This window comes from Enterococcus raffinosus (assembly GCF_001886185.1).
GTDB lineage: Bacteria > Bacillota > Bacilli > Lactobacillales > Enterococcaceae > Enterococcus_A > Enterococcus_A raffinosus.
In genome coordinates, this window is the sequence record NZ_JXLA01000031.1 from 1 (window position 1) to 54466 (window position 54466).

General features: G+C 40.4%; 56 protein-coding genes, 2 pseudogenes and 1 riboswitch. Of the genes and pseudogenes, 46 read left to right on the top strand and 12 right to left on the bottom strand.

The window, feature by feature from the left end; genetic code table 11:
* The first annotated feature begins 366 nt into the window (after positions 1-366).
* From RV13_RS15165 to RV13_RS15215, 11 genes are all read left to right on the top strand, one after another.
* Positions 367-3015 carry a pectate lyase-like adhesive domain-containing protein gene (locus tag RV13_RS15165; protein ID WP_028020112.1) on the top strand — a complete coding sequence of 883 codons (2649 nt, stop codon included), beginning with the start codon at positions 367-369 and terminating at the stop codon, positions 3013-3015.
* Between the two features lie 8 nt (positions 3016-3023).
* Positions 3024-3413 carry an EF2685/EF0750 family sortase-dependent surface protein gene (locus tag RV13_RS15170; RefSeq protein ID WP_028020113.1) on the top strand — a complete coding sequence of 130 codons (390 nt, stop codon included), beginning with the start codon at positions 3024-3026 and terminating at the stop codon, positions 3411-3413.
* Positions 3388-4113: a WxL domain-containing protein gene (locus tag RV13_RS15175; protein ID WP_028020114.1), complete on the top strand. Its 726-nt coding sequence runs from the start codon at positions 3388-3390 to the stop codon at positions 4111-4113. Before RV13_RS15170 ends, RV13_RS15175 begins: the two co-directional genes overlap by 26 nt.
* 31 nt (positions 4114-4144) lie before the next feature.
* Complete coding sequence (locus tag RV13_RS15180) at positions 4145-4924, top strand: WxL domain-containing protein (protein WP_060789436.1); 780 nt, start codon at positions 4145-4147, stop codon at positions 4922-4924.
* A gap of 23 nt (positions 4925-4947) precedes the next feature.
* Positions 4948-5685 (top strand): WxL domain-containing protein, encoded by a 738-nt coding sequence (locus RV13_RS15185; RefSeq protein WP_028020116.1) that lies wholly within the window; start codon positions 4948-4950, stop codon positions 5683-5685.
* A gap of 67 nt (positions 5686-5752) precedes the next feature.
* Positions 5753-6838, top strand: a complete 1086-nt coding sequence (locus RV13_RS15190; RefSeq protein ID WP_060789435.1) for a WxLIP family cell surface protein — start codon at positions 5753-5755, stop codon at positions 6836-6838.
* Positions 6816-7577: a class A sortase gene (locus RV13_RS15195; RefSeq protein ID WP_010744197.1), complete on the top strand. Its 762-nt coding sequence runs from the start codon at positions 6816-6818 to the stop codon at positions 7575-7577. The genes RV13_RS15190 and RV13_RS15195 overlap by 23 nt, the downstream gene beginning before the upstream one ends.
* Before the next feature lie 26 nt (positions 7578-7603).
* Positions 7604-8191, top strand: a complete 588-nt coding sequence (locus RV13_RS15200) for a hypothetical protein (RefSeq protein WP_028020118.1) — start codon at positions 7604-7606, stop codon at positions 8189-8191.
* Positions 8172-9611: a helix-turn-helix domain-containing protein gene (locus RV13_RS15205; protein WP_245001358.1), complete on the top strand. Its 1440-nt coding sequence runs from the start codon at positions 8172-8174 to the stop codon at positions 9609-9611. Before RV13_RS15200 ends, RV13_RS15205 begins: the two co-directional genes overlap by 20 nt.
* 113 nt (positions 9612-9724) lie before the next feature.
* Positions 9725-10195 (top strand): MarR family winged helix-turn-helix transcriptional regulator, encoded by a 471-nt coding sequence (locus RV13_RS15210; RefSeq protein WP_028020120.1) that lies wholly within the window; start codon positions 9725-9727, stop codon positions 10193-10195.
* Between the two features lie 4 nt (positions 10196-10199).
* Entirely contained in the window at positions 10200-10910 is a 711-nt protein-coding gene (locus RV13_RS15215; RefSeq protein ID WP_028020121.1) for a B3/B4 domain-containing protein, read from the top strand.
* Between the two features lie 278 nt (positions 10911-11188).
* On the opposite strand, the gene RV13_RS15220 is transcribed toward RV13_RS15215, so the two are convergent.
* The 5 genes from RV13_RS15220 to RV13_RS15240 all read right to left on the bottom strand — a co-directional run bounded on the left by RV13_RS15220 (position 11189) and on the right by RV13_RS15240 (position 14644).
* Positions 11189-12022: a Cof-type HAD-IIB family hydrolase gene (locus RV13_RS15220; RefSeq protein ID WP_028020122.1), complete on the bottom strand. Its 834-nt coding sequence runs from the start codon at positions 12020-12022 to the stop codon at positions 11189-11191.
* 133 nt (positions 12023-12155) lie between these two features.
* Entirely contained in the window at positions 12156-12563 is a 408-nt protein-coding gene (locus tag RV13_RS15225; protein WP_028020123.1) for a hypothetical protein, read from the bottom strand.
* Positions 12564-12842: 279 nt separating this feature from the next.
* Positions 12843-13298: a pyridoxamine 5'-phosphate oxidase family protein gene (locus RV13_RS15230; RefSeq protein ID WP_028020124.1), complete on the bottom strand. Its 456-nt coding sequence runs from the start codon at positions 13296-13298 to the stop codon at positions 12843-12845.
* Positions 13298-13897 (bottom strand): ECF transporter S component, encoded by a 600-nt coding sequence (locus RV13_RS15235; RefSeq protein WP_010744209.1) that lies wholly within the window; start codon positions 13895-13897, stop codon positions 13298-13300. The genes RV13_RS15230 and RV13_RS15235 overlap by 1 nt, the downstream gene beginning before the upstream one ends.
* A gap of 128 nt (positions 13898-14025) precedes the next feature.
* Positions 14026-14140: riboswitch (FMN riboswitch) on the bottom strand.
* 84 nt (positions 14141-14224) lie between these two features.
* The gene (locus RV13_RS15240) at positions 14225-14644 is read right to left on the bottom strand and encodes a GNAT family N-acetyltransferase (RefSeq protein WP_060789434.1); all 420 of its coding nucleotides are present in this window, start codon (positions 14642-14644) and stop codon (positions 14225-14227) included.
* A gap of 283 nt (positions 14645-14927) precedes the next feature.
* On the opposite strand from RV13_RS15240, the gene RV13_RS15245 reads away from it, so the two are divergent.
* From RV13_RS15245 to RV13_RS15265, 5 genes are all read left to right on the top strand, one after another.
* Complete coding sequence (locus RV13_RS15245) at positions 14928-15209, top strand: PspC domain-containing protein (protein WP_028020126.1); 282 nt, start codon at positions 14928-14930, stop codon at positions 15207-15209.
* Between the two features lie 183 nt (positions 15210-15392).
* Entirely contained in the window at positions 15393-17120 is a 1728-nt protein-coding gene (liaX, locus tag RV13_RS15250) for a daptomycin-sensing surface protein LiaX (RefSeq protein ID WP_028020127.1), read from the top strand.
* Between the two features lie 17 nt (positions 17121-17137).
* The gene (locus RV13_RS15255) at positions 17138-17428 is read left to right on the top strand and encodes a PspC domain-containing protein (RefSeq protein ID WP_028020128.1); all 291 of its coding nucleotides are present in this window, start codon (positions 17138-17140) and stop codon (positions 17426-17428) included.
* A gap of 380 nt (positions 17429-17808) precedes the next feature.
* Positions 17809-19323 (top strand): AcpB/EbpR/MafR family transcriptional regulator, encoded by a 1515-nt coding sequence (locus tag RV13_RS15260; protein WP_060789433.1) that lies wholly within the window; start codon positions 17809-17811, stop codon positions 19321-19323.
* Between the two features lie 106 nt (positions 19324-19429).
* A complete protein-coding gene (locus tag RV13_RS15265; protein ID WP_028020130.1) occupies positions 19430-19861 on the top strand; it encodes an Hsp20/alpha crystallin family protein in 432 nt (143 codons plus the stop codon).
* Between the two features lie 87 nt (positions 19862-19948).
* Here the strand turns inward: RV13_RS15265 and RV13_RS15270 are convergent, their stop codons facing one another.
* On the bottom strand, positions 19949-20740 hold the full coding sequence (locus RV13_RS15270) for a TraX family protein (protein ID WP_028020131.1): 792 nt from the start codon (positions 20738-20740) through the stop codon (positions 19949-19951).
* Between the two features lie 495 nt (positions 20741-21235).
* Here RV13_RS15270 and RV13_RS15275 point away from each other — a divergent pair, with 495 nt between their 5' ends.
* The gene (locus tag RV13_RS15275) at positions 21236-21766 is read left to right on the top strand and encodes a lytic polysaccharide monooxygenase (RefSeq protein WP_373278393.1); all 531 of its coding nucleotides are present in this window, start codon (positions 21236-21238) and stop codon (positions 21764-21766) included.
* A 45-nt stretch (positions 21767-21811) separates the two neighbouring features.
* Here RV13_RS15275 and RV13_RS15280 read toward each other — a convergent pair whose 3' ends face one another.
* The 4 genes from RV13_RS15280 to RV13_RS15300 all read right to left on the bottom strand — a co-directional run bounded on the left by RV13_RS15280 (position 21812) and on the right by RV13_RS15300 (position 25079).
* Complete coding sequence (locus RV13_RS15280) at positions 21812-22567, bottom strand: LytR/AlgR family response regulator transcription factor (protein ID WP_028020133.1); 756 nt, start codon at positions 22565-22567, stop codon at positions 21812-21814.
* On the bottom strand, positions 22564-23610 hold the full coding sequence (locus tag RV13_RS15285) for a sensor histidine kinase (protein WP_249024489.1): 1047 nt from the start codon (positions 23608-23610) through the stop codon (positions 22564-22566). Before RV13_RS15285 ends, RV13_RS15280 begins: the two co-directional genes overlap by 4 nt.
* A gap of 406 nt (positions 23611-24016) precedes the next feature.
* Positions 24017-24625: an accessory gene regulator AgrB gene (locus RV13_RS15295; RefSeq protein WP_028020136.1), complete on the bottom strand. Its 609-nt coding sequence runs from the start codon at positions 24623-24625 to the stop codon at positions 24017-24019.
* A gap of 94 nt (positions 24626-24719) precedes the next feature.
* Complete coding sequence (locus RV13_RS15300) at positions 24720-25079, bottom strand: LytTR family DNA-binding domain-containing protein (protein ID WP_028020137.1); 360 nt, start codon at positions 25077-25079, stop codon at positions 24720-24722.
* A gap of 397 nt (positions 25080-25476) precedes the next feature.
* Between RV13_RS15300 and RV13_RS15305 the strand changes: the two genes are divergently transcribed.
* From RV13_RS15305 to RV13_RS15315, 3 genes are all read left to right on the top strand, one after another.
* On the top strand, positions 25477-26592 hold the full coding sequence (locus tag RV13_RS15305) for an NlpC/P60 family protein (RefSeq protein WP_060789431.1): 1116 nt from the start codon (positions 25477-25479) through the stop codon (positions 26590-26592).
* A gap of 194 nt (positions 26593-26786) precedes the next feature.
* Positions 26787-28112 carry a replication-associated recombination protein A gene (locus RV13_RS15310; protein ID WP_028020138.1) on the top strand — a complete coding sequence of 442 codons (1326 nt, stop codon included), beginning with the start codon at positions 26787-26789 and terminating at the stop codon, positions 28110-28112.
* 171 nt (positions 28113-28283) lie between these two features.
* A complete protein-coding gene (locus tag RV13_RS15315; protein ID WP_060789430.1) occupies positions 28284-28739 on the top strand; it encodes a hypothetical protein in 456 nt (151 codons plus the stop codon).
* Between the two features lie 151 nt (positions 28740-28890).
* Here the strand turns inward: RV13_RS15315 and RV13_RS21405 are convergent.
* Together RV13_RS21405 and RV13_RS21410 are read right to left on the bottom strand one after the other, a co-directional pair.
* Positions 28891-29385, bottom strand: a pseudogene (locus RV13_RS21405) (hypothetical protein); the annotation flags it as partial.
* A gap of 114 nt (positions 29386-29499) precedes the next feature.
* A pseudogene (locus RV13_RS21410) lies at positions 29500-29887 on the bottom strand (hypothetical protein).
* 425 nt (positions 29888-30312) lie between these two features.
* Between RV13_RS21410 and RV13_RS15330 the strand changes: the two are divergent.
* The 26 genes from RV13_RS15330 to RV13_RS15455 all read left to right on the top strand — a co-directional run bounded on the left by RV13_RS15330 (position 30313) and on the right by RV13_RS15455 (position 54400).
* Complete coding sequence (locus tag RV13_RS15330; RefSeq protein WP_010744255.1) at positions 30313-30675, top strand: MoaF-related domain-containing protein; 363 nt, start codon at positions 30313-30315, stop codon at positions 30673-30675.
* A 283-nt stretch (positions 30676-30958) separates the two neighbouring features.
* Positions 30959-32392, top strand: a complete 1434-nt coding sequence (locus RV13_RS15335) for a cryptochrome/photolyase family protein (RefSeq protein ID WP_060789429.1) — start codon at positions 30959-30961, stop codon at positions 32390-32392.
* A 307-nt stretch (positions 32393-32699) separates the two neighbouring features.
* Positions 32700-33545 carry a MerR family transcriptional regulator gene (locus tag RV13_RS15340; protein WP_060789428.1) on the top strand — a complete coding sequence of 282 codons (846 nt, stop codon included), beginning with the start codon at positions 32700-32702 and terminating at the stop codon, positions 33543-33545.
* Between the two features lie 568 nt (positions 33546-34113).
* Positions 34114-34398, top strand: coding sequence for an ethanolamine utilization microcompartment protein EutM (gene eutM, locus RV13_RS15345; protein ID WP_028020141.1), 285 nt, complete (start codon positions 34114-34116; stop codon positions 34396-34398).
* 11 nt (positions 34399-34409) lie between these two features.
* On the top strand, positions 34410-35420 hold the full coding sequence (locus tag RV13_RS15350) for a DMT family transporter (RefSeq protein ID WP_010744259.1): 1011 nt from the start codon (positions 34410-34412) through the stop codon (positions 35418-35420).
* Between the two features lies 1 nt (position 35421).
* Positions 35422-35706: a helix-turn-helix domain-containing protein gene (locus RV13_RS15355; protein WP_010744260.1), complete on the top strand. Its 285-nt coding sequence runs from the start codon at positions 35422-35424 to the stop codon at positions 35704-35706.
* A 12-nt stretch (positions 35707-35718) separates the two neighbouring features.
* Positions 35719-36015, top strand: a complete 297-nt coding sequence (locus RV13_RS15360) for a BMC domain-containing protein (RefSeq protein ID WP_010744261.1) — start codon at positions 35719-35721, stop codon at positions 36013-36015.
* 11 nt (positions 36016-36026) lie between these two features.
* Complete coding sequence (locus tag RV13_RS15365; protein WP_028020142.1) at positions 36027-36332, top strand: BMC domain-containing protein; 306 nt, start codon at positions 36027-36029, stop codon at positions 36330-36332.
* Between the two features lie 12 nt (positions 36333-36344).
* Complete coding sequence (locus tag RV13_RS15370; RefSeq protein ID WP_028020143.1) at positions 36345-37766, top strand: aldehyde dehydrogenase family protein; 1422 nt, start codon at positions 36345-36347, stop codon at positions 37764-37766.
* Positions 37767-37780: 14 nt separating this feature from the next.
* The gene (gene cutC / locus RV13_RS15375; protein WP_028020144.1) at positions 37781-40321 is read left to right on the top strand and encodes a choline trimethylamine-lyase; all 2541 of its coding nucleotides are present in this window, start codon (positions 37781-37783) and stop codon (positions 40319-40321) included.
* A 24-nt stretch (positions 40322-40345) separates the two neighbouring features.
* Positions 40346-41296 carry a choline TMA-lyase-activating enzyme gene (cutD, locus tag RV13_RS15380; RefSeq protein ID WP_028020145.1) on the top strand — a complete coding sequence of 317 codons (951 nt, stop codon included), beginning with the start codon at positions 40346-40348 and terminating at the stop codon, positions 41294-41296.
* 12 nt (positions 41297-41308) lie between these two features.
* Positions 41309-41653, top strand: coding sequence for a BMC domain-containing protein (locus tag RV13_RS15385; protein ID WP_010744266.1), 345 nt, complete (start codon positions 41309-41311; stop codon positions 41651-41653).
* Entirely contained in the window at positions 41650-42099 is a 450-nt protein-coding gene (locus tag RV13_RS15390) for a EutP/PduV family microcompartment system protein (protein WP_028020146.1), read from the top strand. Before RV13_RS15385 ends, RV13_RS15390 begins: the two co-directional genes overlap by 4 nt.
* Positions 42086-43225: a 1-propanol dehydrogenase PduQ gene (locus RV13_RS15395; protein ID WP_028020147.1), complete on the top strand. Its 1140-nt coding sequence runs from the start codon at positions 42086-42088 to the stop codon at positions 43223-43225. Before RV13_RS15390 ends, RV13_RS15395 begins: the two co-directional genes overlap by 14 nt.
* Positions 43225-43791: a hypothetical protein gene (locus tag RV13_RS15400; RefSeq protein WP_028020148.1), complete on the top strand. Its 567-nt coding sequence runs from the start codon at positions 43225-43227 to the stop codon at positions 43789-43791. The genes RV13_RS15395 and RV13_RS15400 overlap by 1 nt, the downstream gene beginning before the upstream one ends.
* 32 nt (positions 43792-43823) lie before the next feature.
* Complete coding sequence (gene eutJ, locus RV13_RS15405; RefSeq protein WP_028020149.1) at positions 43824-44660, top strand: ethanolamine utilization protein EutJ; 837 nt, start codon at positions 43824-43826, stop codon at positions 44658-44660.
* Positions 44661-44757: 97 nt separating this feature from the next.
* A complete protein-coding gene (locus RV13_RS15410; protein WP_010744271.1) occupies positions 44758-45057 on the top strand; it encodes a BMC domain-containing protein in 300 nt (99 codons plus the stop codon).
* Positions 45051-45314 carry a EutN/CcmL family microcompartment protein gene (locus RV13_RS15415; protein WP_010744272.1) on the top strand — a complete coding sequence of 88 codons (264 nt, stop codon included), beginning with the start codon at positions 45051-45053 and terminating at the stop codon, positions 45312-45314. The genes RV13_RS15410 and RV13_RS15415 overlap by 7 nt, the downstream gene beginning before the upstream one ends.
* A gap of 15 nt (positions 45315-45329) precedes the next feature.
* On the top strand, positions 45330-45935 hold the full coding sequence (locus RV13_RS15420) for a cupin domain-containing protein (protein ID WP_028020150.1): 606 nt from the start codon (positions 45330-45332) through the stop codon (positions 45933-45935).
* A gap of 43 nt (positions 45936-45978) precedes the next feature.
* Positions 45979-46635 carry a BMC domain-containing protein gene (locus RV13_RS21560; RefSeq protein WP_028020151.1) on the top strand — a complete coding sequence of 219 codons (657 nt, stop codon included), beginning with the start codon at positions 45979-45981 and terminating at the stop codon, positions 46633-46635.
* A 71-nt stretch (positions 46636-46706) separates the two neighbouring features.
* Positions 46707-48251 (top strand): acetaldehyde dehydrogenase (acetylating), encoded by a 1545-nt coding sequence (locus RV13_RS15430; RefSeq protein WP_028020152.1) that lies wholly within the window; start codon positions 46707-46709, stop codon positions 48249-48251.
* A 36-nt stretch (positions 48252-48287) separates the two neighbouring features.
* A complete protein-coding gene (pduL, locus tag RV13_RS15435; RefSeq protein WP_028020153.1) occupies positions 48288-48923 on the top strand; it encodes a phosphate propanoyltransferase in 636 nt (211 codons plus the stop codon).
* Positions 48924-48941: 18 nt separating this feature from the next.
* Complete coding sequence (locus tag RV13_RS15440; RefSeq protein ID WP_016178630.1) at positions 48942-49223, top strand: BMC domain-containing protein; 282 nt, start codon at positions 48942-48944, stop codon at positions 49221-49223.
* 450 nt (positions 49224-49673) lie between these two features.
* Positions 49674-50450 (top strand): glutamate 5-kinase, encoded by a 777-nt coding sequence (proB, locus tag RV13_RS15445; RefSeq protein ID WP_060789427.1) that lies wholly within the window; start codon positions 49674-49676, stop codon positions 50448-50450.
* A gap of 14 nt (positions 50451-50464) precedes the next feature.
* The gene (locus tag RV13_RS15450) at positions 50465-53704 is read left to right on the top strand and encodes a M14 family metallopeptidase (protein WP_060789426.1); all 3240 of its coding nucleotides are present in this window, start codon (positions 50465-50467) and stop codon (positions 53702-53704) included.
* Between the two features lie 15 nt (positions 53705-53719).
* Positions 53720-54400 (top strand): DUF969 domain-containing protein, encoded by a 681-nt coding sequence (locus RV13_RS15455; protein ID WP_060789425.1) that lies wholly within the window; start codon positions 53720-53722, stop codon positions 54398-54400.
* Positions 54401-54466: the final 66 nt, after the last annotated feature.

The following is a 54466-nucleotide window of genomic DNA, read 5'->3' on the forward strand; positions in this document are numbered from 1 at the left end:
TATAAAAGCGAATTATGAAATTAGCTCATATAAAAAAATTAAGAAAAAATTTAAAAAATATTCAATCCTTAGAGAAAAATTTGGTCTATATGAAAATTCTTATTTTCTCAATTAGAATTATTATAAATAATACGTTATTTAAGTATTCTATAAATGTTAGGAGAAATGACCATTTTTTGTTATTCCTTTGTAATGTAACATACATTATTTTTTTTAACAATAATCCACGTATTATCTCTTTGGTTTCAATAGAAATGTATTAATAAAGTATTGGTTATAAGTTAATTGTCAGTTTTTTAAAAAATAATTATAAAAATGAGTTATTAGATATGTTAGGATTCTGGATGTGAAGGAGGTGAGAAAGAAATGAAACGACGCAAACTAATTTTTTTCTTATTACTAATTATTTTACTCCCAAATGTGAATGTTTTTATAGCGGAAGCTAAAGAAACGATGGATTCGAGCACAGAAGTCTCAAAAGAGCTTGACTCAGAGAGTGAAGCAGAGAAAACTTCAGATACTTCTAGTAAGAGCATTGAAAGTAGTGAGATACCAGAATCTTCCTCTGATTCAGAGAAAACGAAGGCTACTACTGAAAGTTCAATATTAGAGGAGAAAACGGAGCAATCAGAGACGGAAACAGATGACTCTAAAATTGAAAAAACGGATATCAGTCTATTGGCAGCAGATGAAGAAGCAGTAGGTACATGGGCTGATTTTGTTAGTGCTGTGCGTAATGAGAACATTACAAAAATTATTCTAACGGCAAGCTTCAGTAATCCTAGTTCCTCTGACTCAAGTCTTTCTGGCTATTCACGGAAAAATGATTTAGAAATTGATGGACAGGGCAATCGTGTGGATTTTAGAAATTCTTCGATTCAGTTAGGGAGTCCAACTAATACCACGGGTCTCTTTCATATGCATGATATTGTGTTGAATCAAAACTATGTCGGCGCTTCTTCAGAAGATATTGTTGGTACACGGCTGAATTATACGAACGGAGCGAAATGGAAATACCGCTTTGGAAATATCACAACTGAACCAGGTGTGCAGCGCTTGGCAAGGGCTTCCCACTCAGAGGTGAGGGTTTATGGCAAGATGGATATTGATACTCGTGCTGAAAACTTTTATTTGGGGAGTATGATCATGGAGGACGGGACCGATTATCGAGGAAATGTAAACTACTATAACTTTTCCGTCTTTTGGTACAACGTTACCGCTGGAGCCAACTCAACGGGAGCATCGCGAGAGTTTACGATAGGAAAGAATTGTCGAGTAGACGTCGGACAGACACAGACTTCCGGTAGGACTTATCCTGCTGTCTATCATCACTATTTGGCCTTAACCGTTGGAGAAAACAGTGTCTATAACGTCGATATGCCGGGAAATGCTGTACGTTTTGACGATACAGGAGCTGGCATGACGATCAAAAAGGGGGCAATCGTTAACTTGACGAGTAAGCAAACATCAGGTTCAGTTGTTGCATTTAGCAATAATAATACCTATTTGAATGCGGAGCCCGGCAGCTATTTTTATGTCATTGGAACAAGTAATCAGCCATTGATTAACTTAGCAGCAAATGGTACGGGAACAGGCAGTGTCAGTCGGTCGGGGAACAGCTTCACATTAAATAGTCCGGCACAATATGATTTACGAAATCTAAATGACAGTCAATCTGCTGTCAAGATCGCATATGGAAATGAAGCAAACAATACTTTTTCAATTCTTGATTCCGATATTGATTTGTGGAAGGTTGGTGTACCGGTTCTTGGTCCATCAAGTGAAACTTATGCAAAGGTACCAAGTTTGCAGGTAACTGGAAGTGGCAGCAGAGAAGCGATCAGCACCTCTGTTAGTGGCTTGGATCAGTTCAAACAAGCCAATTATCGACGAATTTCAGGAATGAACCAAAATCCAAAGATAGAGTGGACGCCAGTCACAGATGCGGATAAAACGATTAAAGGACGTGTGATTATCGGAGAAGTACCTGATAATAATGGTCTGGTTAATGGAGAAATTAAGTATATTCCAGTTTACGCATCAGAAAATCAAGCGAAGGTGACATTGACAGATACTCATGGAAATGTTCGAACGGATTTATCAACGGATGCCAATGGCTATGTTTCTTATACTGATACAAGCGATCCAGTTCAATTTCAAAAAGCAGGAGAGACGATTTCAGGGATTGCCGAACGTGGTCCATGGGTAACACCTGATCCGGTAGAAACGACAGTAATAGATGTAACTCCACCAGAACCCGCTAAAGTAGATCATTCGGACGCCATCCAAAGTATTACTACAAAGTTAACGGGCACTGGAGAACCTAATAGCATTATAACATTAACCGTTAATGACCAGCCATCGGGAATTCCGGGACAGCTGGTTGGAGCGGATGGAAAATGGGAAATAGATATCTCGGGTTTGCAGCTTGTAAAAGACGATGTTTTGCAGTTCTTTTTACAAGATCAAAGCGGACCAATTACCGAGTTGAGTGAAGCAGATCGTCCAAGTACAAACAATGCAATCGGAAACATCAATCCTAAAAATGAGATGACTTATCGTGATGCAACCTTCAAAGCGGCTACAAAAGCAACAGTCGTAGGTTATTTATCTCTAGCTTCTGTTCCTGATGGACTTGATTTCGGGAGTAATCAAGTCTCAAACAAGACAGAAAATTACCGCCCAACAGTCAATGGCGAGTTGGTCGTTTCAGATACCCGAGGAGGAGCCAGAAAACCATGGCGCTTAACATTGAGTCAATCAGAGGTATTAAAAAATGGCACGATTTCTCTGGAAGAGGCCTTGTATTACACATCTCAATTAGGAGAAAAACAAATCTCAACAGCGACTCAAATTGTTGAATCCGGGGAATTTACCTCTGACGGGTCTAAAAATATCTCCGCCGATTGGCAAGACAGCAAAGGCTTTAACTTGAAAGTTCCAGTTGAGAAACAACGAGTAGGAGAGTATTCAGGAAAATTATCATGGAAACTAGAAGATGTCCCAGGAAATTAGGTGAGTAGATGAGACGATTTGTAATAAAAAGTTTGTTGACATTGCTGGTGCTCTTTACTACGATACCTGCCTACGCGACAGAGGCTAACTATGATAGTAACGGGGTCACCGCATTTTACGGAAAATATGAATACCCAAAAGAGAACCCTAAAAAGGATCAGACGAATAAAGAAGAAAAAGACGGCACTTCTGTAAAGGGGGAAGGACAAAAAATAGCGGGTGGAACGACAGCCGAACTGGCGGGGACGCTTCCTTCATATAAAGGACACGAAGCTATCCTTCCCCTCACAGGTGATACGGTCAGCTTCTTCCCAGTCTTATTAGGATTTGCTTTATTAGCGCTTGTCCTTTCTAAGCTGAAGGGGGTTGAAAATGCTGAAAAAAATTCAATTTGCTAGTTTTCTCCTTCTCCTATGTACGATAACAGTTGGGGGAACGGCAGCAAAGGCTGAGGATACGGATACCCATATGAAGTATCAAAGTGGCGATGGTTCAGCCATCAAACCTCTTGATCCGTTACTTCCTGATCCAACAAAACCGGTCACCCCTATTGATCCAACGGATCCTGCGGGTCCACCGGTGGGCACCGGCGGTAGTCTTTCCCTTGATTTTGCCTCCAGCTTTCAATTTGGCAGTCAAGCAATTTCTACTAAAGATGAAACGTACACAGCGCTTCCACAGGAGTATACCGATTTTGATGGTGTGAAGAAAAAAGGACCGAACTATGTCCAAGTAACAGACGTACGAGGAACTGGTGCCGGCTGGCAATTAAGCGTGAAACAAAATGGGCAGTTTCAAACGGCTCAGAATCAGGAGCTAAAGGGAGCAAAATTGACCTTTAAAAATGGGGAGATGATTTCTAATCTTTCAAGTGCGTATGCACCACTCGCAAACGGAACCTTTGAGTTGCCGTTGGATACAGAAGTGGATGTTGTGACCGCTGTGAACGATAAAGGAATCGGTACATGGCTGTATCGCTTTGGCTCAGATGAGAGCACTGGCAGCAGCTCTATTCAATTAACAGTTCCAGGAAGCTCAGTAAAATATGCAAAAAAATATCAAACTTCCCTGACATGGAGTTTAAAAAACGTACCTTAAAGAAAATACAGCAATGCAAGGAGAAGACACAATGAAAAAAGTGAAATTAATGACAGTCGCTACGTTAGCGGCACTATCGTTATCAACAGTTGGAGGCTTGTCCTCATACGCAGCAGCAGTGGATTATGATTCAAATGGTGTGGTTGAGTTCATTCCGAACCCTGATCCGACAAAACCGGTTGATCCGACCGATCCAGATCCAACGAACCCAGTTGATCCAGTGGATCCAACCGATCCAACTGGTCCAAATCCAGGAACAGACGGTCCATTATCTATCGACTATGCTTCTTCTTTAGACTTTGGGATTAATAAAATCACGAATAAGGACGAAGTCTACTATGCTCGAGCACAGCAATTCAAGGACGGTCGTGCTGCAACGCCAAACTATGTCCAAGTTTCAGATAACCGCGGGAATAACGGCGGCTGGACATTGAAAGTAAAACAAAACGGGCAGTTTAAAGCAACGAGCACATTAAATGATACGTTGACAGGTTCCGAGGTTCAGTTAGTCAATCCAACCGTATCAAGCAACTCAACGGCTGTCTTTCCGACCGCTGCTGCAACGATCAAATTAGATCCAGCTGGCACAGAAAGTCTTGTAATGTCCGCAAAAGCAAACCAGGGAGCTGGGACTTACGCTGACCGCTGGGGAACGGTTGAGACAGTCAAGGAAAAAGATAAAGACGGTAATGAAGTCGATGCGGAAGTAACAAAAGCAGTGACATTGGCAGTACCCGGCAGTACACCAAAGGATGCAGTGAAATATAGTACATCATTGACATGGAGTCTGTCAGACGTACCAGGAAATTAATCGAACTTAGGGGGAAAATACACATGAAAAAATTTGGTTCTTTATTTTTAGCAACAGCAATTTTAGCGGGGATTACTTTAGCGCCCGCAGCAACATTTGCGGCAGATGGCGGCAACTATGATTCGAACGGTGTGATTACTTTTACACCCAACACAGATCCAACAAAACCCGTGGATCCCGTTGATCCAACTGATCCAGTTACACCAGTCGACCCAACGGATCCAAGCGGACCAAACCCAGGGACAGCAGGACCATTATCTATTGACTATGCATCTAGCTTGGATTTCGGCACACAAAAGATTACTTCCAAGGATGAAGTATACAAAGCGAAGGCACAAAAATACATTGATAAAGACAGCGTTGAAAAAACGGGTCCAAACTTTGTTCAAGTAACAGATAATCGTGGATCTGAAACAGGCTGGACCTTACAAATGAAACAAAATAGTCAGTTTGAAACAGCAGATGCAGATGAATTAACAGGTGCGGAAATTACCTTTAAAAATGGAAATATCGTCACTGCCTCTGACTCAGCAAAACCAACCGGCCAAGCAACAATCGTCGCTGATCCGGCTGGAAACTTGAAGAATGTAATGTCAGCTAAGGATGGTCAAGGGGCAGGAACTTACTTGCTTGATTGGGGAACAGATGCGGCTACAGGTGCAGATAGTATTGAACTAAGTGTGCCTGGCTCAACGACAAAATACGCGAAAAAATATTCAACTACCTTTACCTGGGTTCTTAGTGACACACCAGGAAACTAATCAATAACAAGGACGAAGAAGGGATGTTTTCAGCATCCCTTTCTTTCACTGAGGAGATAAATAGACGATGAAATTTAGAAAAACTGTGATGCTAATCGTGACACTTTTAAGTACTTTGCTAGTGGCAACCCCAGGTCTTGCTTCGGAATTTAATTTCGCGGTAACGCCTAAACCGTCAGAAAATCAAATTGACAAACAAAAAACTTACTTTGATCTATTATTAGCGCCAAATCAAGAAGATACGTTGACCGTTGATCTACGCAATGATACTGATAAAGAAGTGGTCGTTGAAGCACAAATCGCTAGTGCAACGACGAATGATAATGGAGTGGTAGAGTACAGCGAAAATAAGATCAAAACCGACGAAACATTAAAATACAATTTAAAAGACTATGTAGAAGCGCCTGAGGAAGTTACATTGAAGCCTCAATCAGCAGCAGAATACAAGGTCAAAATACATATGCCGAATGAAAAATTTGATGGGGTCATCGCTGGTGGAATTACCTTTAAAGAAAAAAAATCAGAGCAAACCAATACCTCCTCCGATAAAAATGATAAGGGCTTAGCGATCAAAAATGAGTATTCCTATGTGGTTGCTCTGCTAATGCGTCAAACAACCGAAAACGGCGATCCAGATCTGAAGCTGCAGCAGGTGAATCCAAATCAACGAAATGCTCGAAACGTCATACAAGGAAATCTGCAAAATCCCAATGCAACCTATTTGAATCAATTGGCGACGAAAACGATCATTACCAAAAAAGGAAGCTCTGATGCGTTGTACACTGATGAACAGTCTGAAATGCAGATGGCACCAAATTCTAACTTCAACTTATCTGTGCCCTTGAAGGGGGAACGCCTGAAGGCAGGAAAATATACGATGAAGATCGAAGCCTATGGACAAAAAGAGGAAAACGGAGATTTTTCCTTTAAAGCTAAGGGAAGCCAAAAGGAAGAAAACTACCGGTACCATTGGTCATTGGAAAAGGATTTCGAGATCAAAGCAGATGAAGCGAAAAGGCTGAATGACTCTGACGTGACGATTAAGAAAGATTATACGTGGATATATCTTTTAATTGGCCTTTTATTACTGATAGTACTTATCCTATTTTTCGTTTGGCGTAAGAAAAAAAATGACAAAAAAGCTCAGGATTAGTCTCAGTCTTATTTACTGCGTGGCAATCACACTGCTGTTTCTCCCATTTATGAAGCAAGCGCTGATTATTTTTCGAACACAAACAGCTTCTGTGCAACAGATTGAAACGACAAATCAGTTTGAAACAGTCCCATTGGAAGCCGTTCAGCCGCCTGATTTATCAGATGTCTTAGCATTCAAAGAAAAACAAACTTTTCAAGCGGCTGGACGGATCATTATTCCAGAAGTTGAGATTGGTTTGCCACTTTTTCTAGGTCTGTCGAATGAGCAGCTTTTGATTGGTGCGGGAATTTTATTTCCTGAAAGAAGGGTTGATGATCAAAATGTTGTCATTGTTGGACATCATTTAGGACGATCAAACCTGCTATTTGGAAAATTAATGAAGGTCAAAGTTGGGGATAGTATTTATTTAGAACGACAAAACAAACTCTATCAATACCGAGTCAGCGAGGCGAAAAAAATTCAGCAAACAGAGCTGAAGGTGCTGGAGGAAGGGACGAGAGCAGAAATCACCCTGATAACCTGTGACAAACCAACTCAGACAGATCAGCGATTTGTCGTAAAGGGCGAGCTTGTCCGTTCTCCAACCAAAGAAATGAAAGAAGAAATACTAAGCAAAATGCGTACGATTCAAGATAAAAACAAGCAAAAAAATCTTACTTATTGTTGGGTCATTTTGTTTTTATACCTGTCTTGTTTAGGAATCGGTTTATACCGAATCAACCAAGTAAGAGAGTAAGTAAATGCTTTTAGAGGAGTGATGGAATGAAGAAAATGGTGACACGTTCATTGATGGTAGCGTTTGGGGCAACGATTTTTCTCTATTCGGAACATGTCTTTGCCAATACCGCTATTTATGACCCGCTGGATCCGTACAATACAATTACTCCAGTACCAAATACTGACCAAGAAATAACTGATCAATATACTAATGACTCATCAACAATGGATACTGATGAGTCAACTGTCTCAGAAACGCAGCAGGCTGAGGTAATCTTAGAAAGCGAAGAAAAAGATGAGCCGCCAAAAGAAACAATTCAAATAGAAGAACAGTTAGGTGAGGGGTCTGTGATGGAAAAGCAGGAGGAAAGCCCTCGTGAGTTTCCAAAGTCAGATCCTTATTTACCGAAATTAAAAGGCCATCCTCAAAATCAAGTATTAACGTTGGATGATGATTTCTTTTCCTCTATCAATTCGCCTGCTATACCACCAGAGAGTAGTGGCGGTTCTGCTGGTGCACCGAATGATTTTGCGGATATCGCTCAATCTGCCTATCTTTTATCAGGTGTTGTTTTATATGGAGAAGCGAATGGGCAGCTAACAGCGAGGATGAGTGATTCTCTTGTTGGATAGTTTATTAGCAAAAGAAGAATGGCGGAAGTATCAGATGCTGAAGCTATTAGAGCGGAGTCCTTATTTTGCACTGACAAAAAAGGAGCTAATGGATCGTCTGGAGATTTCAAATTATGTCCTAAAAAGTACGATTGAGCAATTGATTCAGGACATTGAGAAGTATGGATTGAGTCAAGAAATCATACTCTGTCTAGAAGATCCTTTTGTTCAGCTGCAGATTACCGGTACGGCCAGTTCAGAGACACTTTTAGAAAAATACGTAGAGGAGTCCATCGGTTTTACCATATTATTGGACGCAGTACTTGGTAAGTATAAATCATTGAATGAATTATCTGAAAAGCGTCTAATCAGCTATCCTATTGTTTACAACAACTTCAAGCTGTTGAATCAGTACCTGTCTCCTTATGAAATAAAAATCGATAAGAAGTTTCGACTAATTGGTGAAAGTGAAAAAAATGTTCGCCTGTTTCTGACGGAATTGTTTTCTCGAATTTATAAGTGTCATTACCAAGTCTTTACTCATACAAACGAGCATCGTATGCTTGAAAAGCAAGAACGGCTAGAAAAATCAAAATTGACTGTTCATCAAAAAATTAATTTAACGCATTATCTTTATATCTCCAATTTAAGGATTCAGCAGCAGAAATATATTGAAAAAGAAACGCAAGATGCGCTATTGGATGAAGCAGATATAAAACGAGAAATGGCGGATTCTTTTTTTCGCTTTGTTCCCGATGACTATAGGGAAGCGGAAGTGACTGCCTTCCTGTATTACTATTATTCTCGTTCAGAAGATTTAGGAAGCGGGTTAAGACTGGATAAACACACGCAAATTGCAAAATGGAGTCAGAACTTGTTAGATAAGCTCGTCGCGTCTTTTCCTAAGCTAAGGGATCATTCTGATCGTAATGAGTTTTTTTTGATCCGATGTCGTTTCTTGCATTTTCAATTACTAGAGACGAGCAGTGCCAGTGAGACGATTCAGCCTGAGATCAATATCCAGTATTTTCAACAAAACTACCCTGCCGCATTGGAGTTTTGTCGAACCTATGTCAAACAGTTGCAGAAAACGGATGCAGAATTATATAAAAAGAAGAAGCAAGTTCTGCTTCAATATCTCTTTTTGGTTTTGGATAGTTTTCCGAAAGAGATCTTGGTTGAGCCGATCAATGTATATGTCGATTTTTCTTTCGGAAGTTTATACAATCAATTCATTACGGAGAACTTGAATTTTTTTCATTTAGTTGGCGCGAAAATCATAACAGACCTTGCATCGGCAGATATATTATTGACGGATTCTCGAGCGCTAGGTGATACTTATAAGAAAGAATGTGTTGTTTGGCTGTCGCCACCACGACCGTTAGATTGGGCCAATCTTGGTCAAAAAATCATACAAAAAAGAAATGAAAAAGCAAAGTAAGCGTAGAAAACTCGTTCTTTCTACGCTTATTTGGTGTGAGCATAAATTTATTTTTGTTGCATTTGCAACAAAAATAAATTATGATGAGTGTACATTCAGAGGGAGGATTAAAGATGATCGATGTATTACGCGATATTGGAAAAATAGCCAGAGCTCTGGATTCAATCGCCAATATCGTATTCAAGGATTATCAGCTTTCTAAGGGCCAGTACTTATATTTAATTCGAATATCAGAAAATCCCGGCATAATTCCAGATAAGTTAGCTGAGATGATTAAAGTTGATCGAACAACAGCAGCTCGCGCTCTTAAGAAGCTGGAGGAAAAAGGCTTGATTGAAAAGAAAGCAGATTTGCAGAATAAAAAAATTCGCCGTTTATTTATCACCTCTGACGGAGCAACGCTTGTTCCAATCATTCGTTTGGAAAACGAATATTCAAACCAGATAGCACTGGAAAATTTATCAGAGCAGGAAATTTTAGTTTTTTCCAAAACCTTAAAAACCGTTGTAGAAAACATCGATAAGGAATGGGTATCTGTCAAAAAAGGAAACAAACGGCCGTATTTAAAACAAGTAAAGGAGTAAGTACATGACAACATTTATCGCAGAGTCCTCATTTTGGGAGATTTTTCCAGAGGCACAGCTCAATGTATTGATCGTTAAAGGAATAAATAATAATCAACTAAAGGATCAAGAATCCTATCTAAAGGATTTGTTAGAGCAGGGACAAAGAGCCGCAAAGAAATTCATTCAAGAGGAGCCTTTTAGTCATAATTCAGTGATTGCAGAGTGGCGAGGAGCTTTTAGTCAATTCAAAACCAAAAAAGGTGCTCGTTCATCGATTGAAGCTTTACTAAAAAGGGTTAGTCAGAATCGTGAGTTTCATCCCATCAATCCTTTGGTAGATATTTATAATAGTATTTCGTTGGAGTTTGCGGTCCCTTGTGGCGGAGAAGATCTCGAGAGGATTGCAGGGAATATTCATTTAGGTAAAGCTTCAGGCGGAGAATCGTTTTTACCACTAGGCACTGAGTCAGATGCTCCGGCTTTACCAGGAGAAATCATTTACTTTGATGATGAAGGAGCTATTTGTCGCTGTTTAAATTGGCGAGAAGCACAACGAACGATGCTAACAGAAACCACTAAAGAGGCAATATTCTTTATGGAATCTGTCAATGCAGAACAAGCTCAGCATGCCAATCAAGCAATGAAGGAATTAAAAAAACGAATTACTGACTATTTTGGTGTGGAAGGGAAAGACTTTGTTATAGATGCACAACATCCACAGATGAATGATTAAAAAATGCAAGGATTCAGGTAGATAGTATAAGTTGTTCGCCGAAAAGTCAGTGTTTTTCAGCCAACTGCCTCTTCATAGAACTTCCGGTATGAATTCACACACAAGCTTGACCGAATGAGTCTCTACTAAATCCCATATACATTTTGCAAATTAAAGTATTCTTAACCCCTGTTCAATTTGAATTCAAAACTACATTTATTCATAAAAATATCGGTCTCCAAAAGTTAGATTTTTGCTCTAACTTTTGGGACCATTCAGTATAGGCTAATTTTTTCATTTTATAAATATTTTTCCAACCCTGCAGCAATACCATCCTCATCACAGGAGAGAGTAACATCATCAGCTACCGCTTTCAATTCCTCCACAGCGTTGCCCATCGCTACACCAATTCCAGCATATTCAATAATTGACCGGTCATTATGTCCATCGCCAAATGCGATCATATTATAAGAATGAATGCCTAAGTCAGGAAAAACAGTATTCAGTGCTTTGGCTTTGTCGATCCCTTTGTCAGTAAACTCAAAATAGAAGGGTGCAGAAAATGCTGCGGTAACTGTCTCATCAAAAGGCGCGTGTATTGCTTTTACGTGTTCCTTAAGGTACTCAGGCTGTGCCGCAATCAAAATTTTATTGATTGGAAATGTGGCAAAGGCTGCTAAGTCATCAATCTCACAAAGCTTAAAATTCCCGCCGCGTGCTTCGTACTCAATGATATTGAAATCGCCGTCGGGTAATTTCAACGTATTGTTGTAAACGTCATTTACATAAAGATAATCTTCCTTGTCAATCATCGGCAGCACATCGAAATTTTTCAGATGTTCTAGAATTGATTGTCCCGTTTCAACACTCATTGCTTGATTAAAAAGCACTTCCTTTGTTTTGCAATCTGTCACTCGCGAACCATTATAAGAGACAAGATAACCTTCATATTTGGTCATTTCTAATTCTTTTGCAAGTGTGTACATTCCAGTAGTAGGGCGTCCTGAAGCTAAAATTACTTTAATGCCTTTCTCCTGAGCGGTAATTAAGGCTTGTTTTGTTTTTGCTGAAATTACTTTCTTTGAAGTTAATAAAGTCCCGTCGATATCCAAGACGATTGCTTTAATCTCCATTTCATCACATCCACCGTCGTGTTACCTTAAGTCTACAGTCACAAATAAGTAATGTAAATGGTTTCATTTGTAAATGACGGTGGAAAATGATGAGGGAGTTTAGGCATCGAATGCTTATTGAACGAGGAGCCTCTTATTTTTCTTTCAGTTCAACCAAGCCAAATTTATAGGTAATAAACAGGTAAACAAAGCCAATGCTTGTGCCAATTAAACCATAAACAGCATCAATGATATCTGGTGTATTTATAAAGTCTAACAACGTCTCGCAAATCAAATTTCCTAACAGGATCACAAAACCAAGCAGAGTAATCCAACGAAACTTTATTCCAGAAAGTAACCAAGTATGTCCAATTGCTAAGTAAAAAATCATACTCAAGGATAGATTAGAGATGTGTGAATGGATTTCAGCGTTGATAAGTACAAACGCTGGCATCGGCACACTAAGCCACCTGCCAATTGTCAGCAGTAAACCAATAAAAAGCAGCACAAAGTAAGCAATTAAAAATCTTTTTTTAATAGCGTATTTTTCTTCAATCTTCATTTCTTCACCTCAACAAAAATTATATAGCATTGGTAAGTGAAGACAACTAAAGAATGGATATCTTCTAGAGACTCAAAAAAGCGATCAAGATTGTTTTTACAATCCTGATCGCTTTTTACGATGCCAACGTGGATGACAGGAATCGAACCTGCACCTNGTATTAAATGAAACAAACCGTCGTTTTAAGTCCCATTTCTGAGTTTAAACACCAAGTTCATCCACGACTAAAGTGTACGATCCTTAGCTTATAGAAAGCTTAAAAGCAGGACTTTTTTTAGCCTAATCATAGTTCTCTATTTCAGCTTTTTCCTGCTCAAAATCAATGAACAATTGAAAGCCCTTATCGTCTTGATCTTGATCCCAGATTTCAACCAGTTTGGGAACGACCTCGATCAAAATCTCGCTCTCCTTATGAGGATAGGCGTTGTAACTTTTCTCCCAATATTTTTGATACAGCTCTTGAAAGGATTGGTCCGGCTGATCTGCGACTAATCCATGATTGATAGCAATACCTTCGATTTGAACGCCCCAATAGCAAATTGCTACCTGAGAATTTTCCAAAAGCTGCTTGGTTTTGCGAAAATTCTTATCTGTTTTAAAGAGAATTTTCCCTTCATGAATAATGACGCTGACATTTCGCACCATGACATGGTCATTCAAACTAGTCGCTAGTGCCATAATCTTCTTTCGGCCAAGCTTTTGATAAAAATGTTCGACTGCTACTTGAAATTCCACTATAAAAACTCCCGTCTAAGAAAAATTGAGCGTAAGCGATCCAGAGAAAAGTAAACGATCGCAGTGGTGACACCATATTTGATCAAATTAAAAGGAATGATCCCGATAATTACTAGTTTCCAAACACTGTCCACCATGGGATTCACCGCTTGTGTCATAGCAATAATGGCTTCCATTGAAAGACCATACAGCTTGGTATAAAAAGGAATAATAAAATACACATTTGATAGACAAGCGACAAAAGTCACGACGGCGGTTCCCGTCAGCATCCCTTTTAAGGCAGAATTTTTAAATGTTGATCGCCGATACATCAGACTAGCAGGCAAAATGAAGCTGATACTTAGAATAAAATTTTGAATTTCTCCAGTAAACATTGAGGCTGTACCCACGGTAGCTAGTTTAATTAAGAGCTTGATTAACACGATAAAGATCCCAGCAACGGGTCCTAACAGAAAGGTCCCCAATAATTCCGGTACCCCAGCCAAATCAAAATCCATAAATGGCGGCATAAAGGGTAGCGGGAACTTGAAAAGCATCAGTACATAGGCGAGAGCACCAAAAATTGCGATCATCACTAACTTTCTTGCAGTAAATTTCATTTCAACACACCTTTCTTAAAACATAAAAAAGAACCTTACAACAACATTTGCAAGGCACAGTCAAAGTAGAAAAAGGGTGTATTGATTCATCAAATAGCGTTTGTTATCTGAAGGATCAACAAACACACACTTTTCTTCTTCCATCCAGACTGTACTGTCGGTCTCAGAATTGCACTGAGTCAGCCAAAAGGCTCGCGGACTATCACCGCCGGTCGGGAATTAAACCCTGCCCTGAAGAACTTGTGTGTTTATTTTCACATGATATCAATGGAAATACAAGCGTTTTTTTGAACGTATGTATTTTTTGTTTGTTTTTATTCAAAATACTTAGCGATAAATCATCTGCCAATAAGCATCATGCACCTTTACTTCGTGCACTTTCTCCCAGCCTTCCTTTTCATAGAAGGCCAATGCGGGCGTATTGCGAGACAGACATTTCAAACGCATTGGTAGAGTTAGCTGCTTCTTGGCTTCGCTTAAAAGCAAATGCCCAATACCTTGTCCTTTGAAGCGGTCGTCTATAAACAAACAATGAATGAAACTATCTGGTACATATAGGGAAATAAAGCCAACGACTGCTTGGTTCGACTCGGCAACAAAGACACATTCATCCTCCGTATCACGATCAAAGTCTTCCATGTGCATCAACTCAGGATCGTCCCAATAAAATGTTTTTCTACGACTATCTAAATAAAGTTTACGCAGTCTTGGCTTGTCCTGCATGGTCATTTCGCGAATTTGAATCAACTAAACGCTTCCTTTCAAAAAATTCATCCTATTTATAAAAGTTACTTTACCACACTTTACGAATGAAACTAGATTTAAATGTTTTGCACGAGCACTAGAAGAACTCCTACCAAATAACTAGACAAAAAATCGGCCTTTCGACCTATGACGAATCAATGCAGATTCTGCATAATAGAGACATAAGATAAAAACACATAGCAAACAGGAAAAGTAATGAACAGGTAGCATAAAAAATGCGTCCCTAAAAAAAGTGTTTTTTGAAAATTCAAAGGAGAGAATGAAAATGAAAAAAATGATGAAATCACAAAACAATCGAGTATTAACGGGGACACTAGCGGGGATCGCAGACTATTTTGGTATTGATCCTACGATGGTTCGGGTAGCCTTTGTTCTCAGTGTCTTTTTCTTAGAAGGCGCACCGATTTTCCTTTATTTTCTATTAATGATGGTCATGCCAAAAGCGGGAAGTACTTCTCGTGAATGTAGACAGCCTTACACTCAGACAGCCAATAGCCAGCCGAAGCAAGCTGAAACTACTGCTGATGATGCATGGAGTGATTTTTAATTTTTAAAACAACGATTGATCTATTCAATCTTTATTAATAAATCTAAGAGCGAACGGTTTAAAAACGTTTTGCTCTTTTTTTTAGTTAGTTAATGGATAAAAGATAGTCCTTTCGACCCATGACGAGGTGAAAATGATTGTGCATAATAGGAACATAGAACAAATCGTTGAGGAGAGATCAGTATGAATGAACGGTCAAAAATCTTAGAATCAATTAAAAAAGGCATCTTATCTCCAGAAGAAGGATTGGATTTATTAGAAAGTCTTGGATTAAAAGAAACAGAGGGGGAAGGTGAAAAAGCCTCCCAATCAGAATCTGAAGCATCATCTGATTTAGAAAAAGTACCGCAGTCTGAAAATGAAACAAATATAGAAGAACCGGTATCCTTTGAAGAGAAAATCGAATTTGAAGAACAAACAGATTTTTCTGACTCCTTTCAGTCGGAAATAGAATTGAGCGAAGAAGAGTTGGACATTTCAGAGGAAGAAGCCGTTGAGGAAATATTTGAACAGGAACCAGAAATACAAATTCCAGAAGAAGCCATCGAAGAAGAAAAAAAGTACTCCTCTGATAGTGTTGCTAGTATGATTGATGAATGGGAAAATAGTGCGGAGCCTGAGTCAAAAGAAAATGATCCAGTAAAGTCAAAAATTGATGAATTTGATGAAGCGCTGCAAACCAAAGTAGAGACATTACGAGAAAAAAAAGAAATATTTAGAGAATTAAGTCTAGAGGCTGAATTAGGAATTATCTCAACAGAAAATGAAGCTCTTTATAAACAAATGAAGGTTGAATTGAAGGAACTTGAAGAGGAAATCGAGTTATTAAAGCATGAGCGAAAAGCGATAGATGAGGATCTGCTTGCTTCACCAGAAAGACCATATGTATCAGATGGCTTCTTTGAAGTTCCTGATGATTTTGAAGAGCAAAAATACCGACCGATGGATCGTCCACAGGTGGAGCCGAACGACTGGGCCAGTCGGATTGGACGAGTGGTGAATCGTGCAGCAAAAACAGTGAGTGATACGGTCAATAATAGTGATTTTGACTGGAAAAGTATCAATAAAAAGTTTTATGGGACAGCGAAAACTCATTTCACGCATCAGTTTACCTTCGAAGACATTGATGCCCAGACCATTGATATTAAATTAGCAAAGGGAAAGGTCATTCTGAAAACTTGGGAGGATGAAGCGATTAACGACATCAAGGTTGAAGCATCCGTTGCTCTGCTGGGGCAAATGGACGAGCCAGATCCTGTCGATGCATTCTTAGAACGTAGTCGAATTGATGCGAATAACTATCAAGTTTTGTTTCACGTACCCAATAAAAGAGTTGATGCGAAATTGACCTTTCATCTACCGAAGCGGCAATACAATAACTTATCCGTTCGCTTATTGAACGGGGACTTAATGATTGAAGAGCTTGTGGCAAAAAATGCTGCTATTAAAGCAACGAATGGGACAGTACTGATTAAAGCACTGGATTCTTCCATGTTGGAAATTGAAGGTACAAACAATGAAGTCGAGATTCGTGAAGGTGAAATTTTAGACGCGTCAATTGAAACAGTAACAGGAACAATTATTTCAAGAGCAGATACCGTTCGATCAGAGTATTCAATAATCAATGGGGACATTAAACTAACTGCAAAAAATAATAACTTGAAGAAAATCGAAGCGCAATCGGTCAATGGCGATGTTAAAGTATCACTGCCGCAAGCAGTCGGTATCGAAGGTTCTGCAAAAACAGGAATCGGAACCATCAACTATCGCTTTGCAAATTGTGAAACCATGCAGGAAAGAAATGGAGATACACAAAAAATTCTACATTTCCAACGAAAAGCAGGAGAGTCAGCACAAATCGAAGTCTCCTCTAAGGCAGGAAATATTTTCTTGAAAGATTATGATAAATAGAGAGGAAATAACTAAAAATGAAAAAAAGAATGACAAAATCACAAACGAATCGGATGATAACGGGAACAATCGCGGGGATCGCGGAATATTTTGGGATTGATCCAACCATAGCGCGAGTCATCTTTGTATTTATCAGTATCGTTTTAGTAGGAGCACCTGTCTTTTTATATATTTTATTGGCACTGATCATTCCCAAAGCAGATGGCAGAAATGCGCAGTATGAAGCGAGCTATGATCGACCACGAAAGACTAAGGCACAACGAAAAAAAGCTGAAGCAGAGGATGAAGAAGTTTGGAGTGACTTTTAAAAAACCTATGAATATCGAACGGCATTTCTTTAAGAAATGTCGTTTTTTTTTAGCGGAAAAAAAGGAGTAGGCTATAGCTTTTTTTTGCTGTTTTGGAAGTGCAAACCCAAAGCGTTTTATTGCATAAATTTCTTATAAACAATAGTTGGTAAATAGTATTAAATTGATAATAATTAATGAAATAAAAACTTTTAAAATTACACTCATATTTATGTGTAAAAACACTATATATACGAATTGAAAAAGGGTAAAATAAATATAATGTAGGACCATTTATCTTTTAAATGATGTTAGTTATTTTATATTCATTGAAATAGCTTTCAGGGAACGTCCAGTAGTGGTTAAAAAAGTCGTATTCAAACTAATTTGGAGGGGAAATAATGGATTTTCGCCAGGTTTTGGGAGTAAGTAACAGACGTAGAACAAGACTAGTAGAGATACTGTATTACAATCGTGAGGGAACTTCAAGTGAGCAGTTGACTAGTGAATTGCATGGTTCATTACCAGTCTTATTGAACGATATTAATTTGATAAATACACAACAGGATAGTTTCTTTGTTGAGAAGGACAAAGGTGTCTATCGTGTCAAGCTGAAGGAAGACATCAGCATAGGGAAGCTTTACTCATCCGCTTTAACAACATCACCGGAGTTTCAAATTTTGGAACAGCTGCTATACGAGCAACATGATAATATTGGTTCATTATCAAAAGCGCTATTTTTAAGCTCGTCAAATACACAACGATACTTGAAAAAAATGGAAGATATCTTGCAGCAGGCCGATATTAAATTGTGCTACAGACCATTACGTTTAGAGGGCAGAGAAAGTGTGGTTCGCCATTTCTTTTTCTTATATTTTATTGAGAAGCAATACGCGTTGAAGACCGTTCTGCCAGATGTAAAAGAGTATCAATTGAGTGCGATTGAAAAATTTGTTCAGGAATTTACTGAGATTAATGGGTTGCACAAAAAATATATTTATCAGAAACGGATGACCTATAATGTTTTCATTAGTTTATGGCGTATCAAAAATGGACATCCGTATCCTAAGGAAGAGTTACGAACAAATGGTTTGGTACTGTCGACGGACGAAACGGCAAAGCTTTTTAGAGATATGGTCTCTGAAGCTTATCAACTGAATCTAACTGAAGAAATGATGCGTGATTGTCTATGGCTTTCCTTCTCCGACGCTATTGTTTTTAGTAAAGAACATCGAGAATTGGCTCTGAAGGATAATCCGCGGTACAAAGAATTATTTATGGCCCATCGAACAATGACGGAACAATTTACACAATTAATGGTAGGCTCTTTTGAAGAAGAACGAATACTTGAGATTACCACGCTGTTAGTTAACGACCATTATTTGTTTGACGAAAAGGGCGAATTTTTAACTATTTTACGGAAAAGCCGAGCAATCTTTATAAAAATGGTAAAAATCATGCATAAGCAGTCGGTCGAGAAGGTGTTGGGTATTGCAAAGGAGTTTGTAAGAACTCATAAGATCTACCAAAGTGAGGATTTTATTATTAATTATGCCTATTTGCTGTTGACTGCCGAAGCAGACAGTTTAGAGCGCTTAGCTTCTCAAGAGAACACAGTTCACTTATTAATTCTTTCAGACCTTTCGCCTACGGAAGAAGAGTTTATCACAAACGTTATCTCACAAATTGTTTATGGAAATTTTGAGATTCATCACTTTAAGGATGCATGGTATGGCGAAGAAGAAATGAACAAGAAAATACTGACCTATGATGGCTTAATCACTACAGGGTCAAGAGAAGACTTGCCGAAAGATTTTCCAATGGTTTTAATGGACCCGTATGTCACACCACAAGCCATCGTTGCAATTCAAAATTTAGTCAATGAGCTATCCGAACGAGAAAATATCCAGAATTAGTCCTCTTAGATCTACAATTAATTACAATTGTTTATACTTGAATTTTCAGCAGCTGCGAGTAAAATTATAAGTGAAGGAAGACAAAAAAAGGAAAGGAATGGTCAAAATGGCTAACAACATGATTCCTCGTCGCTCTGATTTATTTGACATGACACCTTTCAATTTTTTTGAGGACTTTGGACGGAATTTTTTTGAAGGTTTCAAAGGTAATATGGTCAAAACAGATATTCATGAAACAGACAAAGAATACGTTTTAGAAGCAGAACTGCCAGGAATTCCAAAAGAAAATATTCAAATCAACTACGAAAATGATGTGCTGACAATTGAAGGACAACACCAGACAGACACCCAATCCGAAGACGATAAAGGCAATTTGGTAAGAAGTGAACGAAGCTTTAGCAGTGTTCGCCGCCAGTTTGCAATCCGGGATATTCGAGAAGAAGAGATAAAAGCAGAGTATAAAGATGGTATTTTAAAAGTAACAATGCCAAAAACAGCAGAAAAATTGGAACGCAAAAAAGCTATTCCGATTGAGTAAGTAGCAAAAAAAGGTATCCAAAATCTCAAATGAGATTTTGGATACCTTTTTTATATATTCTATATCAGTCAGAACTGTTTCAAGTTTTTATCGATTATACAAAAAAGCAGACAGCAGATAAAGAACAGCAATGTGGGCAGGGTAGAAGACGTAAAAGAAGTATTTCATTCCTTTTCCCTTTTGACCGTTATATAGTATTATTGGGATAATTGCGAAAATCATGATCCATTGAGTGGTTCCTAAAAAGAAATAAATTGCCGCAACGATGGCGATTAATAAACATTGAATTTTTCGATTATTTCTTGAAATGTATAATAATGGAATCAAGAAGACCATAAAATTATTCTCCGCTAAAATTAATGCTGGCAGGAGAGAGGTTATGGCAAGAAACGCCACTTGGTTTTGTAATAATGCTGGGCTAGAAAGAATAATTGGAACCAACAAAGAAAGTAGCGTTGGAAGAATGAATAATAGCACACCTAAACTGATTTTTTTCCAGTTTTTCGCATTTTTCCCGGCAACAAAAAGATCAATAGCATACATCATCAATGTTCCGACAAAGAGGTCTCTGAAGATATTGTTCATTAAAACAACTTGATCGTACCCAACAATTTGGCCCAATGCATAAGTAAACAAGGACATGAGCGCCATTGAGAGATACAATCTCAACATATAATTCTTTTTACTGTGGGTATGGCTGAAGCCGACGACGCTGACAAAAAAGAATAGTGTAGCTACAGGTCTGCCAAACCAGTCTAGCCAATCAGGTGCTCCTAGTGGTACAAACATTTGATGAATATGATCGATAAACATTAGAACAATTCCTAAAATTTTCAAGTCAAAGGTTGAAAATCCCCTTTTTAAAGTATCAGTATGCAAAAATAATTCCCCCTAAATAAATAATACTTAAAAGTTAACAATAATCGGCTCGAGACACCATGGATTTGGATGATAAGCGACTAACGATTTTGTCACAAAGATTTGGCGAAGAGCAAGTCAATGTGATAATAGTAATATGGAGAAATGATGAGGATAAAGGATATTGTTCTCATTACCCGAAAATTTTTTTATAATTATTCCTTCTGGATACTAGATTTTTAGAATAGGCTGTTAGGGGAGTAGTGTATCATGAGATAACGGTAATTTAAAATAACTAATATTATATATTAGGAGAATAGTTAATATTCTTATGAGCTGTGATAATCAGCTAAGTTATAGTGATGATCCGTTGTTAGAGTATTATTTTATCGATAAAATAATAACTGAGCTAGCTTGTTACATTTTTGAAGGCGATCGCAATCGAATAAAAATTTAGGAGGCTGATTTATGAGGAAATTAAGTCGTTGGTTAGTTGTTTTTAGTGTGTTATTAGGGATGTTTGGTTTTTCGATAAAGGGATTCGCTCACGGATATGTTTCATCTCCTGGAAGCCGTGCGTATCTAGGGACAAATGCTGGTGGAAGGCTCAATCAAAATGTTGGGCGTGCACAATGGGAACCGCAAAGTATTGAAGCGAAAAAGAATACTTTTATAGAAGGAAAAATTGCAAGTGCGGGAGTAAGTGGTTTTGAACCGCTGGATGATCAAACAATATCTCGATGGCATAAGAACACTATTTCTACAGGGAGTTTAACTATCTCTTGGTATTTGACCGCACCTCATAGAACAAGTTTTTGGGATTATTACATTACCAAGCCAGGGTGGAACCCTAATAATCCTTTGAAAATCAGTGATTTCGAACACATCAAACAGATTGATGATCATGGTGCTGTACCACAAAAAGTTGTGAATCAAAAGATTACAATTCCTTCGAATCGAAAAGGCTACAATATTATTCTAGCTGTCTGGAATATTAGCGATACGACGAATGCTTTCTATCAAGTAATCGACGTAAATATACGATAATTCTTGCAAAAAAGGAGAGTACGAGGGGGTCCTCATACTCTCTTTTTAGGGTTTATTTGCAATCTGATGAAGTGAATTCATTTTTTCAAGCGCCGCTCGAATTTTTCTTCTGGAGATCATACAAGAATGATTTTTGTCAAAATAGACAAGACCTTCTGAACGATTGATTTCCGCGATATTTTCGAGGTTGACGACAAATGAGCGATGAATTTTAAAAAAGCGAGTATCCAGTTTTTCAATCTCATCAAGTGTAGCATAGAAATTGACTAAACGAGATTTACAGATAAGGCGTAACTTATGAGAAATTTCAGTGGTCTCAAAATAAAGGATATCTGAAAAAGGCACCTGAAAGCTGGTGTGCTGATTATTAAACATAAATATCTCTTCTTTTTTCCCCGAAGATTGCGTGTGCAAAAGGTGCTTAAAGCAGTCTTGTACATGCTGCTTTAGATCATCAACGGGACTGTCCTTTGCAATAAAATCAAAGGCGGATACCTTGTAAGCATAAGTGACCGGCGCAAACTCAGAATGGGTAGTGATAAACGCTATGACGCCCTGGGGATCAATTTGCCGAATCTCGCTGGCAATCTCTAATCCTTTTTTCTGTTCACCATCAAGCTCGATATCCAAAAAATAAATATTCTGATCGACTGTTTCTTGGACCTTTTCTAAAAGATAGTCTGGTCTAGCGGTAGTAATGAGGGAATTAGCCGACCAGCGATTTTCCACTAAGATTTCTCGAATGATCAATTCTAGCCTTTGCTGTTGCAGAATGTCATCTTCTAATAAGAAAATATTCATCGTGGAAGCTCCTCCTTAATAATCAAGACCTGTCGAAACACGCCTGTTTGAAATTCGGTTTGTAATGAGAGATTCATGTAGCTTTGAAGAATCGTTTGCACAGTAGCCAGACCTAAACCCCGACCTTTACCTTTTGTTGAATAGCCTTTTTTGAATACTTTAGTAATATCAATCACTTCGTTCGGACAAGAATTCTCAATCAGAAGCTTTACTTCATTATCGTCAGCATTCTTTAAAAAGACAATGTTTAGAAAAGGATTTTCTGATTTTTCTGCCGCTTCAATCGCGTTGTTCAATAAAATAGAAGTTATCCGTACATAGTCTAAAATATCGATGGGTTCATCTTGAATCACATCGTCAATTTCCAAATGAACAGGGATATTTTTTTGCCACGCCTGAATGACATGAGTAGATATGATTCCTTTAATCGGCAAGGTTTTCAGGTTGTCCAATTTGGCTAACGAGTAATGCTCATCCTGTAATATGATGCCTTCTTTATTCAAGATAGTATTATACGTATCTTCAATCACAGCAAGATCCTTTGTTTTAATACTTTCATTCAAGCTAATAAGAACATTTTGATAATCATGACGGAAGCTGCGAAGTTCGCTATACATGGTTTCTATTTGCTGAACGTAAGAGGTGAGGTCCGCTAACTGATTGTCCTTTAGCTGTTGAATCCGCTGTTTGTCTAGTTGGCGAGTTTTGAAGTTTAGGTAAACGATTAAAACAACAATTACTAATATAAAGATGGCAATTAAGTATTTTCTGACTGGATTTTCACCTTTTAACAAGTAACGTTCAATCCAATAATTACCAAACTGGATAATACAACAGAATGTTAGTAAGATGTTGATAAATAATAGAAGAAACTGATCCCAACTATCCTTATATTTTTCTAGAAAAGAAATGCTTGGTTTAATTAGACGTAATAAAAAAGCATTACAGATGACTGAGAAAATTGGTGAAACAGTCATATTGATCAGATACATATATTTAGTAAAGATGTCTTCTCCAATTAAGTAAAGAACTGAAGAATTCATAAAATACGCAAAGACAGCATATGAAAAAATTGAATAGATACTGTAAAACCAAATCATATTATTATTAGAATCTTTTTTTAGTTTTTTCCCAAGAATAAAAAAATAAATCATGAACGCAACAAAAATGAAATAGTTCAAAGAAAGATAAACCAACATTGTAATTGTTGGGAGCAAGATCATTATCCTGACAGGGATTTTTTGGTCTATTAAACTAGAAAAAATGAATAATTGAGCAAAACTTTCTATAAAAGTTAATAGAATTAATGCAAAGATTTCCATTTAGTCTTTCATTTTCAGATTTTTTAATTTTGGATTTACTGGTTCATATCCAACAAGAATACACGGGAAACGTAACAATAATAATGACGATGCGACAAGAACTTTCGAAATATTTTTAAACAGACGGTCATGGTTGAACTTGATATTTTTCATAATTTTTATAGCTCCTTTTATTTATTTTATAAAATAGTGGATGAATCATAATGATTTCCACAAATAACCCAGTTAATAGAAGTGTCCTAATGTCATTTTTAACGAAGAACATGGCGATAACAACTAGTATAAATGCGGTGCAAGTGGCAAGGATTTTCTTTTTTTTACGCTCACTTACACTGACTAAAGGATTCTTTTCTGTATCAGCTGGCGCATAAAGCACCGTGTTGAATAAAACAAACAGCGCTAAGATTAATGACCAGTTACTATTTAATATAAAACCAGTATGTTGAAAAATCAATGGGATTCCCACAAAGCTCAATAGTCCGAAAAGGGAACAATTGAGTGACGACTTCGCGTGCCAACCGCCAGCCTGCCATCGTAAAAGAACATAAGCTAAATTCATCACAAATGTTTCAAAAATCACACCTAAGAGAAACGCTACAACGTAGACCTGTATACTTTTAAAAATATTGATGAACAAAAGTTCTAGTGAGTAGGCGACATTTTCGTATTCGTCTTCGGACATGTGACTTTGCGCATGAATTTTATTTAATAGAAACAACGTGAAATTGTGTGTCATGAGTTACACCTCTTGTAAATAAACGCTCAGTATTGTTCGATTGTAATCCATTTGCTTCCTAACTACAATGTAAAATTTAATTTTTATTAGACAGTTAAGCGTTTTGCTCGGTAAGTAGAAAATTTTTCAATGAATCCTTCAACGGTGCGTACTTTCTTCTCGAAAAAGGACAGCTGCTATTCGAATAATCATCTAAAAAATAAACACGTCTTTCGTATTTATTAATCTCTTTGATTGATAATAGGTTAACAATAAATGAGCGATGACAACGAAATAGCCAGTTCCAACTAGAATCCTCAAAGTCGTTGAGGTCGCCCTTGCAGTAGTATTTTTCATTTTTTGTGATAAAGCATAGGGAATGGTCTTTGGCAGCGTCCACAGTAATATAAAGTAATTCGGCTGCTTGAATAATGACTGTTCCTTTTTTTGATTCTAAAACAATTGATGTTCTCATAAGTCGAACCTCCTTAATAACTATTTTAAGTACTTTTTTTGATTTGATAAGGGCTATAGCGTAAACGGTCGATAATCAATCGTTAATGGTGACTGAAAGTTCTGGAATGCGTTTAAGGTGAAAAACTGACCGTTGAGGATATCTTTGTTTTTTTTATGACGAATTACAAATATAGTTATTATTAATAGAAAAAGTTATATAGGTAACTAAAAATTAAGCGTTAAAAAATGTAGGGGTGAAAAATTCTAGTAATTGCTGTACAATCGTTTGTGACGGATAGTTATTTTATAAAAAACGAAAGTATTTGTTGAACCAACTCTTTTGGTTAAATAGATAGGTAAAGACGTTTCTTATACACTGATCCGATATAAAAAATACAAACAACAGGAGTTATTTTATGAGGGATACTACAACATTACGTCTATTTAGCACTTCTTTATGCCTATTAAGTTTTGTTGCTTTTGCTGCTACAGGAAGTGTACGAGCAGAGGAAACGGTGGAATCTAGTCATACGAGTAGTATGACAACACAGTCTGAAACAGCGGAGAGTGAACCAAAAAATACAGCAGAGAGACTTTCTGAAAAGGAGCAGTCGCTAGAGGCTGGTTACACGGTACAGCAGTTTGATCAAATCATGAGTATTCCTAAATTAGGTGCGGTTTCCATACCATCAATTAGTCGAGCTACGGGACAACAGAATTCTGTGGTTTCTAATGCCAAAGCGCAAATTGGCAAGCCTTATGCTTGGGGAGCTTCTGGACCGAATGCGTTTGATTGTGGTGGTTTAGTGAAATATGTGTACAAGCAGGCGGTGAATGTTGACTTGCCAATGGGGACGATCAATCAAGAAAAGTATGGGGAAGAAGCAAGTTTGAAGTACTTAGAACCAGGAGATCTGCTTTTTTATGGTAATCGAGGTGCCACTTATCATGTTGGCCTCTACATTGGCAATAATCAAATGATCCATTCTCCTCAGCCAGGTCAAACGGTTACCGCGGTAGATATTAATTATTTTTATCCAACGTTTGCTAGAAGAATCTTGAAATCATCGGGCACGAATCCAAATGTTTATCCATCTACAGAAGGGCAAGCGGCAAATGAGCGATTCATTTTTAGAATGTATAACAAGAATGCAGGGCATCATCACTACACACAGCTGACTAGTGAAGCGATTAACCTGATCAATGTTGGCTGGAACTATGAAGGTGTCGGTTGGGTATCTCCTGCAACAGGAGCTTCTGTCTATCGAATGTACAATCCTAATAACGGCAGACATCACTATACGCCACATGTATTTGAGAAGAATGATCTAGTCAAGGCTGGTTGGAAGTATGAAGGAGTATCCTGGTTATCAGGAGGAACTGTACCGGTCTATCGTTTATATAATCCTCACGCTGCACCTAAAGAAGACAGTCATCACTACACGCCGTTGTCTTCTGAAAGAGATAGTTTGGTGAAAACTGGGTGGAGATCGGAAGGGACCGCATGGTATGCAGCAAGGATATTAAACTAGACGGATCTTCGTGTTTGGACAAAATCCTTGTAAAAAGAATTTTACTTGTCACTCCCATTGTAAATCCAAGTCTAACGACCTAAATCGTTGGGCTTTTTCTGTATCCTTTCTTGATCAAAGGTCTCATTTTGTAATCTCAAGCGAAAAATGCTAAAATAAGAACAAACGTTCGTTTTTTCTGTAGGAGGGATAGAATGAGACAAGGATCAATTTTTGAAAAAGGAAGAGAAGAAACCGAGCCTTTAGCTACACGTGTGCGACCGGAGACTTTGGATGAATTTGTGGGACAGAAACATTTATTGGGGAAGGGGAAACTACTGCGAGAAATCATCGAAAATGACCGTGTGTCGTCAATGATCTTCTGGGGACCTCCAGGTGTGGGCAAGACAACCTTAGCTCGGATCATTGCGAATCAGACGAAGTCAGAATTTATTAATTTCAGTGCGGTGACAAGCGGGATTAAGGAAATAAAGACGGTGATGAAGGAAGCTGAACAAAACAAAGCTTTTGGGGTAAAAACGATTGTATTCGTGGATGAAATCCATCGCTTCAACAAAGCACAACAAGATGCTTTTTTACCATATGTGGAGAATGGCAGTATTATTCTAATTGGTGCTACCACAGAAAATCCCTCATTCGAAATCAATTCAGCGTTATTATCTAGAAGCAAAGTTTTTGTATTGAATCAGCTAGAGGACACAGATATTTTACGTCTATTGAAACAAGCGATCAATAGTCCGCGAGGGTTTCCTAAGCTTAAATTTAAGATGGACGATGAAGTACTGGATTCCATCGCAAAATATGCAAATGGAGACGCCAGAGTGGCGCTGAATACATTGGAAATGGCAGTTCTTAACGGAGAGAAGGAAGCAAGTACCGTTACCCTCAAAGAGGAGAAACTACTCGATCTGATTGAAAGAAAATCGTTTCTCTACGATAAAAAAGGCGAGGAACATTACAACACCATCTCTGCTTTGCATAAATCGATGCGCAATAGCGATGTGGACGCAGCGATTTATTGGCTGGCAAGAATGGTTGAATCTGGTGAAGATCCATTGTTTATTGCTAGACGTCTCGTTCGATTTGCCAGCGAAGACATCGGTTTGGCAGACATCAGAGCTTTAGAGTTAGCGAATACAGTTTTTCAGTCCTGCCAATTTATCGGTTTGCCTGAATGCAATGTTCATTTGACACAGGCAGTTATTTACTTATCTTTGGCCCCTAAATCCAACGCCGTATACACTGCTTATGAATCAGCCAAAAAGGATGTCTATGAGACATGGAATGAGACAGTTCCTTTGGTCATTCGTAATGCTCCTACGAAACTAATGAAAGACCTACACTACGGAGAAGATTATCAATACGCCCACAGTTCCGAAGACAAACTGACCTCCATGAAGACAATGCCGCCTTCTTTAGAAGGGCATAAGTATTATCTGCCAACCATTCAAGGAAACGAAAAGCGTTTCAAAGAGCGCAAAGAAGCTATTGAGAAGTGGCATTTGGAGAATGATGAATAAAATCATTGCAGTTTCAACTGTATGAGACACTTTTCGTGACGATTCCCAAGAAATTCTTAAGCAGCAAGCAACGTTCATGATGGAAATCAGACCTTTTAGGATAGTTTTCACCTATTGAAACGGTTTTCTTTTATATTTAAATAAATATGTATAAAAGCGAGGGAGAGCTGGTTGGTAAGACGTTTAACGGGAATAACGAAGTATTTTAGTCAACTGGACAAAGAATTATATAAATTTGGTCAGCTCTTTCAAGGATTGACAAAAAGGCAAAGGCAGCTAGTCATTTGTTTGGCAGTTTTTTGTGCTATTTGCCTGATGAGCTTTATCAATGCTCAAGTGGAAAATAATGCCGCTTGGCTGGAAGGAACATGGGCTCATCGTTCTGAGCAATATGCGATTAAAGCGAAAAATAAAACATGCAGATCGTGGGATGTTAAACAAAATGGCTATATCCTTATGGGAGATGCACAAATCGCGACCAATTCTTCTGTAAAAAGGATTGTATTAGCACGAAGCGGCAGCAATACGGAGTATCACATTTTAAAACTGGACAAGGAACATCTGATAATACAGATATTCAATAACCAGAAGAAGATAAAAGAAATGAAGCTGCATAAGATTAAATAGACAGAGTACTCGAATATAACTTGATTCTAATTACGCTTTGTCTTTCCAACTTCATCTATTTTGAATAAATTGTTTCCCAATCCCCGACATTCATAAACAGGAGAATGTTCGGGGATTTAATCGAGAAAAACTGAAAGCATAGTGGCAGAATTTAGCTAGGGTCATGTCCTTTTTGTGCTTTTTCTTCATTTTTTGTTCTATTACGAATCCAAGAGACCAGCCCTTTTATAGTCTCCATAGGCTTCAGAGAAGGAAGCAAGGAATCCCTAGTAGTCCTGACAGGAGGGGGATTTTCATCGGACCGTTTTTTTGCTACTCTCATTGTCGGCATCTTTATTTGTGGAACAGGTCTAAATGAAAGTTGCATTAACTGTTCATTTTTTAGAGCTTCTGTTGATTTCAAAGGAGCTTCTTCAATTTTTTTCAACGGTGCTTCTGCTTTTGAGGCTGAAGGTTCGACATTTCTGTAGTCGTTCGTTTTAGTCCCCTTCTCTGTATCAAAAATCTCGGTTTCTTTAGTAGTGACAATCTTTGTTGTTACCACTTTATTAAAGAGCTTTATGCCATTTTCTTCAAAAATAGTTAGAGAAGTCAAGAAGTTGCAGGGTTCTTTAATAACGGGGGTAGGTAAATCCTTCTTCAAATTCTTGTATGTCCAGGTGTGTTCTTTTCCTACACCATTCGTAAAAGTCGCGACTAAATCCTGTTTCTAATGATTGTTTTCCTTTCTCAATTTTTATCTGGTTAGAGTGCCTTCCTATCAGAGTTCGGTTGTTTCAGAAGGGCGAACTTTAGAAATAAGGGAATGGACAAGTGATATGGCTTTTTCACCGAAGTTACGGATGGGGAAAAGCTTAAGCTTTAACGCTTTCCATTCAGGAGCCATAAAATAATAGAAGAAGCGTTTCATAGTACGAGTCGCTTTGGTATTCGTAAAAATCTCATGAACGAGATCCTTTCAGACACGGGCGAACTCTTCTGCACCAAGTTGATAGCGTATGTGTAAAGTTAAGATGTATTTGATGGGTAAAACTGCTGTTTTGAGTCGTGTAATAGTATTCTTTAATTCGTTTTTCAAGTGTTGTTGGTTTTAGGTTAAATAGTTGACCGTAAGTCAATGACTGATTAATCACAGGTAACTCCTCCATTTCAAATGAATTTTCTTATCGGCCGATGGCATAAAGATAAAGCACAAATGCAAACTAGATCAAACCTCAGAAAATTACATGAAGGGGGCAATTTTTCTGGGGAAATGCGCATTATTTTTGAAGAATCCTCGTATAATAGGCTTTAGCAAAAAAGTAGAGAGAAAAAAACCTGCAAAATTCAGCCCCAAATGCAATTTTCAGCACTTTGGCAACGATGAACTTTTATGCTTTCGACATTATTCTTGATATGAAGGGGATTTGTATTTTCTTGCTACGAGAATTCAAGATGAGAAAAAAGTGTAAATTCATCCTCCTTAATGTTTTCTTAATAATTAGCCGGCGTGAGAAAAGATAGCTCTCTTATTCTAAAACCTGTATGATGGAGATAGAATCTTTTAACAAATACAAGAAAAGCAGGTGTAGCGATGAAGAGCAATCCATTAGAAGGTAGGAGCGCGAAAATTCTATTTGATTCAGGACTTCAATTTCGCATTGATTTTTTACAGGACAATCAATTGCGATGGACCTCTATCCGGCAGGAAGACGCCGGAGCAACAGATATTGAAACAATCCATGTCGAGCAATATCCAAGTGGTATTTTTTCCGTTGATTGGATAGAAGAGTCCGGCTTATGCGTTTCTTACACGATTGATACCTTGAATCATTACGTCAAAAGCTTTATGACTTTTCCGGATAGGGAGTACCGTGGGGGCAGGAGACCATTTACACATGAAGGGCCGTTTCATTTTATCAGTGAAGACGGGAAGCAAGATTCAAAAGGCCAATAGAACAAACAAGAAGCCAAAGAAAATTTTTTCTTTGGTTTTTCTTTTCATCTTAGGAACACTAAGTTTATTAAAAGAATTTTTCAGGCGGCAAGCTTACTAATGAATCGGAAATAATAACAACTTATTAGAAAGAACATTTAGGATAAAAAGAAAGCAGATCAGTTATTTTGAAATCTCCATGAGTGGAAGGATGGTAACCAAGGCAGTACGTTTGAAATGTCTTTTCCGCAAAAATATGGTAGCGTCGAATGAGAGAAAACCAAATAGCTGAAGGAGGCTCTTTATGCAGACAGTAATGTGGTTTCGACGTGATTTACGGATACAAGATAACAAAGCTTTGTATCATGCGATTCAGGATTTAACAGATACGGACGAGTTGGTTCTGTTATTTCAAGTCAACCCGAGCCAGTTTTTAGAAGATAGCAAAAACCATCAAGCTTTTTTTGCCAGCGTGAAGCAATTTAAGGAGACGATCGACCAAACAAGTCATCTTCACATTCAATTTGGCGATCCAGTTGAGCTGTTCAGAAAATTAAAGGAGACTGTACCAGATTGGAGGAGGGTCTACTTTAACGAGGATACGACAGGTTATGGTGCTATTCGCGACGCGGAAGCAAAGGCGTTCTTTAAACAAAACAACATCGAGTATTTTCGTTTTCAAGATCATTATCTGCATGGTGCTGGAGAAATAAAAAATCAGCAGGGAGAATACTACAAAGTTTTCACTCCCTATTACAACAAGTGGAAGGAACGTGTCAAGGAAACACCAGTTGTAGTATCATTCGAACCAGATTCAATTTACTCAAAGCCGTTGTTTTTAGCTGATGAAAAAAAGTTCGAGGATCTTGTTTCGAGCTTTCCTAGGGATACCGAGATTGGTGAGGAAGCAGCAAAACGTAAGCTGAAAAAATTTGTAAAAAAATATGTCGCAGACTACGAAAAGGCGCGTGATATTCCAAGCTTGGACCAAACAAGTCACCTATCACGCTATCTCCGTACAGGAGAGCTATCAATTCGTACAGTGTGGCAGGTTTTACAGGATGAAAAGGTAACGCAGGGGCGCCGGACCTTTGAAAAAGAATTGTGCTGGCGAGATTTCTACAACATGATTTATACCAATGCACCTCGCCAAAAAAAAGAGCCGATTCAAGCTCAGTTTCGATTCATTCAATGGGAGAATGATCAAGAAAAATTTGAGAAGTGGCAGCAAGGGACTACAGGTTTTCCGATTGTTGACGCGGCGATGCGCCAGCTAAATGAAACGGGCTGGATGCACAATCGTTTGAGAATGATTACGGCTTCCTTCTTAACCAAAGATCTGTTGATTGATTGGCGTTGGGGAGAACGTTATTTTCAGAAAATACTGATCGATTATGAACCTGCCAGTAACATCGGCGGCTGGCAATGGGCGGCTTCCACTGGGACGGATGCTGTACCATATTTTCGCGTGTTTAACCCTACAACACAATCAGAAAAATTTGATCCAGAGGGAAAATTTATCAGAAAATACGTAAAGGAACTAGCAGCATTGCCTAATAAATGGATTCATCAGCCAGAAAAGCTGACAAAAGAGGAGCAGGAAGAATTCGGTGTAATTTTAGGTGAGGATTATCCATTGCCTATTGTTGATCATAAGGATCGCCGGAAGAAGGCGATTGCAAAATATGAAGCGAGTAAAGAATATGCTCGTGAGGTACAAGAGCATGAAGATATCTAATTGAATAGAATGATAAAAAAACGTTATTTTTATTTAGTTTGATAGTTAGATATAAAATAACGGATAGATATAAAAGTGTAGGGTGATAAAGCTGACGTTGTCCGTTTTATCACTCTAATTTTTTCTCATTTGCCTATTCAGTTATTATTTTTTTATTTAAAAGAAAAAGTAATTGTTAGACCCTTGATACAAATACATTTTTTCACAAAAACATCCTCTCTGTTATAGTGCAGTTTATAATTTATCTTGACAACTATAACAGAACGCCCCATAATTTTTAGAGAAATTGTGGGAGGTGACTGGATAAATGGCAATGAACATGGACGCGAAAAAGCTGCATAGTATCGGGGAGGCCGCAGATATTTGTCGCGTTTCAAGAAAAACATTACGGTTTTACGAGGAATTAGGGCTACTCGTACCTGATCATGTGAGTCCAAAAAATGGTTATCGTTATTACAGTGAAGATACAGTAATGATGATTCCTATTTTGAAGTATTACAAGCAGATGGGCTTTCGTTTGCAGGAAATGACAGGCGTTTCAGACACGACAGATTATTTTTATCACCAGCGAAAATTTTTAAGCAAGCTGGACGAATTAAAGAGAGAGGAAGAACGCATTCAAAACTGTCATGAGTCAGTGTCGGATTGGGTAGGATTGCTCAATGAAGGAACAATGGCAATGGAGAACAAAATCAATAATATCAGTTTGAAGTATGTCGATCGTGAGCATTATTATTTCCTAGAACAGGATTTTGAATACGATTACAAATCATCGATTATCAATATCGAATGGACCAATTACCTAGAGCATTTTGAAAGTGAGATTACGGGTCCTGTTATTTTAAGCTTTGACGATTATCAATCTAAAGCAGCAGGCAGGATCAAACGGGCGACAGTAATTCAAAAACCAGTTCGCAATAGTAAATTTCTTATACCAAGACAAGATTTCGGCGGTCAAATTTTTGCTTGTTTGTATCATTTAGGCGATCATAAAACAATTTCTGAAAAGTATCGTCTTTTAGAAGAGTGGGCAGTCGAAAACAATTATGAAATCGGCCCCAACTGTTATGAGCGGTATGTCATTGATTATTGGTCTATTCAGGACCCAAATAAATTTGTTACAGAGATAATGCTGCCGGCAACAAAAAGATAAGCGCAAACAGTCAAGCGTCCGTATGATGCTTGGCTGTTTCTTTTGATCAATTTATGAAAAATACAGAGGAAAATTTCTGAAAATATGAAACGCCAATGAGCCTTGTCTCTAAGGGCAAGGTTCCCGAAAATTAATGAAAAATGGGAGGAAATGACCGACATAACAGGATTGTTGGAAAAAAGCAAAAAAGGAAAACGTTTTCATTGTTCTGTATTGATTCCAAATAACTTTCATTTTTCTATAAAAAGCGAGCGGTTGATTGTCGAAAATCCATCATTTTTTTTATTTCTGTATTAATTGAAAAAGAAACGAAAATATTTAAAGGAAAAATAATTTTAAATAAGTCGATGTGAACAAATGAGAGGGCTCTAAGGTTTTATATTGAGTATGCAGATATAGATTCTCGATTGGTACAGTTAATTGAGAATACTCTCTGTTTCAAGAAAAAAGTTTGTGTTCTATTGAACAATTTTTTTAAAATATTTTGTTGACTCCTACCGTAAGGGAACAATCTAAAGTGAAGAAGGAAAAATTAATTGCGTGTTTAACGCAAATGGGAGGAACTCAAATGAAATATGATGCATTAGGAATGGTAGAAACAAAAGGACTTGTGGGCTCGATTGAAGCAGCAGACGCAATGGTCAAGGCGGCAAATGTCTCTCTAATCGGAAAAGAGCTTGTCGGTGGCGGTATTGTAACCGTTATGGTTCGTGGTGATGTTGGAGCCGTTAAAGCTGCAACTGACGCTGGAGCAGCAGCGGCACAGCGAGTAGGGGAGTTATTGTCTGTCCATGTGATTCCACGTCCTCATGGGGAAGTTGAATCCATTCTGCCGCATACAACGAATGAATAAGGGGAATTGATATGAATAGTGAGAAAAGTGTCATGCAATCGGCAGTTTCTGCAGAAACAAAAATGAAAGCGGTCGGTAAAAAATTTCGTGTCGCTGGAATAAGTAATGGGTTAATTTCCGGCTTAACTTACGGCATTTATTCCACGTTAGTAATGGTTGCCAGCGGGTATGATCCATTGGTTAGCGCAGCGGGTTTTTTAGCGGCACCTTTTGTTTGTTCAGGTTTAAATGACTTTTTTGCAGGAATCTGGCTTTTATTCTATAACGCGAAGCAGGGGCGTTTAAAGGAATTATCTCGTACATTGAAAACAAAGCCGGGACAAATGCTGGTGATCGGCTTCTTACTGGGGGGACCAGTAGCAAACGGCGCATATTTGATTGGTCTAGCAATGGCTGGAGCTTACGCGATTCCGATTTCAGCAACCTGTAGTCTTTTTGGCGCATTGTTCGCTTGGATATTCTTGAAGCAACGTCCGACAAAACGCGTTGTTTTCGGAATGGTCTTGTGTGTGGTTGGTGCCATCATCATCAACTTCGTGAAACCAGAAGGGGCACCGAACTTTACGTTGGGGATCATCTGTGCATTGATCGCGGCAATTTGCTGGGGACTTGAGGGCGTGTTCTCTAGCTTTGGCGGTGCCATGATTGATACAGACGTAGCAGTGAACCTCAGAGAATTGATTTCTGGTTTGGTAGTTCTAGTACTAATCGTTCCTCTTGTGGGAGGAATGAATTTGTTAGGCGGTACCTTAACGGCTGGTATCCCGATTTTGTGGCTGGTTTTATCTGGTTTAAGTGCGGCAGTCTCCTTCGTTTGCTGGTACAAAGCGAATTCGATGGTAGGCTGTGCGATCGGAATGTCTCTAAACGTTACGTATGCTTTCTGGGGCGTTTTGTTCTGCGTAATCTTCTTAGGACAAACGTTAACAGCAACGATCGTCATTGGGTCAATTGTCATCGTATTAGGGGCGATTATCGTTACGATGAATCCTTTAGATTTAATCAGAAAAGGAGATGCATAGGATGGTACTACCAAGCAGAATGGCTGTTTTAAATCATATGTCTGACGACACTGAAGTGGATGTAAAGCAAGTAATGACCGCGCTAAAAAAAGACTATGGAAATGAAAAACAGTTTAACGAAAAAATGTATTTGGATCATTTATTAGCCTTAGAGGCGAATGGTTTAGTCGAAATGACTAGCTACGATTTGGATAAAGAGAATGAATTGGTGATGCGCTACAAGATTACAGAGGATGGACGAAGCACTGTAATGAAATATGTGGACGCGGCATATCGAAAAGTGTAAGGAGGCAAAAAGGTGAGGTACAAGGGTGAAGAAGCACTAGGACTGGTTGAAACGATCGGATTAGTTCCTGCGTTAAAGGCCTGTGATGAAATGCTGAAGGCAGCAAATGTGGAACTGATTTCCTATGAAAACATTGGATCGACTTTAGTCACAATCATGATCAAAGGAGATGTGGCGGCAGTCGAAGCCTCGGTGGCAGCTGGTGCTAGCGCTGCTGAAGCGATCGGTAAATTAACCGCGCAAAACGTGATGCCAAGACCTATCCGAGCGGTGGGAGATATTGTTTCTGTTCACGACATTGATCAATAAGGAGTGGGAATATGGAAAGATACGAAGCAATCGGAGCAATTGAGACCTTCGGGTTAGTTTTTGTTTTAGAAGCGGCCGATGCGATGTGCAAGGCGGCTGATGTGGAACTAGTCGGCTATGAAAATGTAGCCTCTGGCTACATTTCGGTCATCGTAAGAGGCGATGTTGCCGCCTGTAAAACAGCTGTGGAAACAGGGGTTGCAGCAGTTGAGGAGATGGGTGCTGAAGTATACAGCTCTGTCGTTATTGCTAGTCCCCATATTGATTTAGGAAAAATCATTGATCGTTATTCGTTGGAGCAACTGCTTCCAGCATAAGGAGTGGAACGCATGGAATTTGTGGATAAAGATTTAATATCGATCCAAGAAGCCCGTATCTTAGCAGAATCCGCTCGTGACGCGCAATGTTTATTGCGGGAATATGATCAGAAAACAATTGACCGCATGCTCGAACAACTCCTAGGCGAAGTAAAGCAACAGCTACCGGAGCTGGTCGCCTATGAAGTGACTGAGACAAAGCGAGGAAATGAGAAGGATAAATTACAGCTATGGCAATCCTTTTTAGGGCAGCTTAGCGAAGCGTTGGAAGAGCAGACCATTGGTTCTTTGGAGACAGAAGGCTCACTAAAACATATTGGCGTGCCGCTGGGAGTGATTGCAGTGATTCTGCCAGCAGAAAATATTCTGCTAAATGCTTTGTTTGCGACTGTAAGCGCATTAAAATCTGGAAATTCAGTCATTTTAATTCCTACGGGCAAAACAGAAGCCATTGCTTCAAAGCTTTTTGACATTTTTCAACCTGTAAAAGCTGGATTTCCTCAATCAAGTGTTTGTCTCATGGAAAACACAGCGCTAGAAGGAATTGAAGCGATGATGAAACACGAATCAGTAGCTTTGGTTATCAATATCGGTAGTCCTGCGTATTTCAATTTGAAAACTGCAGCAAAACCGATGATTTATGGGAGCAGCGGTTCTACACCGGTATTCATTGAACGAACTGCGGATATTCAACAGGCTGCAGAAGAAATAATCTCCAGCCGAGCCTTTGATAATGGTCTTTTACCTTCTGCTGAGCAGTTTGTGATTGCGGAAAGTGTGATTGCCAGCGAGGTAAAAACGCAGATGATTCAGGCGGGAGCTCACTTCATGAGTGGGGAAGAAGAGCGGAAGCTGTTGTCAAAGCTGTATTTAGGCAGTGAAATAAATCCCGCTTTTGTTGGGAGAGAAGCCAAGGTATTGGCTGATTTGGCCGGATTTACTGTTGCTGAACAAACACGTGTACTAGTTTCAGAACAGCCATATATTTTTGACGAGAATCCATTCGCAACGGCTCTTCAGTGTCCGATTCTGACTTTCTACTTAGAATCAGATTGGATTCACGCCTGTGACAAGTGTATTCAATTGTTAAAAGAAAAGCAGAACGGTCATACACTAGCGATTCATTCCAAGGATCAAGCGATTATCCGCGAATTCGCATTGAAGAAACCCGTGGGCCGTATGCTCGTCAACACTGGGGCGAGCTTAGCCGGAATCGGACTGGATTCAACGTTACCCGTGTCATTGATCTTAGGTGGATTGACGACTGGACGCGGGTTTAAAGCAGATAGTATCACTGCCAGAGATCTCAGATATGTTCGTGAGATTGGGTACAAAAAGGGTGAGACCTTTAATGGGGAAAAAGTGAAAAACGATCCGATCTTAGATGAACAAGCACTATTAGAAAAGTTTTTGAAAAAAATTATGGAGCAGTAAAGTGAGGGAGATAAATGGACATCAAAGAATTTTCAGCCAAGCTGGCTGAAGCAACCAAAGAATTAAGCTCGGAAGAAAGACAAGCGCTAATGAAAATGTTCGCCTCTGTTTCCGATGAAGTCAAAAAGGATGACATCGTAACAGAGACATTAGCCTCAGAAGAAGGAACAGCTATTCCCAATGGAATCACAAAACGTTTGCAAGCCTTAAAGGATAATTATTTAGAGCAGGTTCCATCAATTACGACCTATCGTGCCCGTGCCATCACGAAAATCGCTAAAGAAAATCCTGGTATGCCAAAAATTGTTTTGCGGGCGAAGTGTTTCCGCTATTGCTGTGAAACAGCACCGTTAGTGATTCAGGATCATGAACTGATTGTCGGGGCACCCAATGGAAAACCTCGTGCCGGAGCATTTTCACCAGATATCGCTTGGCGCTGGATGGAGGATGAAATTGATACAATCGGCAATCGTCCGCAGGACCCGTTTTACATTTCTGACGAAGACAAGAAGATCATGCGAGAAGAGCTTTTCCCATTTTGGAAGGGTAAATCTGTGGATGAATATTGTGAGGACCAATACCGTGAAGCGGGTGTTTGGGAATTATCTGGTGAATCCTTTGTTTCAGACTGTTCTTACCATGCTTTAAATGGTGGTGGCGATTCGAACCCTGGCTACGATGTAATCTTGATGAAAAAAGGCATGCTGGATATTCAAAATGAAGCGAAGGCCCATTTGGAAGAGCTTGATTATGAAAATCCAGAGGATATTGAGAAAATCTACTTCTATAAATCAATCATTGATACGACAGAAGGTGTAATGATCTATGCCCGTCGTATGGCTGATTATGCTGCGGAGCTTGCAGCAAAGGAAACCAATCCAAGACGTAAAGCCGAGCTTCTGAAAATTTCAGAGGTTAATCGTAAAGTTCCAGCGCATAAACCGGAAACATTCTGGGAAGCGATTCAGGCTGTTTGGACTATCGAATCCTTGCTAGTTGTTGAAGAAAATCAAACAGGAATGTCCATCGGACGGGTCGATCAATACATGTACCCATACTTCAAAGCGGACTTGGAAGAAGGACGAATAAACGAGTTTCAAGCCTTTGAGCTGGCGGGCTGTATGTTGATTAAGATGTCAGAAATGATGTGGATCACCAGTGAAGGCGGCTCTAAATTCTTCGCGGGGTATCAACCATTTGTCAATATGTGTGTCGGTGGCGTGACACGCCAAGGTCGTGATGCGACGAATGAGCTGACGTATTTGTTAATGGATGCTGTTCGTCATGTGAAGGTTTATCAGCCATCGCTTGCTTGCCGAATCCATAATCACTCACCACGAGAATACTTGAAGAAAATCGTTGATGTGGTTCGCGCAGGAATGGGCTTCCCAGCTTGTCATTTCGATGATACTCACATCAAAATGATGCTGGCTAAAGGGGTTTCGATCGAGGATGCTCGGGATTATTGCTTGATGGGCTGTGTGGAGCCGCAAAAATCGGGTCGATTGTATCAATGGACCTCAACTGCCTATACACAATGGCCGATTTGTATCGAGTTGGTTTTAAACAAGGGTGTTCCACTGTGGTATGGGAAACAAGTTTGCCCAGATATGGGGGATCTGTCGCGCTTTACTACTTATGAGGAATTCGAAGCGGCGGTTAAAGAAGAGATCAAGTACATCACTAAATGGACAGATGTGGCAACCGTCATTTCACAACGAGTTCATCGTGATCTAGCGCCAAAACCATTAATGTCCATCATGTATGAAGGCTGTATGGAAAACGGAAAAGATGTTTCTTCTGGTGGGGCGATGTATAACTTTGGTCCTGGAGTTGTTTGGTCAGGTTTAGCGACGTACGCCGATTCAATGGCGGCCATCAAAAAACTTGTTTTTGATGACAAAAAATATTCATTGCAGGAATTGAACGAAGGATTAAAAGCGGACTTCGTGAACTATGACCGCATGAGAACGGACTGCTTGAACGCGCCGAAGTATGGAAATGATGACGATTATGCCGATCTAATCGCAGCAGATTTGATCAACTTTACAGAATCAGAGCATCGTAAATACAAAACCTTGTATTCTGTTTTGAGCCATGGAACGTTGTCAATTTCTAACAATACACCATTTGGACAATTGACGGGTGCTTCCGCAAACGGACGAAAAGCTTGGACCCCATTATCAGATGGGATCAGTCCAACCCAAGGAGCCGATTACAAAGGGCCGACAGCTATCATTAAATCCATCTCAAAAATGTCTAATGACAGCATGAACATCGGAATGGTACACAACTTCAAGATCATGTCTGGGCTGTTGGATACACCTGAAGGAGAAGAAAGCCTGATTACATTGTTGAAAACGGCTTGTCATTTAGGAAATGGAGAAATGCAGTTTAACTACTTGGACAATAATACGCTGATCGAGGCACAAAAGCATCCTGAACAATACCGTGATTTGATTGTTCGTGTGGCGGGCTACAGCGCCTTCTTCGTAGAGCTGTGTAAAGATGTTCAGGATGAAATTATCTCACGGACAATGTTGACAAAATTTTAGAAAATAAGCTGGAGCTTGGAATGGATGGTTGATGTGAAAGAGGAACGGATTGAACGGCAAGCGATGATTTTCAATGTACAAAAATACAGCCTGTATGACGGTCCTGGGATCAGAACTATCGTCTTTTTCAAAGGCTGTCCATTGCGTTGCCAGTGGTGTGCCAATCCAGAAGGAATCAAGCGTAAGTTTGAAGTCATGTATAAAGAGAGCGTGTGCAACGATTGCGGCACGTGTGTTGAGGCGTGTCCTTTAGGCATTCATTATCTGGATGAAAAGGGCAAACATCAAGTGCGTCGCGATATTTCCTGTAACGGGTGTCAAAAATGTGTCGACGCCTGTCCTAAGAAGGCGTTGAACATTACAGGGACGATCAAAACGATCTCACAATTGATGGAGGTCATTCACGAAGACGATGCCTTCTACGAAATGTCCGGCGGAGGGGTAACCTTTAGTGGCGGTGAATGCACCGCCCAGCCAGAAGCGGCATTGGCACTTTTGAAGGCATGTAAATCAGATGGCATCAATACAGCGATTGAGACCTGCGGCCATAGCGGGATGAAGAAGCTGTTGGAGATGGCGGATTACACTGATCTCTTTTTATATGACATGAAGCATATGGACCCTGTTCGACACAATGAATTAACGGGTATCAGTAACGAGAAAATTTTAGCGAATTTGAAAGAATTGCTGGTACGTGGCTACAAAGTTCAGATCAGAATGCCGATGTTGAAAATGATTAATGACAGCCATGAGGAAATTAAGGAAATCGTCGACTTTTTACTTCCTTACAAGGAACTGCCGAATTTTAAGGGGATCGATCTGCTGCCGTACCATAAGCTGGGCGTCAATAAATACGGCCAGTTAGGGATGGACTATCCTGTGGAGGGCGATCCGAGCTTGTCAGATAATGAGCTGGATCAGATTGAAGGCTGGATCGCTGAATATGATTTCCCGGTCAGAGTCGTTCGACATTAAGGAGGAGCAGTCATGTCAGAAATAATCGCGCAACGAGTGATTGAAGAGTCGGTGCCAGGCAAGCAGATTACGTTGGCGCATGTCATCGCGGCGCCGATAGGCAGTGTCTATCAATCATTGGGGATTGATGAGGCGGGAGCCATCGGAATTTTGACCCTCTCACCTTTTGAAACGGCGATGATCGCGGCTGATACTGCAGCAAAGGTAGCGGATGTAGAGATTGGTTTCTTAGACCGTTTTACCGGCTCGGTCGTAATTACAGGTGATGTAGAAAGCGTAGAAACTAGCTTAAGAGAAGTGCTGCGAGTCTTCAAAGAAGTTCTGAAATTTAGTGTCGTCGATGTGACTCGAACATGAAAATTCTTTTAGTGGGTCCACGAAGTAGTGGGAAAATGATTTTGGCGAATTATTTTGAAGAAAAGGAAGAACCGTTAAGAAAAGTCGCCAGTATCGTTTATCACAAACGGACAATCATTGTTCCCGACAGCTATTTGGAAAGTCCTTGGATGCACAAGCATGTCATTGCCCTGCAGCAGTCAGCGGATTGCGGCATCTTTCTGCAGCCAGTTACGGCGAGTCGCCGCAGCTACCCGCCGAATTTTGCAAAAGCGTTTCGAATTCCTATTTATGGCGTAATCACTTATCACGAAGCTTATACGGAAGAAGGATTGAGAAAAGCGAAAGGGCAGCTTTTCTCCTGTGGCATAGAGCCTATTGACGGCTTGCTTGATTTAGCAAAGCCTAATCTGTGTTCAATTAAAAAAATTATTTTAGAAGGGGGGAGAGACGATGGAAACATTTAAAATGGCGACAAAAATATATTCCGGTAATCAAGCGATAAACGCTTTAAAGGATTTCGATTATCAACGAGTATTAGTAATCTGTGATCCTTTCATGGTCGTCAGCGGAATGGTAAAAAAAGTGACGACCATTCTAACAGAAAGTGAAATTGCATTTCAGCTTTTCTCTGAAATTGTTCCTGATCCAACGATTGAGGTAGTGACAAAAGGAGTGGCTTATGCTGCAGGTTTTCAACCAGACGCGATCCTCGCATTAGGAGGCGGGTCTGCTCTGGATACGGCCAAAGCAGTTCGCCAAATCTACCAGCAAGTCGAGCTGGAAAAGAAGATACAGTTGATTTGTGTTCCAACCACAAGTGGAACAGGCAGTGAAGTAACCTCTTTTGCGGTGATTTCTGATCCCTCTGTTAATGGGAAATATGCTCTGGTAGATGACGGAATGATTCCAGAAATCGCGATTCTTGATCCAGCTTTTACTCTCACTGTACCAAGCGGAGTGACTGCGGATACAGGGATCGATGTGTTGACGCACACATTAGAAGCTTATGTTTCAACGGATGCAACAGATTTCACCGATGCCTGTGCGGAAAAGGCGATGCGAATCATATGGCAGGATCTAGACAAGGTTGTTGCAGATGGCGAAAACAAAGAGCTGCGAGAAAAAATCCACAATGCTTCTTGTTTAGCAGGTATGGCGTTTAGTGAAGCATCATTAGGGATTTGTCATAGCTTGGCGCACGCACTGGGTGGACGTTTTCATATCCCGCATGGTCGCGCGAACGCCATTCTGTTACCCCATGTGATTTCATTCAATGCAGGGATAGAGGGTGACTTCGCTTCACCAGCTTTAACGAAATACGCAGAAGCTGCGAACCTGCTAGGACTTCGCTCCATGACTGATCGGACGACGGTGAGCCTGCTTATCGCGGGGATTCAGAAGCTGACGCGAAAATTTGAGGTGCCGAAATATGTCACTGAGTTAGAGATTGATGAAGGGGAATTTCTTGCAGCGATTCCAGAAATGGCCGAAGCCGCGTTAAAGGATAAATGCACGTTAACGAATCCTCGAAAAGTAACTCGTGAAGATTTGGCAGGTATTTACTCTAGGATTTGTCGAGGTGGTCATTGATGCACTACATCACAGAACAAGAGCTGCAAGTGAAGAACCGTCACCAGCCTTTTAAAGAACTTTTTTTAGACACGAATGAGCGACTAACCCCCGGAGCAAAGCAGTTTCTGTCAGATCATCAAATTAAGCTTATTAGCGAGGGCAGGTCAGAACTAGGAAGTCATGCTGAAGGGAACGACACGAGGGAAAAGGCAGTTGCGGTTAAAAGAGCAAACTTCTTTTCGTTACTCGAGATCGAGCTATGGGAAGCCGCGTTGAAAGCAAATGAACTAAGCACGGTAGTCAGCCGTCGAATTGTTGGTTTAGCACAAATAGTAACTCGCATTAAGGAAGAAAAATTTGATGAGCTTGAGCTGTCGGAAGCTGCTTCTGATGAAGAGAATGACCTTTCTGAATTAAATGAAGCGCTCCTTTTTCAGCCAGGCGGCAAAGTAATTTTAAGTCTGCATCGTGCGGCTGCTTATGCGGGGACCTTACAAGCTTTTGTTTCAGCAGAACAAGAGCTCGCTCTAAAAAAACTGATTTACTGGATGAAACAAGCAGAAGATCAGCTACAAAACCTTTAAAAAATTTCTAAAAGTCGGAGGAAATGTCTGTGATGATCATGAACGATAGAAAGGCCTGTGACCAATTAGTCGCAGAATTTGAAGCAGTAATTAAAGAGCCGAAAAAAAGCGCGACAGGGATTTACTATACCGGTGTCGATCTTGGGACAGCCTGTATCGTCTTGGCTGTTATGGACGAAAATTTCCAACCTGTGGCGGGAGCTTATCGCTATGCTGATGTTGTCCGAGATGGGATGGTCGTTGATTATATCGGCGCTATCAGTATCGTCAAAGAATTAAAGGCGGAGCTAGAGGAAAAGCTGGACACCGAATTAATTTACGCAGCAGCGGCGATTCCCCCAGGAACCGATGCGTTGGATGGTGGAGCGATAAAAAATGTGGTTCAAGGTGCGGGCTTTGAGTTAACCAATGTGTTAGACGAACCAACTGCTGCCAATCAAGTTTTATCCATTCAAAATGGTGCGGTCGTCGATATCGGCGGCGGAACAACGGGGATTTCCATTATTAAGGATGGAGAGGTAGTAAAAGTTGCAGATGACGCAACTGGGGGGACCCACTTGACACTAGTCACCGCCGGGGCCTATCGTTTTTCATTTTCTGAAGCGGAACTTTACAAACGAGATCAGAACAATCATTCAGAGCTGATCCGGGTCTTAAAGCCAGTAGTAGAAAAAATCGCCACGATCATCACAGCACAAATCGAGGGCTTCGAAATTGATGGACTGTATTTAGTTGGTGGGACAGCTTGTTTGACAGGAATCGAAACAATCATCGAGTCAAAAACAGGAATTAAGACCTATAAACCGTTAAACCCCATGTTCGTAACGCCTTTAGGGATCGCGTTGAGCTGTACGGATGAAATATTGTAGGCGAATCTGGCAATAAGCTAAAAGTCTCAAAGCAGGACTTTTATTCTTTTATCATATTGCCGGAGCAGAGCAGTTGAGGTAGAGGAGGAACAGTAAAATGGATTGTCGCATAATTAAGTCTCCTGGTGAAGGCACCCTAGCCATCTTGAATCGCCGCAAAGGCTCAGGACCAAAATCGGCTTTGGAAACACCAGACGCAGTGGGACTCGTACAGGGGAAACTGATCGAAATGGTTTGTGCCGCAGATGTCGCGGAAAAAGCTGTCGGTGTGACGGTGGAGGATATTCGTGGCAGCTGTCCGCAAAATATGATACTTTTGGCAATTTTTGGCGATACCGCATCCGTTGAGTCAGCCATTGAAGAAATCAAACGAAAAGACAAGGAACGAAAATGGTAACGGCACGATTGATCGATAATATCTGGGCGACACGCAAATCGGAGCAGCTAAATGGGTTAAAGCTGATGATTGCAGAGGTAATTGGCGGTTCTCGTGATGGCGAACAGCTGATTGTCTGTGATGTCATTGGAGCTGGAATCGGTGATCGCGTGATTGTTACCTGCGGGAGTGCCGCCAGAAGAATGCTGGAAAATGATGCGATTCCAGTAGATGCAGCGGTAATCGGTATTATTGATGAAAGTTGTGAATCTGTATAGAAAGGATCGGAAGCGATGAAAAAATTGATTTGTGTCGAGGATGTTGAACAGGCGCAGGCAGACGGAATAGCTTTATGCGTCGATGGAAATACGATAGTCACACCAGCGGCACAAGATTTGATTGAAGCCTTTCAACTACCCATCAAGGAATGCTGTGAAACGACGTTAACAGAAGCGGCTATTCCTAATGAGCTCGATAAGAATACGCTAATCCAACTATTAAAGATGATTTTAGCAGGGGAAACGGCTTCATTCCAATGTGAACAGCATGACAGCGGCTTGAAAGTCGTAAAGGGTGAAAGTGTCAAAATGGCGCCCTTCGACACAGGTGATCCCAATGCCAAGGTCTACTATCAAGAGTTGATTAGTAAGGAAGAAGCACAGATCAGCGCCGGCTTTCTTGAAATCGATCATTCCTCCTTTGACTGGGAGCTAACCTATGAGGAGATCGATTATGTGATCAGCGGCACTTTGGAGATTACGATCGAGGGTCAAACATTTACAGCCAATCCGGGAGACGTCGTCTTTGTGCCAAAAGACAGTAAGGTTACTTGGTGTTCACCAAACAAGGTGAAACTGTTTTACGCGACGTATCCAGCAAATTGGCCGGATTTGTTGTGAAATCCTTCCAACGAGCCGTGACTGACATTAAAGGAGCAAGAGTATGAAAGCATTAGGATTAGTTGAAACAAAAGGGTTACTGGCAGCTGTCGAAGCCAGTGATGTCATGCTGAAAACGGCTGAAGTAACGTTGACTCAAAAAGAAGTTGTAGGCGGAGGTTTAGTGACCATTATGGTGCAGGGGGATGTAGCCGCGGTAAAAACAGCCGTGGACGCTGCAGCATCAGCTGTGACAAATCTTGGAGAATCATTATTGGCGACGACACACGTGATCCCTCGACCAGATGAGAGTTTACGATTGTTTGAAGCTGCCGCCGAAGTGGAAATCGAAACGAAAGCTGAAGCTGATAATCCAGCGGATGATCTCAACTTGCAAAATGATGAAGGGGTCGTTAAGTCAGAGAGTCAAGCAGCTAACGAAAAGCCAGAAGCTGAGACACTTCAGGAAGAGTCAAAGGAAACAGAAAATGATACGACACCTACTTCTCCTAGCCAAGAAATGACAGAAGTCTCGTACTCAGAACTAGGAAAAGCCGGCAAAACAGCAGAAATTGAAAACGAATTGTCTGCTATGAAGGTTTTAGAGCTGCGAAAGCTAGCGAAGAAGCAGCAAAACTTCTCTATTAATAAGAAGGATGTCCATAAAGCCAATAAAGAGCAGCTTATTGCGGCATTGATGCAGCACTTCACTAAGAAGTAGATCGATCAATTTGAAAAAAACACTGATTGCAGAGGCAGTCAGCAATTTAAGCGCTAAAGGAGTAAAAGAAAATGACGACATTTGACAAAGATTTATGCTCCGTCCAAGAAGCACGAGATTTGGCCCGCGCAGGACAGGCGGCAGCTCAAAAATTCGCGACATTTACTCAAGCACAAGTAGATGACATTTTGAAGAACATGAAGGATGCCGCAGAAAAATTTTCAGTTTGCTTAGCAAAAGCAGCGGTGGATGAAACAGGGTTTGGAAAGGTCGCGGATAAAGCTTATAAGAATCATGCGGCGGGAGCTTTGCTATATGAAGAAATTAAAGATGAGAAAACTGTTGGGATCATTCACGAGGACACCACGAAGGGCACCTTCGATGTGGCGGAGCCTGTCGGATTAGTATTAGGGATTATTCCTTCCACCAATCCAACATCAACTGTGATTTTCAAAGCGATGGTCGCACTGAAATCGAGAAACGCGATCGTCTTCGCACCGCATCCGGCTGCAGCTGAATGTACTAAAAAAGCAGCGGATATGATGAGCCGAGCCGCCGAAGCGGCAGGCGCGCCCAAAGGAATTATTAGCTGTGTAACCACACCAACCATGGCCTCTACCAATGAGCTGATGCATGCAGCTGAGGTGAAATTAATTATCGCAACAGGTGGTCCTGGAATGGTGAAAGCGGCCTACAGCTCTGGAAAACCAGCGATTGGTGTGGGTGCGGGGAATTCTCCTGCCTATATCGAGAAAACCGCGGATGTGAAGAAAGCGATCAGTCAAATCATTGCCAGCAAGACCTTTGACAATGGAACGATATGCGCATCCGAGCAATCAATCATTTGTGAAGAGAGCAATGAGGCGGCAGTCATCGCTGAATTGAAGGCACAAGGCGGCTACTTTATGTCAGAGAAAGAGACAGAAAAAGTTTGCGGATTGCTCTTCAAAGGCGGCAGTCATGCGATGAACGCTAAATTTGTTGGACGAACACCGCAAGTGATCGCAGAAGCGGCTGGTTTTACTGTTCCTCATACGACCACAGTTTTGGTTGGTCGACAAAATGGTGTGGGTGCTGGAAATCCATTGTCCTTTGAGAAATTAACCACCGTTCTAGCTTTCTACACCGTGAAGGATTGGGAAAAAGCTTGCCAACTGAGTATTGATTTATTACAAAACGGCATCGGGCATACGATGAGTATTCATACGAATGATCGGGATATTGTGTTGAAATTTGCCGCAAAACCGGCTTCTCGAATCTTAGTCAACACTGGCGGGAGTCAAGGTGGTACAGGAATCAGCACCGGTTTGCCAATCTCCTTCACTCTTGGATGTGGAACCTTTGGTGGAAGCTCTGTTTCTGAAAACGTTAGTCCGAAGCATCTATTAAATATTAAGAAGGTGGCCTATGGCTTAAAGGATGTTACGACTTTAGTCACTGAAGACAACAGCTTCACACATCCAGAACTGGAAGAGCCCATCGATGCATGTTTGACCACTCAAACAGCTACTAGCGAGCCAAAAGGCGGGGATTCAGAAGAACTCAATTTCTCTGCTGCTGAATTATCTGAGTTAGCGGAGGTTGTTCGAAAAGTCTTAACCACCATGAATGCCTAAGCTTTCTGATGTAAATAAAGAAATAAAGGAGTACAAATGGAAGATTATGAAGTGATTCTAAATGCCATCATGGCGCATTTAAATCCTGAAGACAAACCGAAAGACGATACGATTCCTGTTGGGATTTCGAACCGCCATATTCATTTAAGTCAAGCGGCAGTCGATAAATTATTCGGCAATCAGTATCAATTAACTAAGCTAAAGGACTTGTCTCAGCCTGGCCAATACGCCTGCAAGGAATGTGTCACGCTTGCTGGTCCCAAAGGTGTAATCGAGAAGGTGCGTGTCTTAGGGCCAGTCAGATCAGCGACACAAGTAGAAATCTTGCAAAGCGATACCTTTAAATTAGGAGTAATGGGAGCCCTGCGGTTGTCAGGTGATTTAGCCAATACTCCTGGAATCACCCTGATTGGGCCAAACGGTTCCTATGAAATTCAGCAGGGAGTAATTATTGCCAAACGTCACATCCATATGTTACCAGAACAAGCTGAGCAATTTGGTGTGACTGACGGTCAAGTCGTCTCTATCGATTTTGAAGGAGAACGCGGCGGAAGCTTAAACAATGTAGTAATTCGCGCGACTGCGAATTCAGGCTTGGAGTGTCATATTGATACCGAAGAAGCCAATGCTCTTGGCGTTATGCCAGGAACATCAATAAAAATTAGAAAATAATTTAGGAGGAATACAAAAATGAAATCAGATGCATTAGGAATGATCGAAACAAAAGGATTAATCGGATCAATTGAAGCAGCAGACGCAATGGTGAAAGCGGCGAATGTGACCTTAGTCGGGAAAGAACGTGTCGGCGGCGGAATCGTGACCGTCTTGGTACGTGGAGATGTCGGTGCAGTGAAGGCGGCAACGGATGCTGGTGCAGCAGCGGCGCAGCGTGTAGGTGAATTACTATCTGTTCACGTTATTCCACGCCCTCATTCAGAGGTAGAAACAATTTTACCATCAACCAACGCTTAGAAGTTCGCTGTTGAGAAATAGCTGTACATACTCTTAGATTCTCTTCCAACGTGGGAATCAAAGGTATGTACAGTTTTTTTGTTCAGGATAAAAAAATTCTGAGGTAATTCTGAACCTGTAGGAAAATAAAATGAATACAACTTTGTGTGGAATGATTATTTTAAATGATTACATACGTTCTTTTAAAATAAATATTTATTATAATAAGATAATAGTTAGTTTGGTTAAGATAACTGTTTTGTTGGTAAAACCATTTTTTATCCTATGATTGATCAATGAAATCCTTTAACACAAAGAGATTATTTTTGAAAGGAAGATAAGGTTAGAAAAATAAAATATTTTCATGCGGTTCGATTTGTGATATGATTAGCCAAAAATAATAAAAGTGTAATAGACGATTGTAGTTTTGTTAAGATGTGTAGTCTGTTTTTTATAGTTAAGGTGTTTTAGATGAGAGAAGAAATCAAAGAAGCGGATATTATTGTAATAAAGGTGGGGACCAGCTTATTGGTCTCACCAGAAAACGGTGTGAGTGAGTCAGCGATATTTAAGCTGGCTAGCGTGTTATCGGAATTGACCACCAGTGGGAAGCGTCTGATTTTAGTTTCATCTGGTGCTGTTGGTGTGGGCATTACGCAATTAGGTGACGTATCGAAATATGCGGCAGCAGCGGTCGGCCAAGGAATTTTAACGGGTTTGTATGAGGATGCGTTTAAGGAGCACCAGCAAAAAATCGGTCAGCTTCTACTAAGTCGAGAGGTTCTAGAGCAGCCAAATAGTCGTCAGGCGTTTATTCAAACACTGCAGGAACTTCTGGCCCATCAAATAATTCCGATTATTAACGAAAATGATGCGGTAACGATAGATGGGGAAGGGCACCAAATGAAGTTTGAAGACAATGATGAGTTGTCCTTATTAGTAGCTGAGGCGGTGCAGGCGGATCTATTAGTGATGCTGACGGACGTAAACGGCCTTTATTCTGAGAATCCTTTGTTGAATGAAGAAGCGACGATGATTCAGCATTTAAGTGAGATTGATCAATGCTTACTGGAAGAATCTGATCCTCATTTAGGAGAATTGAGCCGTGGAGGCATTCGCAGTAAGTTGAAGACTGCGACCGGTGCATTAACCGCCAATATTTCCATGGTACTAGCCAATGGAAAGAGCCCTCAGGTATTGTTCGATATTTTAGCAGAACGCGAGGTTGGCACACTATTTAAGAAATGACGGGAGGAAAAGCGATGTTAAAGGTACAAGGTGGACAATCCTTTAGTAAACAACGAGAAGCGATTCAAGTGGCCTTACTTTCTGGATTTTACTGTGAACAGACAACCTTTCCAATTGCCAGCACAGAAGTAGGCGAAGCCGCGCCATCATTGCAGGAGTTGGCAGCGAAGCAAAAAGTCGATGGAGAAGGCGTGCAAGTGCCAGAGAATTATCAAGCGGTGAATGAGTACACCGACAAAATGATGATTTTTGACTGGCGTGAGGAAACAGGCTTAGAGAAGCTTTTCAGCATTGGGCCTTTTATAAAGGATCAAAATAATGACTTATTGCCGGATGAGCTGACGGTCAAAATGATTCTACCAGAAAAATGTGACGCATCTTTCGTGACAGCCGCCAGTAATCTAGCCTTTCGTTTAGGGATGGAAACAACAGCGATTAGTGATTGGCTCCTTGTTGAAAATTATCAAGGCGGTCCCGCCATTCTTTTTCGTGAAGCGGAAAGTTGTCAAATTCGGCAGCAAGACGAGTTGGTGATCATCGAAGGTCGCGGCAAGGAGCTAGAAGAATTCTCAGCAATTATCTGTGAGCAGTTCCCAAAGCTTTCAAGCTTTGAAACCTGGACCAGTTATCTGCAAAAGCTGGTAGACGGCTTTTTGCTGAAAAATCTGGATGGGCAATTGGCCTATGCGTCGAGTATCTCAGATCAGAAGGTCACTGCCTACGTTTCTCCTGAAATCACGCAGCGGCAAGCAGAAATTGAGGCAGCATTGCCTGAAATAAGCTTTGTGAATCATCGCTCGATGGTGAAAAGCTGGCAGAAATCCTTTGATTTAGACTGGGAAGTGGATGTGTTTTTATCCGAATTGACTGCTGTTTACTCGAAGTTACAGCCAGGAGATCAGATTGAGATTCAAGGAGTTTTAAGCGAAGACCGCCAAGTACGAGCAGAGCTAAAAGACAAAATTGAAGCAGAATTGCAGGCGCGTCAGGTAACCGGAACCGTTGAGTTGATTTGCGCTCATAAGCAAGGCTATTCGTGGATTGACGAAATTATCTTACCTACACTGAAAAGTCAGAAAATTGAAAAAGTTACGATCAATTTCAAGCCTTTTTTACCTGAAGGGATCACCGAGTGGACGGATGAAGCGGGCGCGACCCCAACCTATAACAATGTGGATGGGGATGATCCTGAGAAATGGAACGACTTGCCGATTCGCTATTTGCAGGAGCTGTATCCGATTCAAGACAATCTCATAACTGCACTGGATTTGTCGGTTGATCAGATCGAGTTTGCGACGTATTCCGGTACAGAAGAGCTGACCTATGAAGTATTAGCGGAAACGGAGACCGGCATTGAGCGTTGGACCTATCAGGCCAGCTATTCGGAAAGAACCTATTTATCCGCTTATCCTGGAATGGGTAAGGTTCATCCGCCGACGGGTCGAATTCAAGTGACAATTAACGGAGAGTGCTGTTTATCTAAGCAATTCGCAACAGATGTCGAAAAAATTTGGACGCTGTATCAAGAGGAAGTGCTGCCGACTACTCGTGCGTGGGTCGAAGAACATGGAAAAGATCAATTGACTATAGAACAGCAGCCCTTTTTCGCGCAGTTGAAATTAGCTATTTCTGCTAGTGAGCCGAATGAGCAATTGGCAAGTCGTAATGACTTATTGTCAAGTTTGGATGCGCTGCATGAGGATATTTACTTTGCTGGTGCGGATTATTTTAAAAACTATGGATTAGAAGCTCGCGGTGCAATGTTTGAAGAGCCGGGGCTGATTTTACCTGTGATCCGTCAGGAGATCGGCAGGCCGCAATTTGAAGCAACGATTTTTGATCATGTAAAAAAAGAACCGCAAATTTTGGCGGGCGATCATGTGTTGCCTCATCCTAAGGAGCGCAAAGAAGTCCAGTGTACGCTTCATTCCATCACGTATCAGCAGGGAAAATTGATCGCGACGATCCAGATCGAGGGTGTAGCTCCTGAAGTGGTAGAGGCATATGCAAGCTTGCTAGAAAAAGATCTTGTCGCAAAAGAATTTGAATTTGATTTATACGATCAGCTTATTTTTCAGGTGGCGGATCAGCACTTTTTGGTGAAGCAAACGCCGAAAACGACAAAGATTTCCCAGGATTTGACGATTGATCAAATCAATCTCTACCCCGATCAAGTGATCGGTTATGAAGAATACTTAGAAATCATTCAACAGCTGAAGCGTGTGCCGCAGCTTGAGGTCTATAAAATCGCGAACTCCTATTTAGGACGAGAAATTTATGCGATTGAATTCGTATCGCAGGCAGCGCAAACAGGATACGTCTCCAGAACCAAACGGCTGACCAACTATCCCTCAGAAATCATTAACGCGCGGCATCACGCCAACGAAGTTTCAGGAACCAACGGCGCTTTCCTACTATTGAAGGAATTATTGACTGATTCGAAGTATCACGGGATTGCTGATCGGTTGAATTTGGTTCTTGTTCCCTTAGAAAATGTGGACGGGGCGGCGATTCATTATGAATTGCAGAAGGATAATCCTGAATGGAAGCTGCATGTTGCTCGTTTCAATGGTGTGGGGAAAGAATTTTATTATGAGTACTTCAATCTCGATACCAACTATCCAGAGGCAATGGGGATGACAAGACTTTACGAACGGTTTGTTCCAGATGTCATGGTTGATAATCATGGCGTACCTACTCACGAGTGGGAGCAGCCATTTTCGGGCTATACATCGCCTTCTTATAAGGGCTTTTGGCTGCCACGCTCCTTATTATACGGCTATTTCTGGGTGCCTACGAATGAAGAATATCGTTCAAATATTGTATTGAACAAAAAAATTGAAGACGCGATCGCAGAAGCGATTGGTGCGGTTCCTGAGATGAAACAGTGGAATGAAGAATGGGCGGCACAATTTGAAACCTATGCTCATAAATGGCTGCCGAAGCTCTTTCCAGCTGAGTATTACAAGGAAATGATCAATTACTGGATCGGTTTTGCGGCTGATCCACAGCATCGCTATCCGTCTATTCGCTTCCCTTGGCTGACTTCAGTCGCCTATACCAGTGAGGTTGCGGATGAGACTTCACAGGGAGATTACTTAACCTTATGTGCGCAAGCGCACGTGGTGCATGACTTAGCCACCATTGATTTATTACTGGCGGCCACCACGCTTTATCAAACTTCGACTGTTTTAAAGACAGAAGAAATTGCTATTAGTCATACTCGGCTTCGACCGATTATTGCAACAACTTAAGGAGGAAATTTTTATATGGAATTAGTTAAATTAATAGGTATCTTAATCGTAATTGTCGGCTTTGCGCTAAAATTGGATTCAATTTTGATTATTTTAGTAGCTGCCGTAGTTACAGCGCTCACCGGCGGGTTAGGTGTAGAAGGGTTACTAACGACCCTGGGAACAAGCTTTGTTTCAAACCGTTCAATGGCAATTTTCATTCTAATCATGCTTGTAACAGGAACCTTGGAACGAAATGGCTTGAAGGAATCTGCAGCGAAATTAATCAGTAAAATCAAGAATGCGTCAGCTGGTGCGGTTATCGGTGCCTACGGAATTATGCGTTCCATCTTTGCGGCCTTTAACATCAGCTTTGGTGGGGTAGCTGGATTTGTACGTCCGATTATCATGCCGATGGTGATCGGTTCGATCGAAGCTAAAGGCAAGGAACCAGAAGAGGACTATGTGGAAGAGCTGAAGGGCATGTCTTCAGGAATGGAAAATATCGCATGGTTCTTCTTCCAAGTATTGTTCGTCGGCGGACCGGGAGCGTTATTGGTGCAAGCGACATTGAAGGATTTAGGTTACGAAACCAGCCTGCTTGATCTAGCCAAGGTTGAAATTCCCGTTGCGTTATTTGCCGTCATCGTGGCGATTGTTTATTACTTCTTAAAAGACCGCAAATTATACAAAAAATACTACGGCAGTAAGAAATAGGGAGGAACATACATGTCATTTTTTCTAAGTCAAGACGTTTTATTTAATGACTTTAGTCAGTTTCGT

What these genes read in the sequence shown, in the direction of transcription:
- RV13_RS15165 (WP_028020112.1), top strand. Translation starts at nt 367, where the DNA reads ATGAAACGACGCAAACTAATTTTTTTCTTATTACTAATTATTTTACTC.
- RV13_RS15170 (WP_028020113.1), top strand. Translation starts at nt 3,024, where the DNA reads ATGAGACGATTTGTAATAAAAAGTTTGTTGACATTGCTGGTGCTCTTT.
- RV13_RS15175 (WP_028020114.1), top strand. Translation starts at nt 3,388, where the DNA reads ATGCTGAAAAAAATTCAATTTGCTAGTTTTCTCCTTCTCCTATGTACG.
- RV13_RS15180 (WP_060789436.1), top strand. Translation starts at nt 4,145, where the DNA reads ATGAAAAAAGTGAAATTAATGACAGTCGCTACGTTAGCGGCACTATCG.
- RV13_RS15185 (WP_028020116.1), top strand. Translation starts at nt 4,948, where the DNA reads ATGAAAAAATTTGGTTCTTTATTTTTAGCAACAGCAATTTTAGCGGGG.
- RV13_RS15190 (WP_060789435.1), top strand. Translation starts at nt 5,753, where the DNA reads ATGAAATTTAGAAAAACTGTGATGCTAATCGTGACACTTTTAAGTACT.
- RV13_RS15195 (WP_010744197.1), top strand. Translation starts at nt 6,816, where the DNA reads ATGACAAAAAAGCTCAGGATTAGTCTCAGTCTTATTTACTGCGTGGCA.
- RV13_RS15200 (WP_028020118.1), top strand. Translation starts at nt 7,604, where the DNA reads ATGAAGAAAATGGTGACACGTTCATTGATGGTAGCGTTTGGGGCAACG.
- RV13_RS15210 (WP_028020120.1), top strand. Translation starts at nt 9,725, where the DNA reads ATGATCGATGTATTACGCGATATTGGAAAAATAGCCAGAGCTCTGGAT.
- RV13_RS15215 (WP_028020121.1), top strand. Translation starts at nt 10,200, where the DNA reads ATGACAACATTTATCGCAGAGTCCTCATTTTGGGAGATTTTTCCAGAG.
- RV13_RS15220 (WP_028020122.1), bottom strand. Translation starts at nt 12,022, where the DNA reads ATGGAGATTAAAGCAATCGTCTTGGATATCGACGGGACTTTATTAACT.
- RV13_RS15225 (WP_028020123.1), bottom strand. Translation starts at nt 12,563, where the DNA reads ATGAAGATTGAAGAAAAATACGCTATTAAAAAAAGATTTTTAATTGCT.
- RV13_RS15235 (WP_010744209.1), bottom strand. Translation starts at nt 13,897, where the DNA reads ATGAAATTTACTGCAAGAAAGTTAGTGATGATCGCAATTTTTGGTGCT.
- RV13_RS15245 (WP_028020126.1), top strand. Translation starts at nt 14,928, where the DNA reads ATGAAAAAAATGATGAAATCACAAAACAATCGAGTATTAACGGGGACA.
- liaX (WP_028020127.1), top strand. Translation starts at nt 15,393, where the DNA reads ATGAATGAACGGTCAAAAATCTTAGAATCAATTAAAAAAGGCATCTTA.
- RV13_RS15255 (WP_028020128.1), top strand. Translation starts at nt 17,138, where the DNA reads ATGAAAAAAAGAATGACAAAATCACAAACGAATCGGATGATAACGGGA.
- RV13_RS15260 (WP_060789433.1), top strand. Translation starts at nt 17,809, where the DNA reads ATGGATTTTCGCCAGGTTTTGGGAGTAAGTAACAGACGTAGAACAAGA.
- RV13_RS15265 (WP_028020130.1), top strand. Translation starts at nt 19,430, where the DNA reads ATGGCTAACAACATGATTCCTCGTCGCTCTGATTTATTTGACATGACA.
- RV13_RS15275 (WP_373278393.1), top strand. Translation starts at nt 21,236, where the DNA reads ATGTTTGGTTTTTCGATAAAGGGATTCGCTCACGGATATGTTTCATCT.
- RV13_RS15280 (WP_028020133.1), bottom strand. Translation starts at nt 22,567, where the DNA reads ATGAATATTTTCTTATTAGAAGATGACATTCTGCAACAGCAAAGGCTA.
- RV13_RS15285 (WP_249024489.1), bottom strand. Translation starts at nt 23,610, where the DNA reads ATGAATTCTTCAGTTCTTTACTTAATTGGAGAAGACATCTTTACTAAA.
- RV13_RS15295 (WP_028020136.1), bottom strand. Translation starts at nt 24,625, where the DNA reads ATGACACACAATTTCACGTTGTTTCTATTAAATAAAATTCATGCGCAA.
- RV13_RS15300 (WP_028020137.1), bottom strand. Translation starts at nt 25,079, where the DNA reads ATGAGAACATCAATTGTTTTAGAATCAAAAAAAGGAACAGTCATTATT.
- RV13_RS15305 (WP_060789431.1), top strand. Translation starts at nt 25,477, where the DNA reads ATGAGGGATACTACAACATTACGTCTATTTAGCACTTCTTTATGCCTA.
- RV13_RS15310 (WP_028020138.1), top strand. Translation starts at nt 26,787, where the DNA reads ATGAGACAAGGATCAATTTTTGAAAAAGGAAGAGAAGAAACCGAGCCT.
- RV13_RS15330 (WP_010744255.1), top strand. Translation starts at nt 30,313, where the DNA reads ATGAAGAGCAATCCATTAGAAGGTAGGAGCGCGAAAATTCTATTTGAT.
- RV13_RS15335 (WP_060789429.1), top strand. Translation starts at nt 30,959, where the DNA reads ATGCAGACAGTAATGTGGTTTCGACGTGATTTACGGATACAAGATAAC.
- RV13_RS15340 (WP_060789428.1), top strand. Translation starts at nt 32,700, where the DNA reads ATGGCAATGAACATGGACGCGAAAAAGCTGCATAGTATCGGGGAGGCC.
- eutM (WP_028020141.1), top strand. Translation starts at nt 34,114, where the DNA reads ATGAAATATGATGCATTAGGAATGGTAGAAACAAAAGGACTTGTGGGC.
- RV13_RS15350 (WP_010744259.1), top strand. Translation starts at nt 34,410, where the DNA reads ATGAATAGTGAGAAAAGTGTCATGCAATCGGCAGTTTCTGCAGAAACA.
- RV13_RS15355 (WP_010744260.1), top strand. Translation starts at nt 35,422, where the DNA reads ATGGTACTACCAAGCAGAATGGCTGTTTTAAATCATATGTCTGACGAC.
- RV13_RS15365 (WP_028020142.1), top strand. Translation starts at nt 36,027, where the DNA reads ATGGAAAGATACGAAGCAATCGGAGCAATTGAGACCTTCGGGTTAGTT.
- RV13_RS15370 (WP_028020143.1), top strand. Translation starts at nt 36,345, where the DNA reads ATGGAATTTGTGGATAAAGATTTAATATCGATCCAAGAAGCCCGTATC.
- cutC (WP_028020144.1), top strand. Translation starts at nt 37,781, where the DNA reads ATGGACATCAAAGAATTTTCAGCCAAGCTGGCTGAAGCAACCAAAGAA.
- cutD (WP_028020145.1), top strand. Translation starts at nt 40,346, where the DNA reads ATGGTTGATGTGAAAGAGGAACGGATTGAACGGCAAGCGATGATTTTC.
- RV13_RS15385 (WP_010744266.1), top strand. Translation starts at nt 41,309, where the DNA reads ATGTCAGAAATAATCGCGCAACGAGTGATTGAAGAGTCGGTGCCAGGC.
- RV13_RS15390 (WP_028020146.1), top strand. Translation starts at nt 41,650, where the DNA reads ATGAAAATTCTTTTAGTGGGTCCACGAAGTAGTGGGAAAATGATTTTG.
- RV13_RS15395 (WP_028020147.1), top strand. Translation starts at nt 42,086, where the DNA reads ATGGAAACATTTAAAATGGCGACAAAAATATATTCCGGTAATCAAGCG.
- RV13_RS15400 (WP_028020148.1), top strand. Translation starts at nt 43,225, where the DNA reads ATGCACTACATCACAGAACAAGAGCTGCAAGTGAAGAACCGTCACCAG.
- eutJ (WP_028020149.1), top strand. Translation starts at nt 43,824, where the DNA reads ATGATCATGAACGATAGAAAGGCCTGTGACCAATTAGTCGCAGAATTT.
- RV13_RS15410 (WP_010744271.1), top strand. Translation starts at nt 44,758, where the DNA reads ATGGATTGTCGCATAATTAAGTCTCCTGGTGAAGGCACCCTAGCCATC.
- RV13_RS15415 (WP_010744272.1), top strand. Translation starts at nt 45,051, where the DNA reads ATGGTAACGGCACGATTGATCGATAATATCTGGGCGACACGCAAATCG.
- RV13_RS15420 (WP_028020150.1), top strand. Translation starts at nt 45,330, where the DNA reads ATGAAAAAATTGATTTGTGTCGAGGATGTTGAACAGGCGCAGGCAGAC.
- RV13_RS21560 (WP_028020151.1), top strand. Translation starts at nt 45,979, where the DNA reads ATGAAAGCATTAGGATTAGTTGAAACAAAAGGGTTACTGGCAGCTGTC.
- RV13_RS15430 (WP_028020152.1), top strand. Translation starts at nt 46,707, where the DNA reads ATGACGACATTTGACAAAGATTTATGCTCCGTCCAAGAAGCACGAGAT.
- pduL (WP_028020153.1), top strand. Translation starts at nt 48,288, where the DNA reads ATGGAAGATTATGAAGTGATTCTAAATGCCATCATGGCGCATTTAAAT.
- RV13_RS15440 (WP_016178630.1), top strand. Translation starts at nt 48,942, where the DNA reads ATGAAATCAGATGCATTAGGAATGATCGAAACAAAAGGATTAATCGGA.
- proB (WP_060789427.1), top strand. Translation starts at nt 49,674, where the DNA reads ATGAGAGAAGAAATCAAAGAAGCGGATATTATTGTAATAAAGGTGGGG.
- RV13_RS15450 (WP_060789426.1), top strand. Translation starts at nt 50,465, where the DNA reads ATGTTAAAGGTACAAGGTGGACAATCCTTTAGTAAACAACGAGAAGCG.
- RV13_RS15455 (WP_060789425.1), top strand. Translation starts at nt 53,720, where the DNA reads ATGGAATTAGTTAAATTAATAGGTATCTTAATCGTAATTGTCGGCTTT.